General features: G+C 69.0%; 61 protein-coding genes (2 of these 61 running past the window's edge). 37 read left to right on the top strand and 24 right to left on the bottom strand.

From position 1 onward, the window contains the following. A protein-coding gene (locus tag FHT26_RS07715) for a response regulator (RefSeq protein ID WP_168559554.1) crosses the window boundary here: on the top strand, window positions 1-667 show its end. It extends 1,406 nt beyond the left edge of the window; the window shows 667 of its 2,073 coding nt (coding positions 1,407-2,073); its start codon lies beyond the left edge, outside the window; the stop codon is at window positions 665-667. Here FHT26_RS07715 and FHT26_RS07710 read toward each other — a convergent pair. Continuing rightward, window positions 579-1,250 (bottom strand): hypothetical protein, encoded by a 672-nt coding sequence (locus tag FHT26_RS07710; protein WP_168559553.1) that lies wholly within the window; start codon window positions 1,248-1,250, stop codon window positions 579-581. The genes FHT26_RS07715 and FHT26_RS07710 overlap by 89 nt on opposite strands. A gap of 183 nt (window positions 1,251-1,433) precedes the next feature. On the opposite strand from FHT26_RS07710, the gene FHT26_RS07705 reads away from it, so the two are divergent. Beyond that, a complete protein-coding gene (locus FHT26_RS07705) occupies window positions 1,434-1,901 on the top strand; it encodes an FKBP-type peptidyl-prolyl cis-trans isomerase (protein WP_168559673.1) in 468 nt (155 codons plus the stop codon). 43 nt (window positions 1,902-1,944) lie between these two features. On the opposite strand, the gene FHT26_RS07700 is transcribed toward FHT26_RS07705, so the two are convergent. The 5 genes from FHT26_RS07700 to FHT26_RS07680 all read right to left on the bottom strand — a co-directional run bounded on the left by FHT26_RS07700 (window position 1,945) and on the right by FHT26_RS07680 (window position 4,488). Then, window positions 1,945-2,154, bottom strand: coding sequence for a hypothetical protein (locus FHT26_RS07700; protein ID WP_056811413.1), 210 nt, complete (start codon window positions 2,152-2,154; stop codon window positions 1,945-1,947). A gap of 310 nt (window positions 2,155-2,464) precedes the next feature. Next, entirely contained in the window at window positions 2,465-2,644 is a 180-nt protein-coding gene (locus tag FHT26_RS07695) for a hypothetical protein (protein ID WP_056820257.1), read from the bottom strand. A 148-nt stretch (window positions 2,645-2,792) separates the two neighbouring features. Then, window positions 2,793-3,092, bottom strand: a complete 300-nt coding sequence (locus FHT26_RS07690) for a flagellar basal body protein (RefSeq protein ID WP_168559552.1) — start codon at window positions 3,090-3,092, stop codon at window positions 2,793-2,795. Window positions 3,093-3,157: 65 nt separating this feature from the next. Continuing rightward, complete coding sequence (locus FHT26_RS07685) at window positions 3,158-3,517, bottom strand: GFA family protein (protein WP_210427283.1); 360 nt, start codon at window positions 3,515-3,517, stop codon at window positions 3,158-3,160. Beyond that, the gene (locus FHT26_RS07680) at window positions 3,514-4,488 is read right to left on the bottom strand and encodes a threo-3-hydroxy-L-aspartate ammonia-lyase (RefSeq protein WP_168559551.1); all 975 of its coding nucleotides are present in this window, start codon (window positions 4,486-4,488) and stop codon (window positions 3,514-3,516) included. Before FHT26_RS07680 ends, FHT26_RS07685 begins: the two co-directional genes overlap by 4 nt. Window positions 4,489-4,648: 160 nt before the next feature. Between FHT26_RS07680 and FHT26_RS07675 the strand changes: the two genes are divergently transcribed. From FHT26_RS07675 to FHT26_RS07645, 7 genes are all read left to right on the top strand, one after another. After that, a complete protein-coding gene (locus tag FHT26_RS07675; protein ID WP_168559550.1) occupies window positions 4,649-5,236 on the top strand; it encodes a LysE family translocator in 588 nt (195 codons plus the stop codon). A gap of 28 nt (window positions 5,237-5,264) precedes the next feature. Continuing rightward, entirely contained in the window at window positions 5,265-6,701 is a 1,437-nt protein-coding gene (locus tag FHT26_RS07670; protein WP_168559549.1) for an aminotransferase class I/II-fold pyridoxal phosphate-dependent enzyme, read from the top strand. 34 nt (window positions 6,702-6,735) lie between these two features. After that, a complete protein-coding gene (gene dbpA / locus FHT26_RS07665; protein WP_168559548.1) occupies window positions 6,736-8,136 on the top strand; it encodes an ATP-dependent RNA helicase DbpA in 1,401 nt (466 codons plus the stop codon). After that, window positions 8,133-8,462 (top strand): 2Fe-2S iron-sulfur cluster-binding protein, encoded by a 330-nt coding sequence (locus FHT26_RS07660; protein WP_168559547.1) that lies wholly within the window; start codon window positions 8,133-8,135, stop codon window positions 8,460-8,462. Before dbpA ends, FHT26_RS07660 begins: the two co-directional genes overlap by 4 nt. After that, on the top strand, window positions 8,459-8,944 hold the full coding sequence (locus FHT26_RS07655; protein ID WP_168559546.1) for a DUF2127 domain-containing protein: 486 nt from the start codon (window positions 8,459-8,461) through the stop codon (window positions 8,942-8,944). Before FHT26_RS07660 ends, FHT26_RS07655 begins: the two co-directional genes overlap by 4 nt. A 120-nt stretch (window positions 8,945-9,064) precedes the next feature. After that, a complete protein-coding gene (locus FHT26_RS07650) occupies window positions 9,065-9,271 on the top strand; it encodes a hypothetical protein (protein WP_168559545.1) in 207 nt (68 codons plus the stop codon). An 81-nt stretch (window positions 9,272-9,352) separates the two neighbouring features. Continuing rightward, window positions 9,353-9,523, top strand: coding sequence for a hypothetical protein (locus FHT26_RS07645; RefSeq protein WP_168559544.1), 171 nt, complete (start codon window positions 9,353-9,355; stop codon window positions 9,521-9,523). A gap of 7 nt (window positions 9,524-9,530) precedes the next feature. Here FHT26_RS07645 and FHT26_RS07640 read toward each other — a convergent pair whose 3' ends face one another. Then, on the bottom strand, window positions 9,531-11,414 hold the full coding sequence (locus tag FHT26_RS07640) for an ATP-binding cassette domain-containing protein (RefSeq protein WP_168559543.1): 1,884 nt from the start codon (window positions 11,412-11,414) through the stop codon (window positions 9,531-9,533). A gap of 399 nt (window positions 11,415-11,813) precedes the next feature. Between FHT26_RS07640 and FHT26_RS07635 the strand changes: the two genes are divergently transcribed. Beyond that, window positions 11,814-12,773: a hypothetical protein gene (locus FHT26_RS07635; RefSeq protein WP_168559542.1), complete on the top strand. Its 960-nt coding sequence runs from the start codon at window positions 11,814-11,816 to the stop codon at window positions 12,771-12,773. Between the two features lie 370 nt (window positions 12,774-13,143). Next, a complete protein-coding gene (locus tag FHT26_RS07630) occupies window positions 13,144-13,962 on the top strand; it encodes a hypothetical protein (protein WP_168559541.1) in 819 nt (272 codons plus the stop codon). A gap of 11 nt (window positions 13,963-13,973) precedes the next feature. Here FHT26_RS07630 and FHT26_RS07625 read toward each other — a convergent pair whose 3' ends face one another. Beyond that, a complete protein-coding gene (locus tag FHT26_RS07625; protein WP_168559540.1) occupies window positions 13,974-14,444 on the bottom strand; it encodes a BON domain-containing protein in 471 nt (156 codons plus the stop codon). Window positions 14,445-14,686: 242 nt separating this feature from the next. Between FHT26_RS07625 and FHT26_RS07620 the strand changes: the two genes are divergently transcribed. The 3 genes from FHT26_RS07620 to FHT26_RS07610 all read left to right on the top strand — a co-directional run bounded on the left by FHT26_RS07620 (window position 14,687) and on the right by FHT26_RS07610 (window position 17,033). Next, complete coding sequence (locus FHT26_RS07620) at window positions 14,687-16,021, top strand: PQQ-dependent sugar dehydrogenase (RefSeq protein WP_168559539.1); 1,335 nt, start codon at window positions 14,687-14,689, stop codon at window positions 16,019-16,021. A gap of 78 nt (window positions 16,022-16,099) precedes the next feature. Further along, the gene (locus FHT26_RS07615; protein ID WP_168559538.1) at window positions 16,100-16,711 is read left to right on the top strand and encodes a YqhG/Tai3 family protein; all 612 of its coding nucleotides are present in this window, start codon (window positions 16,100-16,102) and stop codon (window positions 16,709-16,711) included. Window positions 16,712-16,793: 82 nt separating this feature from the next. After that, window positions 16,794-17,033, top strand: coding sequence for a DUF1161 domain-containing protein (locus FHT26_RS07610; protein WP_168559537.1), 240 nt, complete (start codon window positions 16,794-16,796; stop codon window positions 17,031-17,033). A gap of 13 nt (window positions 17,034-17,046) precedes the next feature. Here FHT26_RS07610 and FHT26_RS07605 read toward each other — a convergent pair whose 3' ends face one another. After that, window positions 17,047-17,664, bottom strand: a complete 618-nt coding sequence (locus tag FHT26_RS07605; protein WP_168559536.1) for a nucleoside/nucleotide kinase family protein — start codon at window positions 17,662-17,664, stop codon at window positions 17,047-17,049. Window positions 17,665-17,679: 15 nt separating this feature from the next. Between FHT26_RS07605 and FHT26_RS07600 the strand changes: the two genes are divergently transcribed. The 7 genes from FHT26_RS07600 (at window position 17,680) to FHT26_RS07570 (ending at window position 26,032) form a co-directional block, all read left to right on the top strand. Further along, on the top strand, window positions 17,680-18,312 hold the full coding sequence (locus FHT26_RS07600; RefSeq protein WP_210427300.1) for a pseudouridine synthase: 633 nt from the start codon (window positions 17,680-17,682) through the stop codon (window positions 18,310-18,312). A 16-nt stretch (window positions 18,313-18,328) separates the two neighbouring features. Beyond that, window positions 18,329-18,922 (top strand): flavin reductase family protein, encoded by a 594-nt coding sequence (locus FHT26_RS07595; RefSeq protein WP_168559534.1) that lies wholly within the window; start codon window positions 18,329-18,331, stop codon window positions 18,920-18,922. 27 nt (window positions 18,923-18,949) lie between these two features. Then, the gene (locus FHT26_RS07590; protein ID WP_168559533.1) at window positions 18,950-19,399 is read left to right on the top strand and encodes a YybH family protein; all 450 of its coding nucleotides are present in this window, start codon (window positions 18,950-18,952) and stop codon (window positions 19,397-19,399) included. An 82-nt stretch (window positions 19,400-19,481) separates the two neighbouring features. After that, window positions 19,482-20,660, top strand: coding sequence for an MFS transporter (locus FHT26_RS07585; RefSeq protein ID WP_168559671.1), 1,179 nt, complete (start codon window positions 19,482-19,484; stop codon window positions 20,658-20,660). 157 nt (window positions 20,661-20,817) lie between these two features. Then, a complete protein-coding gene (locus FHT26_RS07580) occupies window positions 20,818-21,036 on the top strand; it encodes a hypothetical protein (RefSeq protein ID WP_168559532.1) in 219 nt (72 codons plus the stop codon). Between the two features lie 82 nt (window positions 21,037-21,118). Next, window positions 21,119-24,295, top strand: a complete 3,177-nt coding sequence (locus FHT26_RS07575) for an NAD(P)-binding protein (protein WP_168559531.1) — start codon at window positions 21,119-21,121, stop codon at window positions 24,293-24,295. A gap of 48 nt (window positions 24,296-24,343) precedes the next feature. Further along, on the top strand, window positions 24,344-26,032 hold the full coding sequence (locus FHT26_RS07570; RefSeq protein ID WP_168559530.1) for a GGDEF domain-containing protein: 1,689 nt from the start codon (window positions 24,344-24,346) through the stop codon (window positions 26,030-26,032). On the opposite strand, the gene rsgA is transcribed toward FHT26_RS07570, so the two are convergent. Next, window positions 26,013-27,095, bottom strand: a complete 1,083-nt coding sequence (rsgA, locus tag FHT26_RS07565; RefSeq protein WP_168559529.1) for a ribosome small subunit-dependent GTPase A — start codon at window positions 27,093-27,095, stop codon at window positions 26,013-26,015. The two genes, FHT26_RS07570 and rsgA, sit on opposite strands and share 20 nt — an antisense overlap. A 358-nt stretch (window positions 27,096-27,453) precedes the next feature. Between rsgA and FHT26_RS07560 the strand changes: the two genes are divergently transcribed. Beyond that, entirely contained in the window at window positions 27,454-28,212 is a 759-nt protein-coding gene (locus tag FHT26_RS07560) for an SDR family NAD(P)-dependent oxidoreductase (RefSeq protein ID WP_168559528.1), read from the top strand. Between the two features lie 7 nt (window positions 28,213-28,219). On the opposite strand, the gene FHT26_RS07555 is transcribed toward FHT26_RS07560, so the two are convergent. The 3 genes from FHT26_RS07555 to FHT26_RS07545 form a co-directional block, all read right to left on the bottom strand. Further along, on the bottom strand, window positions 28,220-28,510 hold the full coding sequence (locus FHT26_RS07555) for a hypothetical protein (protein WP_168559527.1): 291 nt from the start codon (window positions 28,508-28,510) through the stop codon (window positions 28,220-28,222). 71 nt (window positions 28,511-28,581) lie between these two features. Next, complete coding sequence (locus tag FHT26_RS07550; RefSeq protein ID WP_168559526.1) at window positions 28,582-28,836, bottom strand: hypothetical protein; 255 nt, start codon at window positions 28,834-28,836, stop codon at window positions 28,582-28,584. A 152-nt stretch (window positions 28,837-28,988) separates the two neighbouring features. Beyond that, a complete protein-coding gene (locus FHT26_RS07545) occupies window positions 28,989-29,723 on the bottom strand; it encodes a 2OG-Fe dioxygenase family protein (protein WP_168559525.1) in 735 nt (244 codons plus the stop codon). Between the two features lie 111 nt (window positions 29,724-29,834). Between FHT26_RS07545 and trhA the strand changes: the two genes are divergently transcribed. From trhA to FHT26_RS07525, 4 genes are all read left to right on the top strand, one after another. Continuing rightward, entirely contained in the window at window positions 29,835-30,449 is a 615-nt protein-coding gene (gene trhA / locus FHT26_RS07540; RefSeq protein WP_168559524.1) for a PAQR family membrane homeostasis protein TrhA, read from the top strand. Next, window positions 30,446-30,946, top strand: coding sequence for a cupin domain-containing protein (locus FHT26_RS07535; protein WP_168559523.1), 501 nt, complete (start codon window positions 30,446-30,448; stop codon window positions 30,944-30,946). The genes trhA and FHT26_RS07535 overlap by 4 nt, the downstream gene beginning before the upstream one ends. Further along, complete coding sequence (locus FHT26_RS07530; protein WP_168559522.1) at window positions 30,943-31,200, top strand: VF530 family protein; 258 nt, start codon at window positions 30,943-30,945, stop codon at window positions 31,198-31,200. Before FHT26_RS07535 ends, FHT26_RS07530 begins: the two co-directional genes overlap by 4 nt. A 188-nt stretch (window positions 31,201-31,388) precedes the next feature. After that, window positions 31,389-31,940: a porin family protein gene (locus FHT26_RS07525; RefSeq protein ID WP_168559521.1), complete on the top strand. Its 552-nt coding sequence runs from the start codon at window positions 31,389-31,391 to the stop codon at window positions 31,938-31,940. 72 nt (window positions 31,941-32,012) lie between these two features. On the opposite strand, the gene FHT26_RS07520 is transcribed toward FHT26_RS07525, so the two are convergent. The 4 genes from FHT26_RS07520 to FHT26_RS07505 form a co-directional block, all read right to left on the bottom strand. Further along, the gene (locus FHT26_RS07520; RefSeq protein ID WP_168559520.1) at window positions 32,013-32,240 is read right to left on the bottom strand and encodes an RNA-binding S4 domain-containing protein; all 228 of its coding nucleotides are present in this window, start codon (window positions 32,238-32,240) and stop codon (window positions 32,013-32,015) included. After that, window positions 32,237-33,220 (bottom strand): LLM class flavin-dependent oxidoreductase, encoded by a 984-nt coding sequence (locus tag FHT26_RS07515; protein WP_168559519.1) that lies wholly within the window; start codon window positions 33,218-33,220, stop codon window positions 32,237-32,239. Before FHT26_RS07515 ends, FHT26_RS07520 begins: the two co-directional genes overlap by 4 nt. A gap of 156 nt (window positions 33,221-33,376) precedes the next feature. Further along, complete coding sequence (fghA, locus tag FHT26_RS07510) at window positions 33,377-34,228, bottom strand: S-formylglutathione hydrolase (protein WP_168559518.1); 852 nt, start codon at window positions 34,226-34,228, stop codon at window positions 33,377-33,379. Beyond that, a complete protein-coding gene (locus FHT26_RS07505) occupies window positions 34,221-35,330 on the bottom strand; it encodes an S-(hydroxymethyl)glutathione dehydrogenase/class III alcohol dehydrogenase (protein ID WP_168559517.1) in 1,110 nt (369 codons plus the stop codon). The genes fghA and FHT26_RS07505 overlap by 8 nt, the downstream gene beginning before the upstream one ends. A gap of 293 nt (window positions 35,331-35,623) precedes the next feature. Between FHT26_RS07505 and FHT26_RS07500 the strand changes: the two genes are divergently transcribed. Beyond that, window positions 35,624-35,833, top strand: coding sequence for a cold-shock protein (locus FHT26_RS07500; protein WP_047511365.1), 210 nt, complete (start codon window positions 35,624-35,626; stop codon window positions 35,831-35,833). A 92-nt stretch (window positions 35,834-35,925) separates the two neighbouring features. Here the strand turns inward: FHT26_RS07500 and FHT26_RS07495 are convergent, their stop codons facing one another. Both FHT26_RS07495 and FHT26_RS07490 read right to left on the bottom strand, forming a co-directional pair. Next, on the bottom strand, window positions 35,926-36,390 hold the full coding sequence (locus FHT26_RS07495; RefSeq protein ID WP_168559516.1) for a BON domain-containing protein: 465 nt from the start codon (window positions 36,388-36,390) through the stop codon (window positions 35,926-35,928). A 24-nt stretch (window positions 36,391-36,414) separates the two neighbouring features. Continuing rightward, window positions 36,415-37,014: a lipocalin family protein gene (locus FHT26_RS07490; RefSeq protein ID WP_168559515.1), complete on the bottom strand. Its 600-nt coding sequence runs from the start codon at window positions 37,012-37,014 to the stop codon at window positions 36,415-36,417. Window positions 37,015-37,156: 142 nt separating this feature from the next. On the opposite strand from FHT26_RS07490, the gene FHT26_RS07485 reads away from it, so the two are divergent. Together FHT26_RS07485 and FHT26_RS07480 are read left to right on the top strand one after the other, a co-directional pair. Beyond that, window positions 37,157-38,185 carry an NADP-dependent oxidoreductase gene (locus FHT26_RS07485; protein WP_168559514.1) on the top strand — a complete coding sequence of 343 codons (1,029 nt, stop codon included), beginning with the start codon at window positions 37,157-37,159 and terminating at the stop codon, window positions 38,183-38,185. A 62-nt stretch (window positions 38,186-38,247) separates the two neighbouring features. After that, entirely contained in the window at window positions 38,248-41,307 is a 3,060-nt protein-coding gene (locus FHT26_RS07480; RefSeq protein WP_168559513.1) for a PAS domain-containing protein, read from the top strand. 22 nt (window positions 41,308-41,329) lie between these two features. Here FHT26_RS07480 and FHT26_RS07475 read toward each other — a convergent pair whose 3' ends face one another. Continuing rightward, entirely contained in the window at window positions 41,330-43,435 is a 2,106-nt protein-coding gene (locus FHT26_RS07475) for a M3 family metallopeptidase (RefSeq protein ID WP_168559512.1), read from the bottom strand. A 96-nt stretch (window positions 43,436-43,531) separates the two neighbouring features. Beyond that, the gene (locus FHT26_RS07470; protein ID WP_157597707.1) at window positions 43,532-44,029 is read right to left on the bottom strand and encodes a hypothetical protein; all 498 of its coding nucleotides are present in this window, start codon (window positions 44,027-44,029) and stop codon (window positions 43,532-43,534) included. 109 nt (window positions 44,030-44,138) lie between these two features. On the opposite strand from FHT26_RS07470, the gene FHT26_RS07465 reads away from it, so the two are divergent. Together FHT26_RS07465 and FHT26_RS07460 are read left to right on the top strand one after the other, a co-directional pair. After that, window positions 44,139-45,242 carry an oxidoreductase gene (locus FHT26_RS07465; protein WP_168559511.1) on the top strand — a complete coding sequence of 368 codons (1,104 nt, stop codon included), beginning with the start codon at window positions 44,139-44,141 and terminating at the stop codon, window positions 45,240-45,242. Window positions 45,243-45,277: 35 nt separating this feature from the next. After that, a complete protein-coding gene (locus FHT26_RS07460) occupies window positions 45,278-46,102 on the top strand; it encodes an acyl-CoA thioesterase (RefSeq protein WP_168559510.1) in 825 nt (274 codons plus the stop codon). A 130-nt stretch (window positions 46,103-46,232) separates the two neighbouring features. Here the strand turns inward: FHT26_RS07460 and FHT26_RS07455 are convergent, their stop codons facing one another. Both FHT26_RS07455 and FHT26_RS07450 read right to left on the bottom strand, forming a co-directional pair. Further along, window positions 46,233-46,625 carry a COG4315 family predicted lipoprotein gene (locus FHT26_RS07455; protein WP_168559509.1) on the bottom strand — a complete coding sequence of 131 codons (393 nt, stop codon included), beginning with the start codon at window positions 46,623-46,625 and terminating at the stop codon, window positions 46,233-46,235. A gap of 71 nt (window positions 46,626-46,696) precedes the next feature. Further along, window positions 46,697-46,975 (bottom strand): hypothetical protein, encoded by a 279-nt coding sequence (locus tag FHT26_RS07450; protein WP_168559508.1) that lies wholly within the window; start codon window positions 46,973-46,975, stop codon window positions 46,697-46,699. Between the two features lie 178 nt (window positions 46,976-47,153). On the opposite strand from FHT26_RS07450, the gene FHT26_RS07445 reads away from it, so the two are divergent. The 5 genes from FHT26_RS07445 (at window position 47,154) to FHT26_RS07425 (ending at window position 52,129) form a co-directional block, all read left to right on the top strand. Beyond that, window positions 47,154-48,305: a branched-chain amino acid ABC transporter substrate-binding protein gene (locus FHT26_RS07445; protein ID WP_168559507.1), complete on the top strand. Its 1,152-nt coding sequence runs from the start codon at window positions 47,154-47,156 to the stop codon at window positions 48,303-48,305. 75 nt (window positions 48,306-48,380) lie between these two features. Next, window positions 48,381-48,938, top strand: a complete 558-nt coding sequence (locus tag FHT26_RS07440; protein WP_168559506.1) for a YaeQ family protein — start codon at window positions 48,381-48,383, stop codon at window positions 48,936-48,938. A 113-nt stretch (window positions 48,939-49,051) separates the two neighbouring features. Then, window positions 49,052-49,333 (top strand): GNAT family N-acetyltransferase, encoded by a 282-nt coding sequence (locus tag FHT26_RS07435; protein ID WP_168559505.1) that lies wholly within the window; start codon window positions 49,052-49,054, stop codon window positions 49,331-49,333. Between the two features lie 98 nt (window positions 49,334-49,431). Continuing rightward, complete coding sequence (locus FHT26_RS07430) at window positions 49,432-51,546, top strand: prolyl oligopeptidase family serine peptidase (protein WP_168559670.1); 2,115 nt, start codon at window positions 49,432-49,434, stop codon at window positions 51,544-51,546. Window positions 51,547-51,556: 10 nt separating this feature from the next. Further along, the gene (locus tag FHT26_RS07425) at window positions 51,557-52,129 is read left to right on the top strand and encodes a DUF924 family protein (protein WP_168559504.1); all 573 of its coding nucleotides are present in this window, start codon (window positions 51,557-51,559) and stop codon (window positions 52,127-52,129) included. Window positions 52,130-52,216: 87 nt separating this feature from the next. Here FHT26_RS07425 and FHT26_RS07420 read toward each other — a convergent pair whose 3' ends face one another. Further along, a complete protein-coding gene (locus tag FHT26_RS07420) occupies window positions 52,217-52,375 on the bottom strand; it encodes a DUF3309 family protein (protein ID WP_082541628.1) in 159 nt (52 codons plus the stop codon). A gap of 247 nt (window positions 52,376-52,622) precedes the next feature. Between FHT26_RS07420 and FHT26_RS07415 the strand changes: the two genes are divergently transcribed. Next, on the top strand, window positions 52,623-53,874 hold the 5' portion of the coding sequence (locus tag FHT26_RS07415) for a methyl-accepting chemotaxis protein (protein ID WP_168559503.1). It continues 290 nt past the right edge of the window; the window shows 1,252 of its 1,542 coding nt (coding positions 1-1,252); it begins with the start codon at window positions 52,623-52,625; the stop codon falls past the right edge of the window.

The raw sequence follows: 53,874 nt of genomic DNA, 5'->3' as shown, positions 1-53,874 counted from the left end.
GCGCAACCATGGCGGCCTCGGCCTCATCATCGCCCGCGAACTGGCCGAAGCGATGGGCGGTTCGCTCAGCGTGCACAGCAGGGCGGGTCTCGGATCCCAGTTCGTGTTCTGCGCCCGGCTTCCGTCGACCGCGGCACCCGACGAGACGGAGGACGGCGCATCGGTGGCGGCGCCGGCGATCGACCTGCGGCGCGTGCTGGTCGCCGAGGACGACGACGTGTCCGCACTGATCGTCTGCGCCTACCTCAAGCAGCAAGGCCTGTCCCATGAGCGCGTGAACAACGGGCACGATGCCGTCGGGCGGGCGCTGCGCGAATCGCAGCGGCCCGACCTCGTGCTGATGGACTGCCAGATGCCGACGATGGACGGGCAGACGGCCACTCGCGAGATCCGTGCTCAGGAACACACCTTGAGCCTTCCCCGCGTGCCGATCATCGCGATCACCGCGACCTCGACCGACGAGGACCGGCGCGCCTGCGCCGAAGCCGGCATGGACGATCTGCTCGCCAAGCCCTTCAACCGCCAGGAATTGATGCAGGTCCTGGCGCAGTGGGGCGGCGCCTTGCCGACTCCCGGTGTCACGCCGCCTGACGAACCTCCCCATGAAGAGGCGGCATGGATTCTCTCGGGAACAGGTGCACGTCCGGGTGGAACGTCTCGATCATGAACGGATACAGCCCATGGCCTGACGCCAGCCAGGTCCGCTCGGCGGCGGTGACGTCGAAGGCCAGGATGCGATGCGGCAGGTTGCCGGCATGGGCCAGCGGGACGCGATCGTCGGCCCCCAGCACGTCCATGAAGCCCAGGCCCTGGTAGATCCTGATCAGCGCATTGCTGCGCGCACCGATCACCATCCAGCGGACCTGGCTCGCCAGGCAATACAGGTACGCCGCCTTCATCAGCATCAACCGGGTCTGCGGATCGACCCCGGGCAACACGGCCAGGCGGGTCAGTTCGGCGCGCGGCTCGTCGGCCAGCCACCGAGGGAGAATCACGCTGCCTTCCAGCTGCAGCGGTGCCGCCACGTTGCGCTGGATCCGCGCGGTGCCGATGGCCGAGCCGGTGACCTTGTCGCGGCACAGCAGGATCGCCGTGCCGCGCTGGCCGTCGGTCGCGTCGGGCACGGCCAGGGTCTCCTGCATCTGCGGAACGTGGTGGCCATAGGCGTGAGCCCGGACGCTGCAGACATCACGCAGGTCAGCAGCCGTCGCGGCGAGTGAAACGCTGAAGGTAAGGAAGCTTGTCGTCATGATAGGAACAGGCAGTTGAGATACCGCCTGTGTGGCGTGGCACATCGCCACGTACCCACCCTATAGAGAGGGACTCTCTGGGCTTCCGTCGAACAAGACATGACCCAACACGAGTCGTAAGCCTCTGTTCCAAGTGCGTCTCAGTGCAGCGATGCTCCGGACCGATGCCGCCTTTCGGCGATGATGGTCATCCACATTGACCTCGGGAGTCACGGTTTGAAGACACCATTGATCGGCCTCGCGGCCTGCCTGATCAGCTTGTCCGCCATCGCACAGGCCGACCTGGCCGCCAGCGCGGCCAAGCAGCAGGGCGCGTTGGTCACGCCCAGCGGCCTCGTGTATCGCTCGTTGAAGGAGGGGACCGGGGCGAACCCGGCGGCGACGGATCGTGTCCGCGTCCATTACCGCGGGACGTTTGCCGACGGCAAGGAGTTCGACAGTTCCTACGCCCGCAAGGAGCCGGCGGAGTTCCCGCTGAACCGGGTGATCAAGTGCTGGACGGAAGGGGTGCAGCGCATGAAGGTGGGCGGCAAGGCTCTGCTGGTGTGCCCGCCGGCCATCGCCTATGGGGAGGCCGGCGCCGGGGGAGTCATTCCACCGAATGCCACCCTGCAGTTCGAGGTGGAGTTGCTCGGCATCGCCGGCAAGTAGTCGTCTGGCCGTGGGTGATGGCGGCACGCGCCGCGCGGCGGCCTCAGTGCAGGTCGCTGCGCATCACCGCCGGCGTCGCGTACTCGCGACCGACAACGGCTCGGGCATACAGGTAGTTCGTGCGGGCTCGGTCGCTGAGGGTATCCATCTGCACATGCCCGTCGGCATCGCAGGGGAAGGCCAGCGCCCGGCCTTCGTTGAACAGCGACTGGAACCGGATTTCGTAGCGGGCGATTTGCGAAGTAGAGCTCATGTCAGCCTCCGTAGAGCACCTTGCCTGGGGAGGGGTCGTCGACCTCAACAAGCCCAAACTCGATGGGTGAAGATTAGGCGTTGGCCATCGACTCCGCTGTCGGGGCCCCTCGTTGCAGGGGGTCAGAAAAACTCCAATCCCTGTGTCAGCGTGGCGGGTCATCCGACAGGGGCGCCCGGCATTGCCTGACAACCCTTCGCCTTCAGCTTGAGCCGCCACGGCGGGTCGATGTGCGCTGCGACGGAAGTCATGGATGTCCAGCCGAAAAAAAGCCGGGCGAGCCCGGCTTTCCTGTTTCAGCCGAGGCTGATTACTTGGCGGCGGAAGCAGCCGGTGCAGCGGCTTCGGCCTTCTTGTCAGCCTTGTGGTGCTTCTTGTGGGCGGCCTTCTTGGCGGGTGCCGAAGCGGCATCGGCCGACGAGGCAGCTTGAGCGAACGAGCCCACGGCGAAAGCGGACAGGACGGCGGCAACGATCAGAGACTTGGTCATGGTGGTATCCCGGATTGGATGGAAGTCGTTCGGCCCGACTTCCTGAAGCTGGCCCGGCTGTCGCCCGGCTTGTGTCCACAACGGGAGATCGTGGCGATTGGTTGACGTTAAGAAAGGAAAACGTGACCTACAGAAATATGTCGTCACGTTACGCAGTGACGTCCAACCATGACCCGAGCACCTCGTCCTGCACCTGCAAGGTGCGCAGATTTGCCTTGTAGCTGTATGCGGCGGACACCTGCTCGACGACGTCGGCTTCCAGCGAGCCGCCGGTCTGCGTCGACGCCGCGATGTCGGCCTGCACGCCGCCTTCCGGCAGCGCCTGCTGCACGACCTGCTGGCGTCGAAACCCCGGCGTTTGCGAGTTGGCGATGTTGTGGGCGGCGCTGTCGAGCCGGAGCTGGGCAGCGTTCAGGCCGGACAGGCCGATGGAAAAGGTGTTGGACATGGCGCCTCGCTTGCCGCGATATCGGCCTTCCGATCGCCGACTTGAACGAATTTCAGGCGACGATTTCAAGCCATTGCCGCGCCGACCGTCGCCCGCACCGGGATGCCGGCCGGATCGAACCCCTCCAGGCAGAACACGTTGACGCCGACGAAATCCGGCGTCACGCGCTTGCGGTGGAACGGATAGATGCCGCACGTGCTGCAGAAGAAGTGCCGCGCGGTGCGGGTGTGGAAACGGTACTCGGTCAGCGCGGCCTCGCCCGCGAGCAACCGGAAGCGGCTCTCGTGCACCTTCACCATCAGCGCGTTCTTGCGCCGGCAGATCGAACAGTCGCAGGTCGTCAGCTCGGGAAAATCGGTGTCGATCGCGAAGCGCACCGTCCCGCAATGGCAGCTGCCCTGCCAGGTCTGCAGGGGCCGGCTCATGCGGCCGCCACCAGTTCGCCATACCGTGCGAGGTCGATGTTGCCGCCGCTCAGGATCACGCCGACGCGCTTGTCGGCCAGCGGAACGGCGCCTTCCAGCACCGCCGCCGCACCCAGGCAGCCGGTCGGCTCGACGACCAGCTTCATCCGCTCGCCGATGAAGCGCATCGTGCGCGCCAGCTGCGCATCGCTGACGGTCAGGATATCGCGCACGCGGCGCTGGATCACCGGGAAGGTCAGCGCGCCCACCATCTGCGTCTGCGCAGCGTCGGCAATCGTCTGCGGCACCGCAATGCCGACCCGCTCGCCACGCCGGAACGACAGCTGCACGTCGTTGCCCGCCTCCGGTTCCACGCCGTACACCGCGCAGTCGGGGGACAGGTGGTTGGCCGCCGTGGCGCTGCCGCTCAGCAACCCGCCGCCGCCGGTGCAGACGAACAGCGCGTCGAGTGGCCCGACCTCTTCGATCAACTCCTTGGTCGCCGTGCCCTGCCCCGCCATCACCAGCGGGTGGTCGTACGGCGGAATCAGCGTCAACCCGCGCTCGGTGGCGAGCTGCTGGCCGATCGCCTCGCGGTCGTCGCGGTAGCGGTCGTACAGCACGACCTCGGCGCCATAGCTGCGCGTCGCGGCGATCTTGAGCGTCGGCGCATCCTGCGGCATCACGACCACCGCCGGCAGGCCCAGCAGCCCGGCGCACAGCGCGATCGCCTGGCCATGGTTGCCCGACGACCAGGCAATCACGCCGCGGCGGCGCTGGTCCGCATCCAGCTGCACCAGCGCGTTGTACGCCCCGCGGAACTTGAACGCGCCCATGCGCTGCAGGTTCTCGCACTTGAAGAACACCTGCGCGCCGGTGCGCTGGTCGGCGGTGCGCGACGTGGCGACCGGCGTGCGGTGCGCCACGCCCGCGAGGTGGGCGGCAGCGATGTCGACATCGCGGTAGGAGATCGGCAGGTCCATCGTCGGCATCCGTGAAGGCGTGAAAGGGATGCACCAGCGTAGCCCAGCCGCCGCGCGCTGAAACTGTGCGCCCGCGCCGATTGATACAGTGCCGGGCGCACCGCCCGCGCCTGTAGCTTCACGCGCCGCCGCCTCGTTCCTAAGCTCGTCTCCATCCTGAGGAGACACGATGAACGACCTGCTGCCCCTGCTGAGCTACTCGCTGCTGATGTCGGCGACACCCGGCCCGAACAACATCCTGCTGACCACCTCGGGAGCGAACTTCGGCTACCGGCGCAGCCTGCCGCACCTGCTGGGCGTCAGCCTCGGCGGCGGCGTGCAGACCTGGTTGACCTGCATGGGCCTGGGCACGCTGCTCGCGGACCATCCGGCGATCCACGACGCCCTGCGCATTGCCGGCGCGCTGTTCCTGCTGTGGATGGCCTGGAAGCTGACCACGCCGGTGGTGTTCGGCACCGAACTCGCGAAGCCGGTCGGCTTCGTCGAGGCGGCCGCATTCCAGTTCGTCAATCCGAAGACCTGGCTCAAGTCGGTCACCGTCGCGACGGTGTTCATGCCCACCGGCATGCCGACCGGCGTGGCTGCGCTGCTGGTGCTGGCGATCACGCTGGCGACCAACTTCCCGTGCATCTCGCTGTGGACGCTGTTCGGCGCCGGGCTGCGCCGCGTGCTGACGCGCCCCGGCTGGCGCGAGGCGTTCAATGCCATCATGGCGGGATCGCTGGCGGTGCTGGCCGTGCTGCTGCTGACGCGATGAACATCCCGCTGGACCTCCAAGGACGCCCGTGTTCTCCCTCGACCGCGACTCTTCCGTTCCGCTCGCCGACCAGATCGAGACCCGCCTGCGCGCGCTGGTCGACGGCGCTCGCCTGTCGGCCGGCGCCAAGTTGCCGTCGATCCGCACGCTGGCGCGGCAGCTTGGCGTGAGCCCGAACACCGTGGTCACCGCCTACGACCGGCTGGTGGCGTCGGCCGTCGTCGAATCGCGCGGCACCGCCGGCTTCTTCGTCTGCGAGACCGCGGCCCCGCCCGCCCTCGAGGCGCTGCTCGAAGCCGGCGAAGAACAGGACGCCGTCTGGCTGGTGCAGCAGGCGCACGACCAGCGCGCCGGCCTGCTGCCGGTCAGCGCCGGTTCGTTGCCGGTGTCGTGGCTCGAGGACGCGATCCCCGCCACCGTCGTGCAGCGCGGGCTGGCACGCGCCAACGGCGGCATGGCGGCGCGCTGCCCGCCGCAGGGGCTGCCCGAGCTGCGCGAGCGCATCTCGACGCTGATGCGCGGCCAGGGCATCGCGGCCGATGCGAGCCGCATCCTCACCACCTACGGCGGCACGCACGCGATCGACCTGATCTGCCGCAGCTTCCTGCAACCGGGCGATGCGGTGATGGTCGACAACCCCGGCTACCACCTGCTGTTCGACCGGCTGCGGCAGATGGGCGTGCGCATCGTGCCGATCACGCGGCGCCACGACGGGCCCGACCTGGCGCAGATCGAGGCCGCCTGCACCGCACAGCGGCCGCGCCTGTTCTTCGTGCAGAGCGTGCTGCACAACCCGACCGGCTGGAGCAGCAGCGCCGCCAACCTGCACCGCATCCTCGGGCTGGCCGACCGCCACGGCTTCCTGGTCGCCGAGGACGACGTGCAAAGCCACTTCCACCCCGGCCACCCGACGCGCCTCGCGCAGCTGTCGGAGCTGCGCAACGTCATCTACTACTCCAGCTTCTGCAAGGCGCTGAGCCCCGCGCTGCGCCTGGGCTACATCGCGGCCGAGCCGCAGTGGCTGAAGCCGCTGCTGCGCGAGAAGATCCTGTCGGTGCTGACGACCGCGTCGCTGAACGAATACGTGCTGCTCGAACTGCTGTCGACCGGCCGCTTCCGCAAGCACATCGACCGGCTGCAGCAGAAGCTCGGCACCGCGCGCGGCCTGGCCACGCGCCAACTGCGCCAGGCCGGCGTGCTGCTCGACCACCCCGGCGAAGGCGGCCTGTTCCTGTGGGGAACCGTGCCGCACGGCATCGACATCGACGAGCTGGTGAAGGATGCCTACCGCAACGGCATCCTGCTCGCGCGCGGCGCCACCTTCATGGCCGACAACGCCGGCGACCCGCACCTGCGCTTCAACGTCGTGTTCAGCCAGCACGTGCGGCTGGCCGAGTACCTCACGAAGCAGCTGTCCGCGGGGGCAGTCGCAAGCCAGGCGCTGGCACGCGCCGCCGCGCGCTGAGCGGCCGTCGGAGGGCGCGCGGATAATCCGCGCCATGACCCAAGCGCCCCCGTTCAGCCAGCTGCCGCTTTCCGCTGCGACCCTCGAGAACCTGTCCCGCCTCGGCTACGAGACGATGACGCCGATCCAGGCGGCCAGCCTGCCGATCGCGTTGGCCGGCCACGACCTGATCGCGCAGGCCAAGACCGGCAGCGGCAAGACCGCCGCGTTCGCGCTCGCGCTGCTGGCCCGGCTCGATGCGAAGCGCTTCGACGTGCAGGCGCTGGTGCTGTGCCCCACGCGCGAGCTCGCCGACCAGGTCACGCAGGAGATCCGCCGGCTGGCGCGCGCCGAAGACAACGTGAAGACGCTGACGCTGTGCGGCGGCGCGACGATGCGCCCGCAGATCGCCAGCCTGGAGCACGGCGCGCACATCGTCGTCGGCACGCCGGGCCGCATCCTCGACCACCTGGAGCGCGAGACGCTGTCGCTGGGCGCGCTGAACACGCTGGTGCTCGACGAGGCCGACCGCATGCTCGACATGGGCTTCTTCGACGACATCGCCGCGGTCGCCAGGCGCTGCCCGAAGCAGCGCCAGACGCTGTTGTTCTCGGCCACCTACCCCGAGGGCATCGCGAAGCTGAGCCAGCAGTTCCTGCGCGAGCCGCGCGAGGTGAAGCTCGCCGAGCAGCACGCCGCCGCGAAGATCCGCCAGCGCTTCTACGAGGTTCGCGACGACGAGCGGCTGCATGCCGTCGGCCTGCTGCTGAACCACTTCCGCCCGGCCAGCACGATCGCGTTCTGCAACACCAAGCAGCAGTGCCGCGACCTGGTCGACGTGCTGCAGGCGCAGGGCGTACAGGCGCTCGCGCTGCACGGCGACCTGGAGCAGCGCGACCGCGACCAGGTGCTGGTGCAGTTCGCCAACCGCAGCTGCCCGGTGCTGGTGGCCACCGACGTGGCCGCCCGCGGGCTCGACATCGCGCAGCTCGAAGCGGTGATCAACGTCGACATCACGCCCGACCCCGAGGTGCACACGCACCGCATCGGCCGCACCGGCCGCGGCGACGACGAAGGCTGGGCCTTCAGCCTGGCCAGCATGGATGAGATGGGCCGTGTCGGCACCATCGAGAAGGTGCAGGGGCGCGAATCCGAATGGCACCCGCTGAGCGAGCTGACGCCGAGCGGCGGCGGCCCGCTGACCGCGGCGATGCGCACGCTGCAGGTCCTCGGCGGGCGCAAGGACAAGATCCGCCCCGGCGACGTGCTGGGCGCGTTGACCGGCGAGGCGGGCTTCACCGCGGCGCAGGTCGGCAAGATCCAGGTCGGCGAGTTCTCCACCTACGTGGCCGTCGACCGGGCGATCGCGAAGCAGGCGCTGCAACGGCTGAACCAGGGCAAGCTGAAGGGCCGCAAGGTGAAGGTGCGCTTCCTGGACGAGGCCGCCGCCGAATGAGCGGAGGCGACGACAGCGCCGCGCCGCTTGAAGCCGGGCCGTTCGAGGCGCTCGTCGAGCCGGGCGGCTTCCGCTTCACGGCACCGGCGAGGCAGGGGCTCGTGAAGTCGGCGCAACTGGCCGGGCTGCGGCTGCCCAGTTCGTGCCGCAACGGCACCTGTCGCGCCTGCCTGTGCAAGCTCGTCAGCGGCCGCATCGCGTACCCGATCGAGTGGCCAGGGCTGAGCGCCGACGAGAAAGCCGAAGGCTTCATCCTGCCGTGCGTCGCGCAGCCGTGCAGCGACGTCGTGATCGACGCACCCGCCGCGCGGCCGCTGACCTCATGACGACCCGCCCTCACCCGCCGCGCACGATGCAGCTGGTCGCGTTGTTCGAGGCGATCAAGGGCCTGGCGGTGCTGGCCGGCGGCTTCGGGCTGCTGTCGCTGCTGCACCGCGACGTGCGGCACCTGGCCGAAGCGCTGGTCGCCGGGCTGCACCTCGACCCGGACCGGCATTTCCCGCACATCTTCCTCGAAGCCAGTTCGCAGCTGACCGATGCGCGGCTGTGGCTGCTGGCCGGCCTCGCGGCCTTGTACTCGTGCGTGCGACTGGCCGAAGCGTACGGCCTGTGGCGCGGCTACCGCTGGGGCGCGTGGCTCGGTGCGGCGGGTGGCGCGATCTATGTGCCGGTGGAGCTCTACGAACTGCTGCACCGCGTGAGCCCGCTGCGCGTCGCGACGCTGCTGCTGAACATCGCGATCGTGGCGTACCTGCTGTGGATGCTGGAGCGGCAGCGGCGCGCGAAGCCGGTCATCGAGGTCGGATAGCCGGGCCTCGAACACACGGATACCTCGCCTTTACCTCGCAGCAACGCCAGGGCGTCAACATCGCCGTGACGGCGCCCGTTGTCGTCGCAGGGCCGCTGTCCGGCCTTCAGGAGATCCACGATGAAACGCTTTCTGAACCGCCGCGTGCTGGGCCTGGTCGGCATCCTTGCCGTGACGCAAATGCTCAGCGCCTGCATCGTCGTGCCACCGCGCGGCTACCGCCAGCGCACCGTGGTGGTCGAACCGGCGCCGTACTACAGCCCGGGCCCGGGACGCGACTGGCGTGACCGCGATCACGACCGGCGCGATTGGGATGGGCACCGCTGAGTTGCGCGCTCCAAAAAAGTGATGGAACCGGTCTGGGCCAGATTGCCACTTAGACGCGTCACCACCCTTTGGATCAACACGATGGATTCGATCAAAAGTCTTTTGAGGCCGAAGACTCTCACAGCGGAAGAAGAAGCAGCCAAGGCGAAGAAAGCAGAAGCCAAGGCAATCAAGAAGGCCGAGAAGGCAGCAAAACTCGAGCTAACAAAAAAATTCGTCCAGGATTCCCTTGGTGAAAAGGGATTTCTATAAATTCGAGTCAGCTGACCGACTCCACCTGCCGCCTCGCCCCCGGCGGCAGGTCTTCCCCATCGGCCGTCTCCTCCCCGAGGAATCCACCGCTCTGGTGCGCCCACAGCCGCGCATACAGCCCGCCGTGCGCCAGCAGGCTGCGGTGATCCCCTTCCTCGACGATGCGCCCCTTGTCGAGCACGATCAGCCGGTCCATCGCGGCGATGGTCGACAGCCGGTGCGCGATCGCCACCACCGTCTTGCCTTCCATCAGCCGGTACAGGCTCGCCTGGATCGCCGCCTCGACCTCGGAGTCGAGCGCGCTGGTGGCTTCGTCGAGCAACAGGATCGGCGCGTCCTTCAGCATCACGCGCGCGATCGCGATGCGCTGGCGCTGGCCGCCGCTCAGCTTGACGCCGCGCTCGCCGACGTGCGCGTCGTAGGCCTGGCGCCCCTTCGGGTCGGTCAGCCCCTGGATGAACTCATGCGCCTCGGCGCGCTTCGCGGCCGCCACCATCTGCGGGTCGTCGGCATCGGGGCGGCCGTACAGGATGTTGTCGCGCACCGAGCGGTGCAGCAGCGAGGTGTCCTGCGTCACCATGCCGATCTGCGCGCGCAGGCTGTCCTGCGTCACGCCGGCGATGTCCTGCCCGTCGATCAGCACGCGGCCCGATTCGATGTCGTAGAAGCGCAGCAGCAGGTTCACGATCGTCGACTTGCCGGCGCCCGAGCGCCCGACCAGCCCGATCTTCTCGCCCGGGCGGATGTGCAGCGACAGTCCGTCGATCACCGGCTTGCTGCCGCCGTACGCGAAGCCCACTTGCTCGAAGCGGATCTCGCCGCGCGTCACCGACAGCGTGCGCGCATCGGGCCGGTCGACCACCGCCTGCGGGCGCGACAAGGTGTTGATGCCGTCGTGCACCGTGCCGATGTGCTCGAACAGCGAGGCCATCTCCCACATGATCCAGTGCGAGATGCCGTTCAGGCGCAGCGCCATCGCGGTGGCCGCGGCGACCGCGCCGATGCCGAGCTCGCCCTGCACCCACAGCCACAGCGTGGCGCCGGTGGTCGACATGATCAGCCCGATGCTCAGGCTGTGGTTCACGATCTCGAAGCCGCTCACCAGCCGCATCTGCGCATAGGCCGTCTGCATGAACTCCTGCATCGCCGAACGGGCGAAGCCGGCCTCGCGCTGCGCATGCGAGAACAGCTTGACCGTCGCGATGTTGGTGTATGCGTCGGTGATGCGGCCGGTCATCAGCGAGCGCGCGTCGGCCTGCGCCTGGCCGACCTTGCCCAGGCGCGGCACGAAGTAGCGCAGCGCCGCGACGTACAGGCCCAGCCACGCGAGGAAAGGCACCAGCAGCCGTGCATCGAAGGTACCGACCACCGCCGCCATCGTCGCGAAGTAGATGATCACGAAGACCAGCACGTCGGTCAGGATCATCACCGTGTCGCGCACCGCGAGCGAGGTCTGCATCACCTTGGCCGCGACGCGGCCGGCGAACTCGTCCTGGTAGAAGTTCATGCTCTGCGCGAGCATCAACCGGTGGAAGTTCCAGCGCAGCCGCATCGGGAAGTTGCCGGCCAGCGCCTGGTGCTTGAAGAGCGTCTGCAAGGCCGCGGCGATCGGGCTGGCCAGCAGGATCGCGGCCAGCAGCAGCAGCGTCAGGCTGTGCGTCGGCCACAGCTCGGCGGGCCTGGTGGCGCCGAGCCAGTCGACGACGCGGCTCATCATGCTGAACAGCATGGCCTCGAACACGCCGAACGCGGCCGTCAGCAGCATCATGCCGAGCACGAAGCGGCGCGAGCCGAGCGTGCACGCCCACACGAAGGCGAAGAAGCCGCGCGGCGGCGGCGCGGGCACCGCGTCGGGGTAAGGGTGTAGCAGGTTCTCGAAGTAGCGGAACACGCGAGTCGATCTCCACGGGTTGGGAGCGGTTGGGGCGCCGCGTGGATCGGTGGTCCGGCGGCACGCGAGAGATGGGAGGGCGGGAGCTTATCCGCTTGCTCCTGACATCGCATGACAAGCGTTGCTTTCATCGTGCTTTTCGATGGATGGGCCTTGCGAGGCTTCGGCACAATTCATCTTCATCAAGGCGACAAACCGACCGCACTATTGGGCGGAGTCCGGAACCCGTACCCGGCGCCAAGACCCCCGTCTCGTTCGTCCCCGAACGATGTTCGGTAGCTACAAGGGCCACCCGAAGGTGGCCCTTTTGCTTTTTGCGGTTCGCATGGAACTGGTGGGGCGTCACGGTGACTCAGTGCTCGTTGTTCATTGCCGAGCTGATGGCTCAATGGAGTTGCTGTGAATCCCGACAAGTCCCAGAAGTCCCGAGGCCTTTATTACAAGACAACAAGACGAAAGTCGGAAGCCCCCGCGCAAGCGAACGCACGGGAGCCGATCTCCAGAAAAATGGAAGAGATTCGACTCAAGTTGAGCAACGATCAGAACCGGCTGTTTTCGACGCCGCTTCAGGCATCAAGGCCTGCGCGTTCAAGGTCCAGCCCCCCAGGCGGTTCGCACAAGGAGAAGGCAACGCAGCAAAGTTCCTTGCGATCCAGCCTGCCACGGACTGATGAGGCCAATGCAACGTTCGAACGCAAAGTGCAGTTCGAAAAAGATCTGAAGAAAAGCGAGGAACGCCGCGCTCAGCTGCAAAGAAGTTCTGCGACGCATCGGGCCAGACCGGTCGAGGTCGATGCCAACGACGGACCACACTCGCAACCTGGGAGTCCCAGGCCGACGGGCCAGCGCGACCACCTGGGCCGTTCAGAAGCAGCGCACAGGCGGCCAGAGGAGGACTCTCCTCGAAAGTCGTCACCCATTGCGCGCTTTCTCAAGCGGTCTGCCAGCATCAGCCCCCGCAGCTTGACGCGTCCCAGGGCCGCAAGCCAGTCTCCGCGGACGCCAGAGGCGACGGCGCGGGCGTCGCTACCCGACAAGGCCCCTCACGTGCCCAGGCTGTGCAACCCAGATCTCGTCCGGAGAATCAACGAACAGAGCCGTTCTCCTCGCAAGTCCAGCCTCGCCGAAGCCGCTGATGGGGGATTGCCACCGCGCCCCGAGCGACCTGAAGAGAAGATTCAACGCTTGAAGGAAAAAAACAAAAAACTGAAGGACGAGACCGACGAATGGAAGGAGGAAGCCAAGAAATGGAAGCAGCAGCTCGGTCTCGCACTGGCTCGGGTCAGGCAACTGGAGCGCGAACGGGAGAACTTGTCTCAGGCCGTGCCGGACACGACCCCAGGCACGGCGAACCAGTGATGGCGCCGCAGCGACCTTGATCGGGTTGCCCGAGGGAGAACCCTCGGCAAGCATTGGAACTCCTGGCGATTCACTCCTCACTCATTCATGTCGTTCCCAATCCAACGAGGAGCCCGAAATGAGTGGAGTCAGCCAAGCCAAGCTTCGCGCGAGCCATGAGGCGCCAACGACTCAGGAGCCAGCCGATCGTCACCCAAGCAGCGAATCCATCAAGCCGCCGCGCAACAGCGCCGCGGAGACACTCCGGCGTGCCGGGTTGAGCACGCGTCCTGCCGCCACCCGATCAAGGTCCACGCCCTCCCGAGAGTTGCTCGGGCAAGAGGGCTCTCCATCGTGGCTCAAACGCCTGCGCAGCCCCCGGAAGGCGAGCATGCAGAAAGTGGACGCCCGTGATGGAAATCCGCAAGAGGTTCCAGAATCGGAAGGGCTGGTTGCGGCACTGCACGACCAGATTGCTCAGCTCAACTGCGAGAACAAACAGCTGCGCCAACAGCTGTACCTCGCCGTTTCAGCGTTCGAAGGCCTCAAGGCGGAGCGTGCCCCGCCATCGGGTTGCACAGCTGCTTCCGCCGATCCACGCCATCCGCCGTTGGTCACCACGTTTTCACGGCCCACAGATGCCACGCCGGGTGAAGCTGCCACCGAGCGGGCGAGCCCATCCACCACGCCGACCGGAGGGCGACGAGCACAACAGCTGTCGAAACGCCACCGGTGCAAATCCATGGACGTGACCAACTGCGGCGCACGGGGCCGATTCGAATTGCCCGATGCCGTGCCGAATCAGGTGGCGAAATCCGCCACTGCAAAGCGGCGCGTCGGCCGGACTCGATCAAGCCCCACCTTAGCGAGGCAAGATCTTTCCGAAGCGACGGCGAGGCAAGCCAAGGACAAAGAATTGGTGGTGCTGCGCATCCGCCCGCGTGACGGCGTCACGCCTAGACAGGGAAAGCCTGCCGCCTTCCGGAATTCGCGTGTTGCCAACACGATGTGCAATCAAGGCAAGCCGAGTCAGACACCCCAGGTCGAAGCGACAGCGAATGTGTCACAGCTGACGCGACCATATGGGAAACAGCCTGCCACGCTGCTGCAAATGATCAACATCGAAATCGCGAAGAAAAAAATCGAAGAGTATCTGGAGCCCCTGCGACAAGGCGGAGTAAACGCTCCGCCTCCCGACGATCACGATTGAGATCGAGAACGTCAACTCTTCGCCGGCTCCACGCTCAGCTGGTTGTCGACACTGACAACCCCCTTCACGTTCGACGCCAGCTGAGTCGCGCGTTCGCGCGCGGCTTCGCTCGGTGCCGTGCCGCGCAGGGCAACCCGACCGTTGTCGGTGTCGACGTTGATCTTCAGCGCGCTGAGGCTCGAATCCTTCGCCAGTTCGGCGTTCACGGTGGTCGTGATGACCGCGTCGGCGACCTTGTCGCCGGCCTTGTCGGTCGCGGCCTTGGCGTCCTGCGCCACGTCGCGGCCGGCCTGCTTCGCCTGGTCCATGCCACGCGATGCGTCTGCCTGCATGTCGCGGCCCTTCTGCTCGGCCTGCGCAATCACGCTGTCGTTGCTGTTGGCGGCCGTCGATTCGGCCGACTCGCGCTTGCCGCAACCGGTGAGGGCCACGCCTGCGAGCAAGACCGCAGCAGCCGTCGTCGTCAGAGTGTGCTTGTTCATGGTTCTCTCCTGTCATGCGCCTGCAGGCGCTCTGGTTGAGCCTGTTGCAGCGGCACCGATGCCACCGCAGCCTTGTCCTGGGACGGCACAACCTTAGTCGCCCGCCCCCCCACCTGCCGTCAGGCGGGTTCGCCGATGCCTGTCGGACGATGCCCACAGGTCGTGCATCGCGGCGCTGTCCGACAGCGCGTCGGCGCACCCGCCTACAGCCCGCTGGCGCGCCCGATCGGAAAGTGGCGCTGATGACACCGCAGCCGCCCTCGATTCCCACCCGCCTCGCCGCTGTCGCCGCCCTGCTCGCGCTGGCGTCGTGCGGTGGTCCGGCCACGTTGCAGGTCGCCGATGGCACCGGCCCGAACCCGAAGCTGCCGCCACCGGACAAGAGCCTGATTCCGCTGGTCAACATCGCGCCAGCCACCGGCTGGCCGAGCGGCGTGAAGCCGACCGCAGCGCCGGGCACCGAGGTGCAGGCCTTCGCGAGCGGCCTCGAGCACCCGCGCTGGCTCACCGTGCTGCCCAATGGCGACGTGCTGGTCGCCGAAACCAACGCACCGCCGAAGCCCGACGACGGCAAGGGCATTCGCGGCTGGTTCATGAAGATGACGATGAAGAAGGCCGGTGCCGGCGTGCCCAGCGCGAATCGGATCACGCTGCTGCGCGATGCCGACGGCGACGGCGTCGCCGAAACCCGCAGCGTGTTCCTCGCCGACCTGCAGTCGCCGTTCGGCATGGCGCTGGTCGGCAACAGCTTCTACGTCGCCAACACCGACGCCGTCGTCCGCTTCGACTACACGCCCGGCGCCACCGCGTTGCAAGGCAGCGGCAGCAAGGTGGTCGACCTGCCGGCCGGCACCATCAACCACCACTGGACCAAGAACCTGATCGCGAGCCCCGACGGCAGCAAGCTCTACGCGACCGTCGGCTCCAACAGCAACGTCGGCGAGAACGGCCTCGCGGCCGAGGAAGGCCGCGCGGCGATCTGGGAGATCGATGCAAAGACCGGCGCGCACCGGGTGTTCGCGTCCGGCCTGCGCAATCCGAACGGCATGGCCTTCGAGCCGCAGACCGGCGCGCTGTGGACCGTCGTCAACGAGCGCGACGAGATCGGCAGCGACCTGGTCCCGGACTACCTCACGTCGGTGAAAGATGGCGCGTTCTACGGCTGGCCGTTCAGCTACTACGGCGCGCACGTCGACGAACGCGTGAAGCCGCCGCATCCCGAGATGGTGGCCCGCGCGATCCCGCCCGACTTCGCGCTCGGCCCGCACACCGCGTCGCTCGGCCTGGCTTCCGCGCTTGGCAACGCACTGCCGCCCGCTTTCGCCAGCGGCATGTTCATCGGCCAGCACGGCTCGTGGAACCGCAAGCCCCACAGCGGCTACAAGGTGATTTTCGTGCCGTTCGCGCAGGGCCGGCCCGCCGGCGTGCCGGTCGATGTGCTGACCGGCTTCTTGTCGGCCGAGGGGAACGCGCAGGGCCGGCCGGTGGGCGTGACGCTCGACAAGCAGGGCGCGCTGCTGGTGGCCGACGACGTCGGCAACGTGATCTGGCGGGTGCGGGCGGCGGGGGCACGCTGACAAGCTGTCACGACGAAGCTGCGGGGTGCGTGAATTGCTGACGCGCCCCGGCCCCGAGCGGTCGGAGAGAATCCGCCGATGCGCTTCCCTTCCTTTCCGGCCGCGGCGCGCTTCGCGTTGTTGCTCGGCGCCTCCATCGCGATGTCGATCGCCCACGGCGCTGCACAGGCCGCCGATGCCAGCCCGCAATCGGCGGTGCAGGCCTTCTACGAGCTGCGCATCGCGCAGTTGCCGAACGGCGGCGCGCCGGACGAACCGGCACTGAAGCTGATCGCCGCGATGCTGACGCCGCGCCTGCACTGCCTGCTGAAGACGGCGCACCGCTACGACGAGGCCTTCCTCGCGACGCAGCCGGGCGACAAGCCGCCATTCGTCGAGGGCGACCTCTATTCGAGCCTGTTCGAAGGCCCGAGCCGCGTGAAGGCGCAGCCGGCGCGGCTCGCGCGCGACATCGCCTGGGTGCCGGTGCGCATGTTCTTCGACGCCGGCGGCCAGGCCGACGCGACCGGCTGGACCGACACCGTCGTGCTGAACCGCATCGACGGCCGCTGGCTGATTGCCGACGTGAACTACGGCGGCAACTTCGCGTTCGGCAACAGCGGCCGGCTCAGCGGTGTGCTGGCCGACCAGCTGGAGCGCCCCGACCCGGCGCTGAAGTGGACCGGCCGCGAAGTGCGCAGCTGCCCCTGATACAGCGGCCGGCGCGCGGCATGGCACCATGCGCGCCGGACCACCGTCCTGTGAACCTGCAAACAACCCCACGGAGAACCCGATGAAAGCCACCCTCACCCTGGCCCTGGCCGCACTGAGCACCCTGACGCTGGCCGCCGCCCCCGCCGTCGCCGCCGGCAAGTCCTGCGACGAACTGAAGACCGAGATCGCCGCCAAGCTCGACGCGAAGCAGGTCACCGGCTACGTGCTGGAGATCGTCGACACCGACAAGGTCGGCGATGCCAAGGTGGTCGGCAGCTGCGAGGGCGGCGCGAAGAAGATCACCTACGGCCGCAAGTAAGCCCGGCCTGCGCTCAGATCGCGCAGCGCCAGTCGGCGCGTGCCGCGGTCGCACCAATCAGTTCTGCATTCGGCTGGTCGGTGCCGGCCTCCCAGGCCCGCGCGTCGGCCTCGCTGCGGCCGAAGCGCATGTGCCGCTCGACCAGCCGCTGCCGGCGCAGTGCGTCGTCCACGTCGACGTACCAGGCCTCGTCGAGCAGCGGCTTCACGCCAGCCCAGCCATCGCGTTCGAGCAACAGGTAGTTGCCTTCGGTGACCACCAGCGGCACGTCGGCCGGGATCGGGATGCTGGAGGCGATCGGCTCCTCGATCTCGCGCCGGAACTCGGGCGCGTAGACCGTGCCGTCGCGGCCGGCCTGCTGGGCGCGCACCCGCTGCAGCAGCGCGATGTAGCCGCCGGCATCGAAGGTGTCGGGTGCGCCCTTGCGGCCGGCCCGCCCGAGCCGGGCCAGTTCGACGTTCGCGAGGTGGAAGCCGTCCATCGGCAGCAGCACCGCCGCGCCGGCCAGCGCATCGACGAGCTGTTGCGCGACGGTCGACTTGCCGGCCCCCGGCGGCCCGACCAGGCCGAGAATGCGGCGACCGCCGCGCGAGATGAGTGCCCGGGCCCGGGCCAGCGCTGTTTCGTTCATCCCTGGAGTGTTGCACTGGTGACCCTGAGCTTGCTGTACATCGACGACGCACTGCTCGTCGTCGACAAGCCCGGCGGCCTGCTGGCCGTGCCCGGCCGCGGCGAGGCCGGGCTCGACAACCAGGCCGCGCGCGTGCAGGCCGAGGTGGCCGACGCGCTGGTCGTGCACCGGCTCGACATGTCGACCTCCGGCCTGATGCTGTTCGCCCGCGGCAAGGAGATGCAGCGGCGCCTCGGCCACGCGTTCGCGCAGCGCGAGGTGCACAAGGAATACGCCGCGGTGGTCGACGGGCTGGTCGGCCCGGAACACGGCGAGATCGACCTGCCGCTGCTGACCGACTGGCCGAACCGGCCGCGCCAGAAGGTCGACCCCGTCGACGGCAAGCCGGCGCTGACGCGTTTCAGCGTGCTGCAGCGCGACCCGGCGGCCGGCACCACCCGCATGCGGCTGGAGCCGGTCACCGGCCGCTCGCACCAGCTGCGCGTGCACCTGCTGTCGATCGGCCACCCGATCGTCGGCGATGCGCTGTATGCGCCGCCCGATGCCCTTGCGAAGGCGCCGCGATTGCTGCTGCACGCACAATCGCTGCAGCTGGCGCACCCGGCCGATGGCCGCACGCTGCGCTTCCACAGCCCCGCTCCGTTCTGATCCGCCCTCCTTCCCGATGCGCGAACCCGTCGAACTCGCCAAGTCCTACCGCCTGCTGAACCACGGGCCGACCGTGCTGGTCAGCTCGGCCCATGCCGGGCAGCGCAACGTGATGGCCGCTGCCTGGTCGATGCCGGTCGATTTCGACCCACCGAAGGTCGCGGTCGTGATCGACAGGAACACCGCCACCCGCGCGCTCGTCGAGGGCTCGGGCAGCTTCGCGCTGAACGTGCCGACGCGCGCGCTGGCGGCCGCCACGCTCGCGGTCGGGGGCATCTCGGCGCGCGAACTGCCGGCCGGGCGCGACAAGTTCGACACCTTCGGGCTGACCACCTTCGCGGCGAGCCGCATCGACGCGCCGCTGCTCGACGGCTGCGCCGCCTGGCTCGAATGCCGCGTGCTCGGCGAGCCGCGCATCCAGCAGCAGTACGACCTGTTCATCGGCGAGGTGGTCGCCGCCTGGGCCGATCCGCGCCTGTTCGCCGATGGCCACTGGCGCGACGACCCCGCCGGGGCCGAGGACCGCACGCTGCACTACATCGCTGGCGGCCGCTTCTTCAGCACCGGCGAGCCGTTCGACGCGACCGCGACGCCTGCCCGTACCATCTGAGCCTCTCCGCACCTGCCCGAGGCCACGATGTCCCTGCTGCGCCCGCTGCTGCTCTGCCTGCTCGTCGCCCTCGCCGGCTGCGCCGCCGCGCCACCTGTCCCACCTGTGCCGCGCACGGTGCTCGCGCAGCAGGTGGCCGATACCGAGCGCGCGTTCGCGAAGACGATGGCCGACCGCGACCATGCGGCGTTCACCGGCTTCCTCGCCGACGACACCGTGTTCTTCACCGCCCGCGAGCCGCTGCGCGGCAAGGCCGCCGTCGCCGCGCACTGGAAGCGCTTCTACACCGGCGACAAGCCACCATTCTCGTGGCGGCCCGACCAGGTCGAGGTGCTCGATGCCGGCGACCTCGCGCTGAGCACCGGTCCGGTGCTCGACGCCGACGGCAAGCCGGTCGCGAGCTTCACGTCGGTGTGGCGCCAGGTATCGCCGGGCGTCTGGCGCATCGTGTTCGACAAGGGCTGCAATTGCCCGTGATCCGTCCCACCTCTTCAAGAGTCGTCTCCCCGTGACCACCGTCCCCGCGCTTCCCGTCTCGCTGCTGTCCCTGCCGCCGTTCATGCGCTTCTGGTATGCGCGCGTCGCGGCCACGATGGCCAACCAGATGCTGATGGTGGCCGTCGGCTGGGAGATGTACGAGCTCACCGGCAGCGCCTGGGACCTGGGCCTGGTCGGGCTGCTGCAGTTCCTGCCGGCTCTGCTGCTGACGCTGGTCGCCGGCCACGTCGCCGACCGGTACGACCGCAGCCGCATCCTCGCGCTCAGCATGGGCGTGCAGTTGGCGATCGCCGCGCTGCTCGCCGCGGCCACGCACGGCCACTGGGCGAATCGCGAGCTGCTGCTGGTCCTGTCGATCGCGATCGGCTGCGCGAAGGCCTTCCAGATGCCGGCCCAGCAGGCGATGGTGCCGGTGCTGGTGCCGGCCGAAACGCTGCCGCGCGCGATGGCGTTCAGCTCCGGCGGCATGCAGGCTGCCATCATCGGCGGGCCGGCCCTCGGCGGCTTCATCTACGTGGCCGGGGCCGACGTGGTCTACGCAGTGTGCGCGGCGCTGTTCGCGCTCGGGGCGGTGCTGTTCCTGCGCGTCGGCCACCCGCACGTGCCGCCGCCGAAGGAGCCCGTGACCTTGCGCACCGTGCTGGCCGGCGTCGGCTTCATCTGGAACCGGCCGGTGGTGCTGGGCGCCATCTCGCTCGACCTGTTCGCGGTGCTGCTGGGCGGCGCGACCGCGCTGCTGCCGATCTTCGCGCGCGACGTGCTGCACACCGGGCCGTGGGGCCTCGGGCTGCTGCGCGGCGCGCCGGCGGTCGGCGCGCTCGCGATGTCGGTCGCGCTGACGCGCTGGCCGCTGCAGCGCCGCGTCGGCCACCTGATGTTCGCCGCGGTCGCGCTGTTCGGGCTGTCGACGCTGGTGTTCGCGGTGTCGAAGCTGTTCGTCGTGTCGCTGATCGCGCTGTGGGTCAGCGGCGCGGCCGACATGGTCAGCGTCGTGATCCGGCAGTCGCTGGTGCAGCTCGAGACGCCGAACGAGATGCGCGGCCGCGTCAGCGCGGTCAACTCGATCTTCATCGGCGCGTCGAACCAGCTCGGCGAGTTCGAGTCGGGCGCCACCGCGGCACTCTTCGGGCCGGTCGGCTCGGTTCTGCTGGGCGGCGTCGGCACGCTGCTCGTCGCCGGGCTGTGGATGAAGCTGTTCCCTGCCCTCGCCCAGCGACAACGGCTTACCGGCGATGGATGACCCACCCCCCGAAGCGCCTTCGGCGGGCCCCCTCGGGGCTGGCGCCTCTCCCCCTCAAAAGGGGCGCCGCCAGCGGCGCGGCACAGCCGGTTCCGCGGCGGCCGCTTGATCAACTCTCATCGGGGACAATCGCGACTTGCTCATTGGAATTGCCATGATGTTGTGGATGTTGATCGCGGCGGCCGTGCTCGCCGTGGTGGCCCTCGCGGGCCTGTGGCAGGTTCGGCGCCGCGCGGCGCAACGCCGTGAACTCGCGCCCCTCTCGCTGCCTGGCCTGCCGCAACCGGTGGCCGTCGAACGGCGCTTTCGCGGCGGCGGCGCACCGGCCACCGGCTGGCCGTCGACGCTGGCCAGCATGCAGTTCGACGAGCACTGAACCGCGGACCGTGAAATCCTGCCACCCCTGAAACGGGTGACAAAGCGTGACTTATCCGACATCGCGGTAATACTTCGGCCCCATGACCGAAGCAGCAGCCAACCGCCCCGATTTCATCTACCCCGGCGGTTCGCCGCTGATGCACCCGCCGCTGCGCTTGAACCGGTCGCGGATGTATGGCTTCTTCGTGCATGGCGAGCTGGCGCGGCTGCAGGCCAGCGTCGACGAGACGCTGACCGCGGTGGCAGGCGGCACGATGAGCTTCAAGGTACTGTCGCCGTTCGTGATGCTGACCTTCACGCAGGTGCAGCATGCGCAATCGGCGTGGCCGGCGGACGCCGCGAAGGGTTGGGGCGAAGAGACCGATATCGTCACCTGGGTGATGGTCGGCCAGGTGCTCGCGGGGCAGACGGGTGTCAGCCGCGTGTTCTTCTACCCGTGCCACATCTGGGTCGACGACTGCATGGCGCTGATCAATGGGCGCGAGCTGTTCGGCTACCCGAAGTACCAGTGCGAGTACACGATGCCGGCCGAGGGCGCGCCAGCCACCCGCTTCACGCTCGCGGCCAAGGGCTTCCAGCCGTTCAGCCCCGACTCGGTGCTGCAGGTGCATCCGTTGCTCGAAGTCACCTCCACCATCGGCAACGGCGCGCGGCAGGACCTCGGCGGCCTTCCCGAGCTGATCGAGCAGGCGATCGAGCTGCTCGCCGCGAACCTGCCCGGCTTCCTCGCGCTCGACCGTGCCGGCTGGGAGCAGGTCGCGCAGATGCTGCGCAGCCCGAGCGTCGCGCAGATCTTCCTGAAGCAACTGCCCGATGCGGCCGGCATCAAGGCGGTCTACCAGGCGCTGATCGCCGCGCCGGCCACCGTGAAGGCGGTGCGCCGGGTGCAGCTGCTCGGCGACGACTACACCTGCACGCTGCACCCGTTCGCGAGCTTTCCGCTGGCCCGCACGCTGGGCCTGAAGCTCGGTGCGCAGCCGGCGCTGCTGCCCTTCCACATCGACATGGACTTCGAGGTGCCGGCCGGCGAGGAGCTCTACGACAACTCGCGCATCGCGCCGAAGAAGATCGCGATCCTCGGCGGCGGCGTCGCGGCAATGACCGCGGCCTTTTACCTGACCGACCGGCCGGGCTGGCGCAACGCGTACGACATCACCGTCTACCAGATGGGCTGGCGGCTCGGCGGCAAGGGCGCGAGCGGGCGCAATGCCGCGCTCGGCCAGCGCATCGAGGAGCACGGGCTGCACATCTGGTTCGGCTTCTACGACAACGCGTTCAAGACCATCCAGCGTGCCTACGAACTGCTCGACCGCCCCGAAGGCGCGCCGCTGCGCACCTGGCGCGACGCCTTCAAGCCGCAGCAGTTCATCACGCTGACCGAGCATGTGCGCCGCGGCGGCCACGACGAATGGCGGCTGTGGCCCATCGAGACGCCGGCAATGCCCGGCGAGCCCGGCCAGGGTGGCGAGACGCTGAACCTGTGGCAGATCGTGCAGGTCGGCTACGAATGGATCAAGCAGTGGCTCGGCGAGCTGAAGGATGCCGAGGCGCACGGTGCCGTCGGCCCGGCGCACCGCGCGATCGAGGCTGAGACGCATGCCGGCAGCTGGCTGCACCGCCTGGCCGCGCACGTCGAGGACGACGTGATGGCGCTGTGCAGCGATGTCGGTGTCGCCTTCGCCGCGTTGCAGCGCTTCAGTGCCGAACTGCCGGCGGCCCTGCACGACCACTCGCCGGAGCACCACCTGCTGCAGTCCAGCGCACTCAAATGCGTGCGCGCCTGGCTGCATGCGCGCTTCGACGGCCTGCTCGCCGACAGCGGCATCGCCGACGACCTGCGTCGCCTCTACATCTGCGCCGACCTCGGCCTGACCAGCATCATCGGCATGATCGAGGACCAGGTGCTGACGAAGGGCTTCGACGCGATCAACGGCGAGGACTTCCAGGCCTGGCTGACGCGCCACGGCGCGAACCCGCAGGTCACCGTGCAGTCGGCGCCGGTGGTCGGCTTCTACGACCTGGTGTTCGCGTACGAAGACGGCAACTTCGACAAGCCGAACATCGAGGCCGGCACGATGCTGCGCGGCATGCTGCGCGTGGCCTTCGACTACCACGGCGCGATCATGTGGAAGATGCAGGCCGGAATGGGCGACGTGGTGTTCACGCCGTTCTACCAGCTGCTGAAGCAGCGCGGCGTGAAGTTCGAGTTCTTCCACCGGGTCGACGAGCTGGTGCCGGACGCCGCCGGTCGCCAGGTGGCCGAGATCCGCATGACGCAGCAGGCCGCGCTGGTCGATGCGGCGCAGGGCTACGACCCGCTGGTCGACGTGAACGGCCTGGCCTGCTGGCCGAGCGCGCCGCGCTTCGAGCAGCTTGACGCCGCACAGGCCGCGCTGATGCGCACCCATGGCATCAACCTCGAATCGAACTGGAGCGACTGGCCGCAGGTGTATGCCGACGCGTTCGGGCAGCCGCTGCCGACGCGCACGCTGAAGCTCGGCACCGACTTCGACCAGGTGATCTTCGGCATCTCGGCCGCGTCGGTCGCGCAGCTGTGCCCGCAGCTCGTCGCACGCAGCCCGGCGCTGGCGGCGTCGTGCGAGCACGTGAAGGCGGTCGCGACCCAGGCCTACCAGGTGTGGCTGAACCGGGACCTGGCGTCGCTCGGCTGGACGCTGACCGGCCCGGACGGCCAGCCACCGGTGCTCAGCGCGTTCAGCGAGCCCTTCGACACCTGGGCGCCGATGGACCAGCTGCTGTGCCGCGAGCACTGGCCGCCGGCGATCGCACCGAAGAACGTCTCGTACTTCTGCAGCGCGCTGCCGATCTCCAGCTACCCGCCGTACAGCGACCATGCCTTCCCGAAGCGCATGGCCGACCAGGTGAAGCAAGGCGCCGTCGAGCAATTGCAGCGACGCATCGGCACGCTGTGGCCGGATGCGGTCGGCCCCGCCGAGGGCTTCCGCTGGCCGCTGCTGGTCGACCCGTCGGACGCCCGCGGCCCGGCGCGCTTCGACAGCCAGTACTGGCGCGCCAACGTCGACCCGTCGGAGCGCTATGTGCTGTCGGTGGTCGGCAGCACCCGGTACCGGCTCGCGACCGACGGCACCGGCTTTGCGAACCTGTACGTCACCGGCGACTGGATCCGCACCGGGCTGAACGCCGGCTGCGTCGAGGCCGCGACGATGGCCGGCATGCAGACCGCGCGCGCGATTTGCGGCCACCCGGCGCTGATCGTCGGCGAGCGCGACGTTTAAGAAGCCTTCAGGCCGCGGCGGACGCTTGTTGTTACAGTCGACGCCCTCATGACACGCCCCGCGCTCGTTGCCTGGATCGCCGCACGGCTGTGGCTGCTGGTGTCGCTCGCGGCCGCGCCGGCGTTCGCGCAGACGCCGCTGTCGCCGACCGAGCCGGTGGAGCTGACGCGCAGTGGGCAGTTCTACCTGGCCGATGCCCGCGAGGAGCCGCCCGATGCCGACCGGCTGGCCGAATGGCTCGCGCGCAAGACGCCGGTGGACCAGGTGTCGCTGCTCGGCGGGCGCTACTGGTTCCATGCGACGGTGCGCAACGATGCGCCGGCGACGCAGTGGGTGATCGATCCGCACGCGAGCCTGATGGAGCACGTGGGCGGCTGGGTCTACGTCGGCGCCCAGCCGCCGCAGACCTTCGTGACCGGCTACCACGCCGACACGCCCTACATGCTGCACTACGGCAGCGACATCACGCTGCCGCGCGGCAGCTCGGCGCACGTGCTGCTGCGCATCGACAGCCGCTATTTCGCGCGGCTGCCCGGCATCGACATCCAGACCAAGGCCGACTACCGCCGCATCGTGATCTCGGAGAACGTGCTGGCGCTGTTCGCACTCGGCGCCCTGCTGACGCTCGCGCTCTACAACCTCTTCATGTTCCTCGGCACGCGCGACAAGGCACTGCTGTACTACGCGCTGTACCTGCTGGCCGCCACCGCGGGCTGGGGGCTGACCTTCCACCTGCCGGCGCAATGGCTGGGCTGGCACGGGCTGCAGTGGCACTACCTGCCGTTCTTCCTGATGGTGGTGTTCAACACCCTCTTCTACATCGAGTTCCTGCAGCTGCGCGAGGCCGCGCCGCGGCTCGCGTGGGCGGGCTATGCGAACCTGGTGCTCGCGCTGGTGCTGCTGCCGAGCTGCTTCATCGCGACGTCGTGGGCGCACACGCTCGCGACCATCACGATCTCGATCTCGCTGACGCTGGCGCTCGTCGCCGGGCTGCTGCGGCTGTGGTCGGGCTACCTGCCGGCGCGCTATTTCCTCGCGGCCTTCCTCGCGCTGCTGCTGCCGGCGCTGGTGATCCTGCCGGCCAACCTCGGCCTGAGCCAGGGCATGGTGCGCAACCCGGAACTGATCACGCTGCTGGGCAGCACGGCCGACGCGATCCTGCTGGCCTTCGCGCTGGCCGACAAGATCCGGCTGCTGGGGATCGAGAAGGACGGCTACCTGGTCCAGCTGCACCGCGCACTCGACCTGGCCAGTACCGATGCGTTGACCGGCATCGGCAACCGCCATGCGTTCGACCGCGCGCTGTCGGCGCTGACCGTCGCCGATTCGTCGGCCGGGCTGATGCTGGTGATGATCGACCTGGACGGGTTGAAGCGCATCAACGACGAGCGCGGCCATGCGCACGGCGACGCGCTGCTGTGCGAGTTCTCGCGCCAGCTGCAGACGCTGCGCGACCGCGACATGACGGTGTTCCGGCTCGGCGGCGACGAGTTCGCGGTACTCGGCGACATGCGCCATGAAGACGAGACGCGGCGCGACATGCGCCGCTTCGAGGAACGGCTGCATGCGGCCGGCTTCGAAGGCTGCGGCATCAGCTTCGGCATCGCATTCGGCTCGGAGATCACCTCCAGCAGCCAACTGCTGATCCATGCCGACGCGCGCATGTACCGCCACAAGTCGACCAAGCGCGACGCCCTCGACGGCGCCGGCCAGGCCTTCAATCCTCGCCGCGCTTGAGCTTCATCCGCTCACGCGCCGAACGGCCGCGCGCCTTCCATTCCGACAGCTGCTGGTGGCGCTCGAACACCGTCAGCGTGTCGCGCCGCACCTCGCGCAGCAGCTTGTGGTAGTTGCGCACGCGGTCGGCGCCGACGCCTGCGCGCACCGCGCAGCCCGGCTCGTCTTCATGGCGGCAATCGCGGAAGCGGCACTGCAGCGCCAGCGTCGCGATGTCCTCGAAGCCGAGCGCGAGCCGCGCCTCGTCGGTGTCGGGCCGCAGCGTGCGCAGCCCCGGCGTGTCGATCACGCAGGCGCCGCCGGGCAGTCGGTGCAGCGAGCGCGAGGTGGTGGTGTGCTTGCCGCGGCTGTCGTGCTCGCGCACCGCGCCGGTGTCCTGCAGGTCGGCACCGGCCAGCGTGTTGGTCAGCGTCGACTTGCCGGCGCCTGACGAGCCCATCAGCACCACCGTCTGGCCGGCCGACAGCCACGGCTGCAACGCCTGCGCCGCCGCGGCGCTGCGGCCGTTGACGGCCAGCAGCTCGACCTGCGCCGGCAGCCGGCCGCGCAACCGGTCGCGCGCGTCGGCCAGGGCCTGCGGCGCCACCGCATCGGCCTTCGTCAGCACCACCACCGGCTGCACGCCGCTGCCCTGCACCAGGATCAGGTAGCGCTCGAGGCGGCGCGGGTTGAAGTCGTCGTCCAGCCCCATCACCAGCAAGGCGGTGTCGACATTGCTGACGACAGGGTGGCGGCGGCCGTCGGCATCGCGCCGCGCGATGTGGGTGAGCGGCGGCACCCGTGCGTGCACCCAGCGCTGGCCATGGGCGTCGAGCACGGCGATCACCCAGTCGCCGACGGCCAGGCCGGTCTCGTCGTCGTCGAGCGTGCGCATCAGGCGCGGCAGCACGCGTGCGGCGTGCGAGCGGTCGCCGTCGTGCAGCTCGACAGTCTCGCGGTGCACTTCGGTCAGGCGCATCAAGCGGGCGCCGGGGGTGGAGGTTTCAGGAAGGGATGCGGCCTCGGCGGCCAGTGCGGGCGTCAGCCCCATCGAGCGCAGGCGCTCGACATCGATCTCGATCATGGTGGGTCATGTCTTTCATCATCGCGGCCGGCGCAGGCGCCGAGCCAGAGACCCGGCGCGGCGAAGGCCGAGCAGGGCAACGAAGGAATGAAAGCTGTGCCGCGGCGGCAGGGTGCCGGCGGGGACGATCAGGACCCGGAGGAAAGAGGCCCGATCAGCGCAGGCAGCGTGTGCGATCCGCGGACAGCAGAAGGGCAATGTCAGTCGTTCTCATCGCGTGGTCTCCTTGTTCTGTCGGGAGGGCCTCGGTCGCGGTGACCGGGGAAAGGGCGCGAAGTGTGGCATGGCGCGCCTCGGCGCGTCAATGTCATTGCAAAGGCGCGACAATGCGGCTTCTCTGCAGGACTGGAGCGTTGGGATGATTCGATCGCTTTACATCGTCACCGGCGCGTCGCGCGGGCTGGGCGCGGCGATGGCGGAACAACTGCTCGCCCCCGGCACGCAGCTGCTGTGCATCTCGCGCCGCACCAGCGAAGCGCTGGCCCTGAAAGCCGGCACCGCCCAGGCCCGCTGCGAGCAATGGGCGATGGACCTTGCGACGCCGCTGCCGGTGGCGCACCGGCTGTCGGCCTGGCTCGCGCAGATCGACCACACCTCGTTCGACACCGCGACGCTGATCAACAACGCCGGCGTGCTGACCCGCGTCGGCCCGCTCGGCCATGTCGACGGCACCGATGTCTCGAACGCGCTGCGCGTCGGGCTGGAGGCACCGCTGCTGCTGACGGCCGCCTTCCTGCGCGCGACGCTCGCGTGGCCGACGCGGCGGCGGGTGCTGCAGATTTCGTCGGGGCTCGGCCGGCGCGCGATGGCCGGGCAGGCGATCTACGCCGCAGCCAAGGCCGGGCTCGACCACGCCGCCCGCACGATCGCGCTCGATGAAGCGCTGCAGCCGAACGGCGCGAAGATCGTCTCGCTGGCGCCCGGCGTGATCGACACCGAGATGCAGGCCCGGCTGCGCGACAACCCGGCCGACGGCTTCCCGGACCAGGCGCACTTCGTGAACCTGCAGCGCAACGGGGGCCTGTCCTCACCGGCCGAGGCCGCCGCCAAGGTGCTGGCCTACCTGGATCGAAGCGATTTCGGCCAGAACCCCGTGGCCGACGTCCGCGACGCCTGAAGCTTCTTCAGGACCGGTCGAGCCGCGGCGGTGCGGAAGGCACCTCGCGCGCTTCGACGTCGACGACATTCGCCGGGTCGACCGCCGCACCGCGCGGCCGGAAACCGCCGAAGGGCTGGCGCGGATCGACCTTGAAGCGCCGCACCTGCGGGCGCCGGCCGCGCAGCAGGGCCCAGGCGACCAGCGTCAGCGTGAGGACGAACCCCAGCAGCAGCAGCCCGACCGCGAAGACGGCACCGATCAGGAAGACGACCAGGCGGACCAGGAAGGCGAGCACGCGGCGGAAGATCATGGACAAGGGCACCTCGTTGGCGAGCCGGCATTATCGGGCCCGCCCCGGCGCAGGGTCTTTCAGGTCATTCGAATCGCTCAGCCGCGCGTGCCGCGGACCGCACGTGCCTGCTGCGCGAGCTGCAGGTCGGACACGTCGCGCCTGCCGGTCACGACCACCTGCGGCATCACGACCACCTGCATCCGCTGGCCGGTCACGGTGACGGCCGGCATCGTGATCACGGCCGCGGCGAGCTGCTCGTCGGCCTGGGCGCGCGGCTGGCACAGCAGCACGGTGGCGGCGGACAGCGTGGCGATGGTCAGGGTCAGTCGGGTCAGGCGGGTGGCAGTCATGTCGGGCTCCAGTCGGTGGGTGTGTCGTCGATGGAGCCAGTATCGGCAGCGTCGCCGGCGCTTCACAGCGGATTGCGACGAAGCGGCGGCCGGCGCGGCTGAACTGCGGAAGCTGGCGACAGTCCGTAGGCCGGAAACCTTGCCGGGTTGTTCTACGGCCCTTGGAACCCGCCCTGGCGGAAGGTCAGCACCAGCGTGTCGCGGTGCGCGCTGTGCTGCGCGTCGGCCGACAGCGGCTGGATCGGCGTGCTCTCGTGGATCACCCGTTCGTCGTCGAGCATCAGCGTGGTCCACGGCTCGCTCATCGTGAAGCGGATGCCGTTCGGCCCCTCGGCCTCGAACACCCGCGTCTCGCCGCCCTTCAACCCCCGGCGGTTGATCAGCAGCACCGCGACGAAGTCGACGCCATCGCGGTGCGCGCCTTCCGGCGTCGGGCGGCCGATGCCGTCGGTGGTGTCGATGCGGAATTGGTGCGCCTCGATGAACCAGGGCCGCGCCCCCTTCAGCACGCTGCAAGCCTCGGCCATGCGCAGCAGCAGCCGGCTCCAGACCGGCCGGGCGACAAGCTCGGCCTCCATCGGCTCGAACCAGCGCTCGATGCCGCCATGCAGCGCGTTGTAGGCCACTGGCTGCCAGTGCGCGCGGTGCGGCGAGGTCGACAGCGTCGCGCCGTCGGCGACGAAGCAGGAATGGCGGCGGCGCCGGTAGCGCCCGCCGTCGCGCAGGTAGCCGTCGGGCGGCAGTGCGTCCCAGCTGGCTTCGAGCGCCTGCAGCTCGGCGGCATCGGCCGCGATCCATTCGCGCAGGCCGGCCGGGCTGATCACGCCATGGCCGTGCGCGCGCAGGTCGGGCACGAGTTGCGAGGGTGCGACGTAAGGAGGCAGCATGCGTTCGGTCATGCCGCGATGATGCCAGCCCGCAAGCGGCCACGAGCTGCCGCTATGCTTGCGCCCTGCGCCTCCTCAAGCCTTTTCCAGATTTTCCAGAAAGCGGATCTCATGTACCACGGCGAGCGATTCAACAGCCTCACGCACCTGGCCGGCCTGCTGCTGGCGATCGGTGGCGGCGTGGTGCTGATCGTGCAGGCGTCGCTGCACGGCGATGCGTGGCAGGTCGTCGGCTCGAGCATCTTCGCGGCGACGATGATCCTTCTGTATGGCGCGTCGACGCTGTACCACAGCGTGCGCGGCGCGGCCAAGCGCGTGCTGGTGAAGTTCGACCACTGCGCCATCTACCTGCTGATCGCCGGCACCTACACGCCGTTCGCGCTGGTCACGCTGCGCGGGCCCTGGGGCTGGTCGCTGTTCGGCGTCGTCTGGGGGCTCGCGGTACTGGGGATCGTGAAGGAACTGAGCCTGGGCCGCGAGCGCGTGCCGTCGGTGCCGCTGTATGTGGCGATGGGCTGGCTGGCGCTGATCGCCGCGGTGCCGCTGGTGCGCGAGCTGCCATGGGCGGCGCTCGCATGGCTGGTGGCCGGCGGGCTGTTCTACACCGGTGGCATCGTGTTCTATGCGAACGACGAACGCTGGCGCCATGCGCATGGCGTGTGGCATCTGTTCGTGCTGGCGGGCACGGCCTGCCACTTCGTCACCGTGATGCTGTACGTCGCATGAGCGTTGCCCTTCACCCGCGCGCGGCCGAACTGGTCGCGCTGCTGCAACTGCAGCCGCATCCCGAGGGCGGGCACTACCGCGAGTTCTTCCGCGCACCGTCGTCGGTCACGCCGGCCGGCGGTCGCCCGCCGCGCAGCGCGTTGACGAGCATCGATTTCCTGCTCGCCCGCGGCCAGTTCAGTGCCTGGCACCGCGTCGCGTCCGACGAGGTCTGGCACCTGCTCGAAGGCGGCCCGCTGCGGCTGTGGCTGATGCCGCCGTCGCTCGACCGCATCGAGTCGGTGACGCTCGCGCCGGTCAGCGCGACGACGCAGCCGCGCTTCACGGTGCCGGCGCAGTGGTGGCAGGCCGCGGAGCCGCTCGGCGACTTCGCGTACGTGGGCGCGACGGTCGCGCCGGGTTTCGATTTCGCCGATTTCTCGTTCCTGCGCGAGCACGCCGACGCGCTGTCCGCGCTGCGCGCGCTGCAGCCCGATCTCGGAAGGTTGGCCGGATGAACGCGCCCGCGCAACCCCGCAATCCGCTGCACGGCCTCACGCTCGAGGCCCTGCTGACCGAGCTGGTTTCGCACTACGGCTGGGACGGCCTGGCCGAGCGCATCCAGCTGCGCTGCTTCAGCATCGAACCGAGCATCGCGTCGAGCCTGAAGGTGCTGCGCAAGACGCCATGGGCGCGCGAAAAGGTCGAAAGCCTCTACCTCTTCATGTTGCGAGAAAGAGACCGCGCGGCGCGCGCGAGCAGGCCGCGCTGAGCCCGGCCTTCGAGCCCGGTCTTCCGCTGAAGTTCCCTCTTTCTGCTGCACTGCAACACCATGTTGCAGCCTCTCGAAAAACTTCACGTTGAGAGGGTGCCGCGTTCACATGCGCGGCCGATCCTGCTTGCATGTCGGACAGACGATCCGGCAGTCCTTACTGAAGAGAAAGCAGGAGTGAAATCACCATGAACCACCTGAGCAGCAAACTCATCATCGCCTCGGCCGCCTCGCTGATGGCACTCGCGGCACACGCCCAATCGGTGCAGCCCGGCCCGTACATCGGCGGCAGCGTCGGCACGACGAAGTTCCACGGCGACAACGTCGGCGGCTTCGACACCGACACCACCGACACCGGTGGCAAGATCTACGGCGGCTACCAGTTCACGCCGAACTTCAGCCTGGAAGGCGGCTGGATCGGCCTGGGCAAGTACAGCAGCAGCGCCAGCGAGCTGAAGCTGAACAACGGGGTGTTCCTCGATGCCGTCGGCACCTTCCCGGTGGCGCAGGACTTCTCGCTGCTGGGACGCGTCGGCGTCTACAACGGCAAGGCCGAGCGCACGGTCAACGGCGTGAACGACAGCGAGCGCGGCACCGACGTCAAGTACGGTGCGGGCGTGCAGTACGACCTGTCGAAGAACACCGCGATCCGCGGCGAATGGGAGCGGTACCGCGTGAAGGCGCTGGACATCAAGGACAACACCGACATGTTCTCGGTCGGTGTCAATTACCGCTTCTGAAGAGGCACCGCGGGCCGAGCGCCGGGCCGCCCCAAGCCGGCCCGGATCCCCTAGGGGGATCGGACGATGTACTCATCGCCCGAGGGGTCCCATCACGCGGATGCGTGTGCCAGTGAGCCCGACCACCTGCCCCGCCCTGATCTTGCAGGTCTTGCGCAATTCAGGCTGGCCATCGACCTGGACATTGCCCTCGGCGACCAGCATCTTCGCGGCGCCGCCGCTGTGGCAGACGCCGGTGGCTTTCAGCAGCGCATCGAGCGGGATGAAGTCGCCGCGCAGTTCGAAATCGATCAGGTTCATGCGGCGAATTGTCGCGCGAGCAGCCCGTACGAATGCCGCCGCACCGCGGGATCGTGCGCCCAGGTGTTGATCACGAGTTCTTCCAGCCCGAAATCGCTCGCCAGCGCACGCAACTTGCCGGCCACCTGGGGGCCCGTGCCGACGAACGCCTTGCGCCGCATCGGTTCGATGGTTGCCATCTCGTCCGGCGTGAACCCCCGCTCGGCAATCTGGTCCGGCGACTGCAAGGGCCCGAGCAGCCCGCGGTTGCGGTCGACGCGCCAGCGCTCGCGGCTCAGGGCCAGGTGCAGCGCGGCCTCTTCGGTGTCCGCCGCCAGCGCCCAGACGCACACCGTGGCCTGCGGCTTCGGATGGCGCTCGCTGGGCTGGTAGAGCCGGTGGTAGAGATCGAGCGCCTGTTCCGCCCCTTGCCCATCGGTGAAGAAGTACGCGAACGCGTAGGGCAAGCCGAACTGCGCCGCCATCTGCGCGCCATAGTCGGAGCTGCCGAGGATCCACACCTCGGGCGCATGCTCGCCACGCGGGTGCGCGACGATGCCGCGGTGCCGCAGCCCTTGGGTCCAGGCCTGCAGGTCGCGCACCTGCTCCGGAAAATTCTCCGCACTGCCATACGCATGCGGATTCAGCGCCTGCGCGGTGCGCATGTCGCCGCCGGGCGCACGGCCCACACCCAGATCGATACGACCCGGCGCCAGCGCTTCGAGCACGCGGAACTGCTCCGACACCTTCAGCGCGGCGTAGTGCGGCAACATCACGCCGGCACTGCCGATGCGGATGCGCGTGGTGCGCGCGGCGATCGCGGCCATCAGGATCTCGGGGGCACTGCCGACGATCGTCGGCAGGCTGTGGTGCTCGCTGACCCAGAAGCGTTCGTAGCCGAGGGCTTCGCAATGCTGGGCGAGCTCGAGGGTGTCGCGGATGGCGGCGTCTTCGCCTTGGCCGCTCAGGGCGACGGACTGGTCGAGTACCGAGAGTTTCATGGTTGCTGTCTTTGTGGTGCGCATTGGCGTTGGCGTGCGCGTGGGTTCGTAGCCCGGGTGCCAACCCGGAGATCAACCTTCACTTGTTCGCTTGTCATCCCCCCAAGGAGCAGGGCGGTGCCCGAAGGCGCCGTTCCGCGAACGCAGCCTCCATCCTCATGACAACGCAGCAGCGTGATGCGCAACATGGTCCCCCACGAAGGTCGCGATGAAGTAATACCCGTGGTCGAAGCCCGCGTGGCGTCGCAAGGTCAACGGCTGACCCGCCGCTGTACAAGCCGCTTCGAACAGATCGGGATGCAGCTGCGTCGCCAGGAATTTGTCGGCCAGCCCCTGGTCGATCAGCAGCGGCGACGTCCTCGCCCCGGCCTTCACGAGTTCGGTCGCATCGTGCGCACGCCACGCGTCGCGTCCCTCGCCGAGGTAGCCTCGGAAGGCCTTCTCGCCCCACGGGCTCTGCATCGGCGCGGCGATCGGCGCGAAGGCCGACACGCTGCGAAAAAGCTTCGGATGCTTCAGCCCCAGCGTCAACGCGCCGTGCCCGCCCATCGAATGCCCGAACAGCCCGAGGCGGCTCGTGTCCGCCGCGAAGTTCGCCTCGATCAGCGCCGGCAGCTCCTGCGTCAGCCAGGTCGCCATGCGCCAGTGCGCATGCCACGGCGCTTCGGTGGCGTCGAGGTAAAAGCTCGCAGCCGTGCCGAAATCCCACGACGCATCGGCTTCGGCGATGCCGGTGCCGCGCGGGCTGGTGTCGGGCGTCACCAGCATCAGCCCGTGCTTCGCCGCATGCTGCTGTGCGCCGGCCTTCATCGCGAAGGTCTGCTCGTTGCATTCGAGGCCGGCCAGCCAGACCAGCACCGGCACGCGCTGCGACGCTGCCTGCGGCGGCCTGAACACGCCGAAGCGCATCGGCAGGCCAATCGCGACGGACGCATGCTCGTGAAAGCCCTGCACGCCGCCGAAGCAGGCGTGCTCCGACAAGGTCTTGATCTTCGAGCCGTCAGTCATACACGACCACCGAACGGATCGATTCGCCGCGCTTCATCAGCTCGAAGCCGTGGTTGATGTCGTCCAGCGCCAGCTTGTGCGTGATCAGCTCGTCGATCCGGAGCTTGCCGTCCATGTACCAGTCGACGATCTTCGGCACGTCGGTGCGGCCGCGCGCACCGCCGAACGCCGAGCCCTTCCACTCGCGGCCGGTCACCAGTTGGAACGGGCGCGTCGAGATTTCCTGGCCGGCCGCCGCGACACCGATGATGATGCTCTGGCCCCAGCCCTTGTGGCAGCACTCCAGCGCCTGCCGCATCGTCGTCGTGTTGCCGATGCACTCGAAGCTGTAGTCGGCACCGCCGTCCGTCAGCTGCACGATCGCATCGACCACGTTGTCGACCTCGCGCGGATTGATGAAGTGCGTCATGCCGAAGCTGCGCGCCATCGCCTCGCGTGCGGGGTTCAGGTCGATGCCGATGATCTTGTCGGCGCCGACCATCTTCGCGCCCTGGATCACGTTCAGGCCGATGCCGCCGAGGCCGAACACCACCACGTTCGCGCCCGCCTCCACCTTCGCGGTGAAGATCACCGCGCCGACGCCGGTCGTCACGCCGCAGCCGATGTAGCAGACCTTGTCGAACGGCGCATCGGGGCGGATCTTCGCCAGCGCGATCTCGGGCACCACGATGTGGTTGCTGAAGGTCGACGTGCCCATGTAGTGCAGGATCGGCTGGCCGTCGATCGAGAAGCGGCTCGTCGCGTCCGGCATCAGGCCCCTGCCCTGCGTACCGCGGATCAGCTGGCACAGGTTGGTCTTGCGAGACAGGCAGAACTTGCACTGCCGGCACTCCGGCGTGTACAGCGGGATCACGTGGTCGTCGCGCTTCAGGCTCGTGACGCCCGGCCCCACCTCCAGCACCACCCCCGCGCCCTCATGGCCGAGGATCGCCGGGAACAAGCCTTCGGGATCGGCACCCGACAGCGTGAACTCGTCGGTGTGGCAGATGCCGGTCGCCTTCACCTGCACCAGCACCTCGCCGGCCCGCGGCGGCGCCAGGTCGACCGTCTCGATGCTCAGGGGTTGACCGGCCTTCCAGGCCACCGCGGCTTTCGTCTTCATGATCAGCTCCTTGCAAGTGGCGCGCATTGTGCTGCGCGGTCGGATGTGTGTCGGCGTGTCGTGTGGAAACACCGTCGGCAAGGACGATTCTCCGACCCGCTGTGCGGAATGTCCCGACCCGTGGTGTATATTCGCCGCACAGGTATACGCAAGGCTGTGGTTGTGAGTGATCTTTTGCGACGCCGTGCTGGTTCCAGCCCGGTTCTGTTGAAATCCCCGAATAACTCTTGAGTGTCTCTGCATGTGGCAGCGTGTGCTGCCGCATTACTACTGATAGAAATAGGAAACCGTCCATGACGACGCAAACCGGTACCGTGAAGTGGTTCAACGAGAGCAAGGGCTACGGCTTCATCGCTCAAGACGCGGGCGGCGCTGACCTGTTCGCCCACTTCCGTGACATCCAAGGCAACGGCTTCAAGACGCTGCTGGAAAACCAGCGCGTTGAATTCGAAGTGAAGCAAGGCCAGAAGGGCCTGCAAGCCGCGAACATTCGCGTGCTGTGATGCAGCGCAGGGCGCAAGCCCTGCTGCCAAGACGAACGCGGCCCCCGGGCCGCGTTTTCTTTGGGGGCCGCCGTTTCGCCGCCCGTTCGGATCTACCGCTTCGCCTGCGCCGTCTCGATCGCCAGCTTGTTGTCGACGCCGCTGACGCCCTTCACCGCCATCGCGATGCGCTCGGCCCGCTGGCGCGCCTCCTCGCTCGGTGCCGAGCCGTACAGCGCCACCTTGCCATCGTGCGTGTCGACGTTCACGCGCAGCGCGCTGAGGTCCGGGTCCTTCGCGATGTCGGCCTTGATCGACGCGGTGATCGCCCCGTCGGCAATCGACTGCCCGATCTGCGAACTGCCGTCCTGGCTCGCCTGCGATGCATCGCGCGCGGCGTTCTTCACGTCGGCCATCGACTGCTTCGCGTTCTGCTTCACCTGGTCGGCCGCCTGCTCGGCGGTCGACACCGCCGAATCCAGCTTCTGACCGACGGTGCGGTGGTCGCCCGAATCGCACCCCGCCGCCAGCGCCACCATCGGTGCGGTCACGCACAAGGTCCACAACAGCTTGCTCATCTCGGTCTCCTTCAGATCAACGCTTCAGGTCAACGGAACGTGGCGCGCCGCCTGCGCCGCCGCGGCGGGCTGCGGCGTCGGCACCAGGCGGTTGACCGGGTAGCCGTCGGCACGCAGCCGCGCGACGATGCCGTCGTAGGTACCGCTGTCGAGCTGCGGTGTGCGCGACAGGATCCACAGGTAGTCGCGCGACGGCTCGCTGACCACCGCATAGCGGTAGTCGCCGTCGAGCATCACGACCCAGTAGTCGCCGCGCCCCACCGGCATCCAGCGCAGCCAGCTCGGCAGGAAGCTGACCTTCAGCTTTGCGCCGCTGTCGTCGCCCCTCACCGGCGTCGCGCGGCCCACCGCCACGGCCCACTTCGAATCGGCCTCGCGGCAGCGGTTGATCACCTTGATCGCGCCGCTGCCGGTCGGCTGGTAGGTCGCGGTGACGTTGCCTTCGCACTTCGCCTGGAAGCTGTTCGGCAGGCGTGCCAGTTCGTACCAGGTGCCCGCATAGCGCTGCGCGTCGACCGAGGCGACGCTGCGCACCGGCGGCGCATCGTCCGCGGCCAGGGCCAGCGCGACCGTCGCCACCGCGAGGCTGGCAACGGTCAGGGTCGAGGTCAGGCTGAGGCGCATGGGAGGTCTCCGGTTCGTTTGCGGACGACTGTAGGTTCGCCGCTTGCACCGCCCTGTCGGCGCGGCGCCTGATCGGCTGTCGGACAAGGTCGACATCGGCGCTACCATCGAACGACAACACCACACATCCGGAGACAACGCGATGCCGACCGACCTCGTCAACCAGCAGATCCGCCTCGCCGCCCGCCCCGTCGGCCTGCCCACCGCCGACAACTGGCAGTTCACGACCGAGCCGGTCGCCGAGCCCGAGGCCGGCGGCGTGCTCGTGAAGACGCAGGCGCTGTCGCTCGACCCGGCGATGCGCGGCTGGATGAACGAAGGCAAGAGCTACATCCCGCCGGTCGGCATCGGCGAGGTGATGCGCGCCGGCGGCATCGGCACCGTCGTCGCGTCGAAGAACCCGGCCTTCGCGGTCGGCGACACCGTCAGCGCGACGCTCGGCGTGCAGCAGTACTGCCAGATCCCCGAAGCCGGCATTCGCCGCCACGGGCTGTTCAAGATCGATACGCGCCTGGGCACGCCGATGCAGTGGCTCAACGTGCTCGGCATGCCCGGCATGACGGCGTACTTCGGCCTGATGGACGTCGGCCAGCCGAAGGCCGGCGAGACCATCGTCGTGTCGGGCGCGGCCGGCGCCGTCGGCCAGACCGTCGGCCAGCTCGCGAAGGTCAAGGGCCTGCGCACGGTCGGCATCGCCGGCGGCCCGGCCAAGTGCGAGTGGGTCGTCAAGGAGCTGGGCTTCGACGCCTGCATCGACTACAAGGCCGGCCCGGTGAAGGACGGCCTGAAGCAGCACTGCGCGCAGGGCGTCGACATCTACTTCGACAACGTCGGCGGCGAGATCCTCGACACCGTGCTGACGCGCATCAACCGCCACGCCCGCATCGTGATCTGCGGTGCGATCAGCCAGTACAACAACACGACACCGGTCAAGGGCCCCGCCAACTACCTGTCGCTGCTGGTCAACCGCGCCCGCATGGAGGGCATGGTGGTGTTCGACTACGCCGACCGCTACCCGGTGGCCATTGCCGAACTGGGCGCCCTGCTGCAGGCCGGGCGCATCCAGAGCCGGGAAGACGTGGTCGCCGGCCTCGACAACTTCCCGCAGGCGCTGCTGAAGCTGTTCAGCGGCGAGAACTTCGGCAAGCTGGTGCTGCAGATCGCGGCCTGACAGGCGGCCCTGCGGGCAACTGCGCTGGACGCCTGCCGCATTCGGCACAACACTTGCCGTCCATGGCTGTCCCTGATGCGCCCCCTGCAACGCCTGTCTCCGGCGACCTCGCGAGCGCGGCCGCGCAGGCCCTGCTCGCGGCCAGCGCGGACGCGCTGCTGCAGCTCGACGCCGCCGGCCGCATCGGGTGGAGCAACGGCCGCCTCGAGGCGCTCTGCGGCCTGCCGGCCGGTGCGCTGGCCGGGCGCGACGTCCGCGAGCTGCTCGGCCTGTCGCCGCAAGCCGCGCTGACGGCCGAGGCGCACCGCTGGACCTCGCCGTCGGGCGCGTCGCGCTGGCTGCGCCTGCAGGCACCGGAACCGACGCTGCTGGTGGTGCAGGACATCACCGACGTGCGCGCGCTCGGCGACGAAGCGCGCCGCCTGGCCGAGCTGCTCGACATGGCGCAGGAGTTCGGCCGCCTCGGGGTCTGGGAGCGCGACATCCCGTCCGGCGAGGGCCGCTGGGACCGCCACATGTTCCGCTTCTTCGGACTGGACCCTGCCGACGGCACGCCGAATTTCGCGCTCACCTCGCAGCGCATCCATCCCGACGACCGCGTCGACCCGCGGATGTTCGAATCGATGAACCAGCCCGGCCAGTACAGCCGGCGCTACCGCATCGTGGGGCCCGACGGCCGGATCCGGCGCGTGCATTCGCAGTGGGAGGTCAAGCCCGAGGCTGGCGGCGCGCCGACCCGCGCGATCGGCATCCTGGTCGACGACACCGAGGCCTACGAGCTCGCGGAGTCGTTCAACGACACCAGCGCGCAGCTGAAGATCGCGGTCGACCTGGGCAACATCGCGATCTGGCGCCATGACCTGAAGCGCGACCGCATGTACTACAACGAGCGCTCGTACCAGGTGCTCGACATCACGCCGCGGCCCGAAGGCATGTCGCTCGACGAGGTGCGCGCGCTGATCCACCCGGACGACCTGCCGCAGGTGCTGGCGACCGCGCAGGCCGCGCTGCGCTCCGACCGGCCGGTCGACATGGAGGCCCGGTACCGGCGGCCGGACGGCAGCTTCCGCTACGTGCTGACGCGCCGCGTCGTGCGCCGCGATGCCGACGGCACGCCGATCGAGTTCGTCGGCGTCGCGCTCGACGTGACGGAGCAGGTCGAGCACACCCGGCGCATCACCGAGATGGCCCAGCGGCTGGAGATCGCCGCCACCGCGGCCGGCCTGGGCATCTGGAGCCGCGACCCGGTGACGCGCCGCGCCGAATGGAACGACGAGATGTACCGCATCATCGGCCGCCCGAAGGAACGCGGCGTGCCGTCGGGCGCCGAGTGGCTGGGCGAGGTGGTGCATCCGGACGACCGCGCTGCGATGGCGCGGGTGCGCGACGGGATCCGCGCGACGCCCGAGGTGTCGATGGAGCACGAGTACCGCATCTGCCGCCCCGATGGCGAGGTGCGTTGGCTGGTGGACCGGGTGCGGCGCGAGTCGCGCGACGGCCGGCCGATGCTGTTCGGCATCACGATCGACGTGACCGAGCGGGTGAAGACCGAGGCGGCGCTGCGCAGCGCGAACGAGCGCATCGGCCTGGCGGTGCGCAGCGTCGGCATCGGCACCTGGGAATGGCTGCCGCGCACCGACACCTCGGTGTGGGACGACGCGATGTTCCGGCTGCGCGGCCTCGAGCCGTCGGATCGCGTGCCGAACGAAGCCGAGCGCGCGGCGATGGTGCTGCCCGAAGACCGCGAGCGGGTCGCCGCCGCGCTCGCCGAATCGGTGCGCACCGGCAGCAGCGCGGCCTACGAGTTCCGCGTCATGTGGCCCGACGGCTCGGTGCACTGGCTCGCGTCGCGTTCGACCGCGGTGCTCGATGCGAGCGGCGAGGTGCACCGCCACATGGGCGTCAACTGGGACATCACCGACGCGCGCAGCGCCGAGAGTGCGCGCCAGGAGCGCGCGGTGGCGCAGCGCGAGAGCTCGGCCAAGTCGGAGTTCCTCGCGCGCATGAGCCACGAGCTGCGCACGCCGTTGAACGCGGTGCTCGGCTTTGCGCAGCTGCTGCAGTTCGATGCGCGCGCGCTGACCGCCGACCACAACCACAAGGTCGAGCACATCGCCGCCGCCGGCCGGCACCTGCTGTCGCTGATCAACGACGTGCTCGACCTGTCGAGCCTGGAAAGCGGCAACCTGCGGCTGGACCTGCGGCCGCTGGCGCTGCACGAGGTGGTCTACGAGACCTTGCCGCTGGTCGAGGCGCTGGCGCGCGAGCACGGCGTGACGCTGCATGCCGACCGGCTGCAGGCGACGGTGTGCGCCGACCGCATCCGGCTGCGCCAGGTGCTGATCAACCTGCTGACCAATGGCATCAAGTACAACCGGCGCCACGGCCGCGTGACGCTGTCGTGCACGGTCGACGCCACGCATGTGACGCTGCGCGTCGAGGACACCGGCCGCGGCCTGCGGGCCGATCAATTGCCCCATCTGTTCGAGCCGTTCAACCGGCTCGGTCTCGAGAACGAAGGCATCGACGGCACCGGCATCGGGCTGGCCGTCGTCAAGGCGCTTGTGGAGCGCATGGAAGGAACCGTCATGGCCAGCAGCCAACCGGGCATGGGGTCGCAGTTCGAAGTGCGCCTGCCGAGGGCCGATGCAGCGACCGCACCCACGCCCGCCGCCGTGCAGCCGCCGGCGGCGCTGCCGGCGCGGGGGCCGAGGCCGGCTGCCGATCCGCCGCCGGACGAGCGCCGCGGGCAGGTGCTCTACATCGAGGACAACCCGGTCAACGTGCTGCTGGTCGAGGAGCTGGTGCGCAACCAGGCCGGCCTGTCGATCGAGTCGGCGGCGAGTGGCGAGGCCGGCGTGGCACGGGCCGTCGAGCTGCAGCCCGACCTGGTGCTGATCGACATGCAGCTGCCCGATTTCGACGGCTTCGAGGTGCTGCGGCGGCTGCGTGCGCAGCCGCGGACGGCGCACATCCGTTGCGTCGCGCTGTCGGCCAATGCGATGCCCGAAGACATCGCGAAGGCGCGCGCGGCCGGCTTCGACGACTACTGGACCAAGCCGATCGATTTCTCGGAGTTCCTGGGCGGACTCGATCGGCTGTTTCCGCCGCCCTCTGCGTAGCCCGGCGAAGCGACTGGGGGGCTCAAGCCAGCCCGCGTTCCCGCAGCATCGGCTCCACCGACGCATCGCGCCCCCGGAACGCCCGGTAGGTCTCGCCCGGCTCGCGGCTGTTGCCGACCGCGTAGACATGCTCTCGCAGTCGCTTCGCCACCGCGGCATCGAACGGGCTGCCGGCTTCGGTGAAGGCGTCGTAGCCGTCGGCGTCGAGCACCTCGGCCCACAGGTAGACGTAGTACCCGGCCGCATAGCTCGCGCTGGAGAACAGGTGCTGGAAGTGCGGCAGCCGGTGGTTCAGCCCGACGCCATGCGGCAGCCCGATGCGCTCCAGCTCGGCAGCCTCGAACGCGACGATGTCGATGTCCTGCGGATCGGCCACCGCATGCACCGCCATGTCGACCAGCGCCGATGCGGTGTAGCGCACCGTCTCGTAGCCCTGGTTGAACTTGCGCGCCGCCTGCAAGCGCTCGATCAGCGCATCGGGAATCGGCTCGCCGGTCTCGACGTGGCGCGCATGGCGCTTCAGCACCTGCGGCTCGGCCAGCCAGTGCTCGAAGATCTGCGACGGCAGCTCGACGAAATCGCGCAGCACGTTGGTGCCCGACAGGCGCTCGTAGGTCACGCTCGACAGCAGCCCGTGCAGGCCGTGGCCGAACTCGTGGAACAGCGTGGCCGCATCGTCGAAGCTCAGCAGCGTCGGCGCGCCCGGCGAGCCCTTCGCGAAGTTGTTGTTGTTGACGACGATCGGCAGCACGCCGGCACCGCTCGCCACATTGCGCGTCTGCTGCCGGTACGAGCCCATCCACGCACCGCTGCGCTTGCTGGGCCGCGCGAAGTTGTCGTGCAGGAAGATGCCGACCAGCGCGCCATCGCTGCCGGTGACCTCGTAGACCTTCACATCGGGGTGGTAGGCGCGGATGTCGTCGCGCAGCGCGAAGCGCAGGCCGAACAGGCGCTGCGCGCAGTCGAACGCCGCCTCGACCATGCGGTCGAGCGGGAAGTACGGCTTGATCGTCGCCTCGTCGAGGTCGTAGCGCGCCTGGCGCACCTTCTCGGCGTAGTAGCGCCAGTCCCAGGCCTCGATCTCCTGCTCCGAGTCGTCAGAGCGGCCCGGCGCGGGCCGCTGCGATTGCGGCAGCGTCAGCAGCAGCGCCTTCAGCGCCTCGCGCTCCTCGGCCACGCGCGCCTTCGCCGGCACCCACACCTGCTGCAGCAGCCGGTTCACCGCGGCCTGCGAGCCGGCCATCGTGTCGCCGAGCGCGTAGTCGGCATAGCTCGCATGGCCGTGCAGCCGGGCCTGCTCGGCCCGCAGCTGCAGGATCTCGCGCGCCACCGGCCGGTTGTCGTGCGCGCCGTCGTGCTCGCCGCGCGACACCCACGCGCGCCAAGCCTGCTCGCGCAGGTCGCGGCGTTCGGAGAAGGTCAGGAAGGGCACGATGTGCGATCGCGACAGCGTGATCACCGCGGCATCGATGCCGCGGTCGGCACCGGCCTGGCGGGCGGCGGCGCGCACGAACTCCGGCAGGCCGGCCAGGTCGCGCTCGCCGCGCAGTTCCAGGCGGAATGCCGATTCGTCGGCCAGCACGTTCTGGCTGAACTGCGTCGTCAGCTCGGCCAGCCGCTCCATCACGTCGCCATACCGCTGGCGGGCCGCGCCCTGCAGCTTCGCGCCGGCGCGCACGAACTCGAGGTGCACCCGCTCCAGCAGCCGCCGCTGCTCGGCGCCGAGGCCGAGCGACTCGCGCTGCGCATGCAGCGCGTCGATGCGCTGGAACAGCGCCGCATGCATGTAGATCGCATTGCCGTGCGCAGCCATGCGCGGCGCCAGTTGCCGCTCCACCGCCTGCAGCGCCGGCGAGGTCTCGCTGGCGGTCAGGTTGTGGAACAGTCCGTCCAGCCGGGCGAGCAGCCGGCCGCTGCGGTCGAAGGCGCCCAGCGTGTTGTCGAAGCTCGGGGCGGCGGCCTGCGCGCCGATCTCGTCGATCTCGGCCCGCTGGTCGGCCAGCGCCACCTCGAAGGCATCGACGAAGTGCTCGGGGCGGACGGTGTCGAACGGCGGGAGCCCGTGCGGGGCCTCCCAGGACTGCAGCAGCGGGTTGCTGGCGGGACGACTGCTCGTGGCAACGGTCATGACGGCTTCTCTCGGTCAGGGAAGAAGCGGTCGATTCTAGGAGGCCGTGCCGGCGCTGTTTTTTGCCGGCGCTTTTTGCCCGCGCGGTTTGCCGCCTTACTTGCCGGCCTTGATCTGCAATTCCTCATCCTCGAAATAGCGGTGGCCGTCGCAGTTCGTCGCATACGAGGCCCGGTCGGCCTGCAACGCCTCGACCTTGGTGTTGTACGCGGCACTGCGGGCCCGGTAGGCCTCGACCGCCTTGTCGCGCTCGGCCAGGCGTTCGTTGAAGGCCTGCACCGCGGCGGCGTCGGCGGTGTCGATCTTCTCGCGATCGGCCTTCAGCGTGTCGCCGGCGGCCGCCAGGTCGTCGCCGTCCTTCTTCAGCGCGCCCTGCAGCGGCAGCGTCTCGGCCAGCTGCGCCTTCATGCGGTCGTTCTGCGCCATGCAGGCGCGCAGCTGTTCCTTGGTCAGGAAGGGCGCGCCGGCCTTGGCCTTGCCGAGCGTCGACTCCTTCTTCGGCTTGTCGGCCGCGAGGGCGGGCATCGTGGCCAGGCCGGCGATGCAGGCAGCAAGCACCCAGGGGGCGGCAGCGAGGCGGGGAGCGAAACTCATTCCGGGGCATCCTTCAGAAAGTGCGGCGCGCATCATGCCATTGCCGCGCACCCGCCTCCGTTACAGTGTCCCGCCACCCTCCTCGGACATTCTGCTGGACACCGCCTGCATGCCCCTCTCTTCCACCGCGGCCGTGCGTGTCGGCCTGGTCGGCTACGGCTACGCCGGCCAGACTTTCCATGCGCCGCTGATCGCGAGCGTCCCCGGGCTGCGGCTGGCCGGCTTCGCGAGCAGCGACGCGGCCAAGGTCGCGCGCGACTGGCCGGGGCTGCCGGTCGAGGCCGATCCCGTGCGGCTGTGCGCGCGCGACGACATCGACCTGGTCGTCATCGCGAGCCCGAACGACAGCCACCACCCGCTCGCGCTCGCGGCGCTGCAGGCGGGCAAGCACGTGGTCGTCGACAAGCCGTTCACCGTGACGCTGGCCCAGGCGCAGCAGCTGCAGGCCGTGGCGCGCGAGCGCCGGCACGTGCTGTCGGTGTTCCACAACCGGCGCTGGGACGGCGATTTCCTGACGCTGCGCGCCCTGCTGGCGGGCGGCGAACTGGGGCGCGTCGTCGAGCTCGAATCGCGCTTCGACCGCTTCCGCCCGCTGGTGCGGCAGCGCTGGCGCGAGCAGTCGCCGGTCGGCGGCGGGCTGTGGTTCGACCTCGGCCCGCACCTGCTCGACCAGGCGCTGCAGCTGTTCGGCTGGCCGCAATCGTTGCGGGTCGACCTGGCGCGGCAGCGCGACGGCGCCGTCAACGACGACGCCTTCGACTCCCGCCTCGCCTACCCGGGCGGGCTGGCTGTGACGCTGCGCGCCAGCGCGCTGACCGCGCTGCCCGGCCCGCGCTTCGCGGTGCACGGCACGCGCGGCAGCTTCGTCAAATGGGGGCTCGATGCACAGGAGGACGCGCTGAAGGCCGGTCATCGGCCCCTCGCCGGTACCGACTGGGGCCTCGACACGCAGGCCGCGACGCTGAGCACCCTCGGCCTCGACGGCGAGACGCTGCAGTCGCGCCCGGTCGCGCTGCGGCACGGCGACTACCCGGCCTACTACGCCGGCGTGCGCGATGCGATCGTTGCCGGCGCAGCGAACCCGGTGCCGGCCGCACAGGCCATCGACGTGATGGCGCTGATCGAACTCGGCCGCCGCAGCGATGCCGAGCGGCGCGAACTGCCGGCTGTCGCCTGCGCGGCAGACAGCACCCCGGCCGCCTCCAATCATTGACCCTTGCCCCTGCCCTCCGACCTTCGAGAACCACCATGGCCGACTTCGTTCCCCTGACCCGACTGCTCGCGGCGCGCACGCGCGACGGCGATGCGGTGCACTTCGAGGTCAGCGAAGACTGGCTGCAGGGCCGCACCTCGTTCGGCGGCCTGATCTCGACGCTGGCCGTGCAGGCGATGCGCGATGTGGCCGGCGCGGGCTGGCCGGCCGGCGTGCAGCTGCGCGCGCTGCAGACCAGCTTCATCGGCCCGGTCGCGCAGGGCCCGGTGCAGGTGGCCGTGCGGGTGCTGCGCGAAGGCAAGAACGTGCGGCAGGTCCAGGCCCACGTGCTGCAGGCCGGCGAGACCGCAGCCTTGCTGCTCGGCGTGTTCGGCAGCGAGCGCGAGACCACGCTGCCGGGCCTGGCGCCTGCGATGCCGTCGATCGAGCGCGGGCCGGACGACACGCCGGCACTGCCGTTCATCCCCGGCGTCGCACCGAATTTCATGCAGCACCTGGACATGCGCTGGTCCGACGGCGGGCTGCCGTTCACCGGCACCGAGAGCTGGCACAGCCGCATCCACCTGCGTCCGAAAGGCGAGCCGCAGCCGCTGCCGCTGGAGCTGCTGACCGTGCTGCTGGCCGATGCGCCGCCGACGCCGGCGCTCAGCCGCTTCAAGCGGCCGACGCCGGCCAGTTCGGTGTCGTGGGAGCTGGAGCTGCGACCGGTCGCACACGAACTGCAAGCCGAGGGCTGGTGGCGCATCGACACCGACGCGATCGCCGCGGCCGGCGGGTATGTGAACCAGGTGTCGAAGCTGTGGTCGCCGACCGGCGACCTGGCGGCGCTCGGCTACCAGGTGGTCACGGTCTACGCCTGAAGCACGGTCGACACGCGGCGCACGCACGCGCGCCGCGCGGTGCCCATCAAGCAATTCCCGGAGGAACCGGCTTTGCCGGGCCTCTCGGGAGGCGCCCCCTCGGGGGGCAGGAGCGAAGCGACGTGGGGGCTCAAGGGCTCACGGTGTGCCAGACGCCGTTGAAGCCGTCGCCGGTCTTGTCGCCCGGCTTCGCGTCCTTGGCCCAGAAGTACAGCGGCTTGCCCTTGAAGGCCCACTGCTTCTTGCCGTCGTCGCGGGTCACGACGCTCCAGTCGCCGCTGGTCTTCGCGGCATCGTCGGCCATCAGCGGCGGCCAGTTGGTCGCGCAGGGGCCGTTGCAGACGCTCTTGCCGGCACCGGCAGTGTCGCGGTCGAAGGTGTAGAGCGTCATGCCGTTGGCGGCGCCGACCAGCATGCCGTCGGTGCTTTTCGCAGGCGCCGGGGCGCCCATCATCGACGACATCGACGAGCAGGCAGCGAGCACGAGCGCGCCGAGCAGCGGAACGATGGTCTGGGTCTTCATCGGGGGTCTCCGTGGGTGTGAGGATCCCCTGTGTACGCCCGGAGGGCCGTCCCTATTGCAAGGCGGGCGATCTATTTTTTCTTGAGCGCCTTGCCGAGCAGCTCGACCAGCAGCCCGGTCATGCCGCCCTCGTGTGCCACCGCCCGCTCGTTGAGCTGCTGCGCCAGCTCGGACGGAAGCTTGCAGGCGAACGGCACCAGCCCGGCGGCGGCATCGCGGCGACGCTGCTCGCGCTTGTCGACCGGCGCTGTCGCCTCCTGGCCGAAGCGCCCGGGCACCCCGCCCGCCTTCATCTGGTTGTTGATCTTCAAGGCCAGGTTCTTGGCCAGGTCGAACTTCTTCTGTGTCATTTCGGGAATTTGAATGGGCGGCGATGTGCGAATTGTCACCCCTGCCGCGTTTGGCAGTGAGTGCCTGCCTTGCGTTGGGCATTGATGCAGATACATTTCTACTGAGACAACTTGTCACTGCTTCGTCTACGTCATCGCACCGTTCGATGACGTTCGCTCAAACTCTGGAGAACCCCGCATGCGCATTTTCCGTCCCGCCCGGCTGTCATCGGTCGTGGCTGCCGCCTCCCTCGCCCTGCTGGCGGCCTGCGGACCCAGCATTCCGCCCACCATCAAGATCGGTGTGGCGCAGCCCTTGTCCGGCCCGTCGGCCGCGCGGGGCCAGGACCTGCTGAATGGCGTCAAGATGGCTGCCGACGAATTGAATGCGTCGGGCTTCAAGGTGGCCGGCAAGGTCGTGAAGATCGAGGTCGTCGCCGTCGACGACAAGGCCGACAAGGAAACGGCCAAGAAGGTTGCGCAGGAACTGGTCGACCAGAAGGTCACCGCGGTGATCGGCCACCTGAGCTCGGACATCTCCGAAGTGACGATCCCGATCTACAAGGGCGCCAACATCCCGCAGCTGTACACCTCGTCGGCCGTCGATCTGGCCAAGCTGGGCGACGGCAACACCTTCCGCCTGGTTGCCAATGACGGCCTGCAGGCGCGCGCGATCGGCGGCTACATCGCCGAGAGCCTGAACGCGAACAACGTCGCGATCGTCTTCGAAGACACTGCGTTCGGCCGCCCGATGAGCAAGGACGTCAGCGAGGCCCTCGGCAAGCTGAAGAAGAAGGTCACGCTGAACGAATCGGTCAACAACAAGACCACCGACTTCGCCGCCTTCGTCGCCAAGCTGAAGGCGACGCCGCCCGACGTGCTGGTGGCCGTGCTGCGCGACAACCAGCTGCTGCCGCTGTTCGAACAGATGAAGGCGGCCGGCCTGTCGGGCGTGCCGGTGCTGTCGACCAACTCGTCGAAGACCGAGAAGCTGGCGAAGGCGCCGAACGACGTCACGACGCTGTACGTCACCTCCAGCGCGCTGGAGCCGCGCGAGTTCGCCGCCGGCCCGGCCTTCCTGAAGAAGTTCCAGACCGTCTTCAAGGCCGATCCGGTGTGGGGCGCGCACTACGCCTATGACGCGATGTACGTGATCGCCGATGCGATGCGCCGTTCGGACAGCGTCGACCCGATCAAGCTGCGCGAAAAGCTGCACTCGATCGACCCGGTGTCGCCGGTGACGAGCTCGATGCGCTTCACCGCCGATGGCGAGCAGGCCTATGGCGCGATCACGGTGTACCGCCGCCGCGACGGCCAGTGGGAACCGCTGATGCGCTCGGACCGCTGGTAAGCCGCGTCCCGCTTCCACGCCGAAGGGGTCTGGTCTAATCCAGGCCCCTTCGGCTTTTCCGGACGACTTCTCGCCATGGCATTGAAAGCCACCATCTACAAGGCCACGCTGCAACTGGCCGACATGGACCGCCATGTCTATGGCGACCACGGCGTGACGATCGCGCGCCATCCGTCGGAGACCGACGAGCGGATGATGATGCGGCTGCTCGCCTTCGCGCTGAACGTGCCGGCCGACAACGACAACGGCGCGCTCGAGTTCGCGAAGAGCCTGTGGGACACCGACGAGCCCGACCTGTGGCAGAAGGACCTGACCGGCCAGATCATGCAGTGGATCGAGGTCGGCCAGCCCGACGACAAGCGGCTGATGAAGGCGAGCCCGCGCGCCGAGCGGGTGGTGGTGTACAGCTTCAGCCACAGCACGCCGATCTGGTGGGCCGGCATCGCGACCAGGATCACCCGCGCGCGCAACCTGGCCGTGTGGCAGGTGCCGGCCGAGCAGAGCCAGGCGCTGGCCGCGCTGGCGCAACGCACGATGCAGCTGCAGGTGACGGTGCAGGACGGCACGGTCTGGGTCGGCGACGGCACGCGCAGCATCGAGGTCACGCCGCAGCGGCTCACGCCCGAGGCCTGATGCGCGAGGCCTGATGCACGAGAAGCCCCACGCTGCACGAAATCCCTTGAAAAAAATGGCGGCGGTGCTGGCAGACTCCGGTTGATCTTTCAGCCGTCGATGGAGAACAGGCCATGAGCCATCCCGTGCTCGTCACCCACAACCTGGCGCAGCAGCGCTTCGAAGCCACCGTCGAGGGCCACCTGTGCGTGGCCGACTACCGCCTGGCCGGCAGCGTCATGCAGATGACGCACACCGAAGTGCCGCCCGCGCTGCAGGGCCGCGGCATCGCGGCCGAGCTGGTCGAAGCTGCCTTCGACCACGCGATGACCGAGAACCTGAAGATCGAGCCGCTGTGCTCCTACGTGCGCGTCTACATGGAGCGCCATCCCGAAACCGCATTCCTGAGGGCCTGAGCTTGACGTCCGACGTTTCCGCCACCCGCCGCCGCCTGCTCGCCGGCACCCTCGGCGCCGCCGCCACCCCGTTGCTGACCCTGAGCGCCCCGTCTGCCATGTCGCAAACCCCTGCTTCTTCCGCTGCCGCTTCTGCCGCTTCTGCCGCTTCCGCCGCTTCTGCAGCCGCCTCCGCCGCACCCGCCGACCCGTTCGCCTGGCTCGAAGACGTGCAGGGCGAACGCGCCCTCGCCTGGGTGCGCGAGCGCAATGCAGCGTCGCAGAAAGAGCTGACCGCGCGGCCCGAGTTCGCGCCGACGCGCAGCCAGCTGCTCGAAGTGCTGAACGCGAAGGACCGCATCCCGGCCGTCTCGCGCCGCGGCGACTGGCTCTACAACCTGTGGCAGGACGAGCACCACAAGCGCGGCCTGTGGCGGCGCACCACGCTGGCCGAGTACCGCAAGGCCGAGCCGGCCTGGGAAACGGTGATCGACCTCGATGCGCTGGGCGCCACCGAAAAGGAAAACTGGGTCTGGGGCGGCGCCGCGGTGCTCGGGCCCGACTACCGCCGCTGCCTGGTGTCGCTGTCGCGCGGCGGCGCCGATGCGAAGGTGGTGCGCGAGTTCGACGCCGTCACGAAGCAGTTCGTGAAAGACGGCTTCACGCTGCCCGAAGCCAAGTCCGACGTCGACTGGCTGGACGGCGACACGATCTACGTCGGCACCGATTTCGGCCCCGGCTCGCTGACCGATTCGGGCTACCCGCGCGTCATCAAGCGCTGGAAGCGCGGCACGCCGCTGGCCGACGCGGTCACGGTGTTCGAAGGCGAATCCAAGGACGTCGCGGTGTCGGTCAGCGTCGACCGCACGCCGGGCTTCGAGCGCATCGTGTTCGCCCGCGCGATCGACTTCTACAACAGCCACCAGTTCCTGCTGAATGGCGACAAGCTGGTCAGGATCGACGTGCCGGACGACGCGTCGGTGAGCTTCCTGCGCGACACGATCCTGCTGCACCTGCGCAGCGACTTCCAGGCCGGTGCCGACCGGTTCCCCAGCGGCGCGCTGCTGTACGGCGATGCCGCCGCGTACCTGCGTGGCGAGCGCAAGCTGCGCGCACTGTTCACGCCGACGCCGACGCGCTCGCTGGCGGGCTACACCACCACCCGCGACCACGTGCTGCTGAACGTGCTCGACAACGTTGCCGGCAAGCTGGAGCAGTGGAAAAAGGGCGCCGACGGCTTCACGCGGCGCGAGATCGCCGCGCCCTTCCCCGGCGCGCTGGGCATCAGCAGCCTGCACGACCCGCTGATCAAGAACGACCCGCTGGCCGAGCGCTACCTGCTGACCTACACCGATTTCCTGACGCCCGATTCGCTGTACCTCGCGAGCACCGCGAACGACCAGCGTGAACTGCTGAAGGCGCGCAACGGCCTGTTCGATGCGAAGGGCATGCGGGCCGAGCAGCGCTTCGCGACCTCGAAGGACGGCACGCGCGTGCCCTACTTCGTCGTGTGGCCGCAGGGCGCCAAGGCCGACGGCAGCAACCCGACGCTGCTGTACGGCTACGGCGGCTTCGAGATCTCGCTGAAGCCGTGGTACTCGGGCAGCTTCGGCCGCGCGTGGTACCAGCGCGGCGGCGTGCTGGTGGTGGCCAACATCCGCGGCGGCGGCGAATTCGGTCCGGCCTGGCACCAGAGCGCCGTCAAGGCGAACAAGCAGCGCAGCTACGACGACTTCATCGCGGTCGCCGAAGACCTGGTCGCGCAGAAGATCACCGCACCGCGCCACCTCGGCATCATGGGCGGCAGCAACGGCGGCCTGCTGGTGGGCGCCACCTTCACGCAGCGCCCGGAGCTGTTCAACGCGGTGGTCTGCCAGGTGCCGCTGCTCGACATGCGGCGCTTCCACACGCTGCTGGCCGGCGCCTCCTGGATGGCCGAATACGGCAACCCGGACGACCCGGCCGAATGGGCCTTCATCTCGAAGTACAGCCCCTACCAAAATGTTCGCAAGGGCGGGAAGTACCCGAAGGTGCTGTTCACCACGTCGACGCGCGACGACCGGGTGCATCCGGCCCATGCGCGCAAGATGGCGGCGCTGATGCTGTCGCAGGGGCACGAGCTGCTGTACTACGAGAACATCGAGGGCGGCCACGGCGGCGCGGCCGACAACGAGCAGCGCGCGCACCTGCAGGCGCTGGAGTACAGCTACCTGTGGCAGCAGCTGGGCCGTTGAGAGCCAACCGATGATCGACCCGCGCGCGACCGAGGTGCTCGACTGGTGGTTCGGCCCCGGGCCGGGCGAGGTCCGCGCGCTGTGGTTCACGAAGAGCGCGCAAACCGACCAGGAGATCGCCGAGCGCTTCGGATTGCTGATCGACGAGGCCCTGGCCGCTGGCTTGGCCGACTGGCAGTCGTCTGCGGATGCCGCGCTCGCGCGCATCCTGCTGCTCGACCAGTTCACCCGCAACGTGTTCCGCGGCCGCGAGCGATCCTTCGCCGGCGATGCACTGGCGCTGGAGGCAGCCCGCGCGCTATGCGACGCCGGGCTCGACCTGGACCTGCCGCCGCTGTGGCGCGCCTTCGTCTACATGCCGTTCGAACATGCCGAAGACCTGGCCTGCCAGGACGAGGCGGTGGCGCGCTTCACCCGGCTGGCGCAGGAGGCGCCGGTGCTGCAGGACATGCTGGCCTACGCGCACAAGCACCGCGAGGTCATCGCGCGCTTCGGGCGCTTCCCGCACCGCAACGAGATCCTCGGGCGGGCGTCTTCGCCCGAGGAAGCGCTGTTCCTGCAGCAGCCGGGGTCGCGCTTCTAGCGGGCCGAGCGCCGGGCCGCCCCAAGCCGGCCCGCATCTCCTCGGGGATCGCTCGAGGTACCCGGCGAGCGAGGGGCCGTCATCGACTCAGATCCGTCCCATCAGCAGCAGCACGATCAGGATGATCACCACCAGGCCGAGCCCCCCGCTCGGGCCGTAGCCCCAGCTGCGGCTGTGCGGCCAGGTCGGCAGCGCGCCGATCAGGATCAGGATCAGCACGATCAAAAGAATGGTACCGAGCGTCATGGTGTTCTCCTTGTTGTGAGTGATTCGGGGCCTCCACGGTAAAGACAGCCGTCGAGTTCCCAAGCGGGCCGACGGCGCGACCGGCTGTAGTCGCGCAGCCCCCGTGGGTGTCGCCGCTGTCCTACATGCCGGACACCGAACTGGCGCCTGAAACGCCATCAATTCGCGGCACCGGTACATCCGTCATCTTTTTACGATCGATGCAGGGCTCCAAACCCTGTTGTTCAACTGATGGAAAGCTGCTTCGATGAAGCTCAACCACTTCAAACTCGGCCAGCGGCTGGGGATGGCCTTCGGGCTGATCCTCGCGATCACCGCGGTGGTGTCGACGATCGGCGTGTGGCGCCTCGAAACGCTGAAGGCGGCCAGCCAGGAACTGGCGACCACCGAGATGCAGCGCCAGTCGCTCGCGGCGCGCTGGGCCGCCAACATCAACCTGAACTGGGTGCGCACCGCAGCGTCGCTGAAGGCGAGCGACGCCGCCTACATCGATGCGCTGAAGCGCGACATGGACGCGACCTCCACCTCGATCAGCGAGATGCAGAAGAAGCTCGACGAGCTGGTACAGGACGACGCCGGCAAGCAGCTGATGGCCGACGTGGCGACGCGCCGCGAGGCCTACCGCGTCTCGCGCGTCGCGCTGTTCAAGCGCAAGCAAGCCGGCGAAGACGTCGCTGCGCAGGTCGACAAGGAACTGCTGCCGCTCGCGCAAACCTATCTGAAGGGACTGGCCGCGATCGACACCTACATGGAAGAGCGGCTGGCAGCCAGCCAGGCGCAGACGCTGGCGGTGGCGCTCAGCGGCCAGCGCATCCTGGCCGGCGGCGCGGTGTTCGCGGTGCTGGCCGGCCTGTTGCTGGCGGTGCTCGCGACGCGCTCGATGACGCGCCCGCTGCACCAGGCGGTCGATTCGGCGCAGGCGATCGCCGAGGGCGACCTGTCGAAGCCGATCCATGCCGAGGGGCGTGACGAATGCGCGCAGCTGCTGGGTGCGCTCGGCGGCATGCGCCACCGGCTGGCCGAGCTGGTCAGCGACGTGCGGCGCAATGCCGAGGGCGTGGCCACCGCATCGGCCGAGATCTCGCATGCCAACAACGACCTGAGCGGCCGCACCGAAGAGCAGGCCAGCGCGCTGCAGCAGACCGCCGCCGCGATGGACGAGCTGTCGAGCACGGTGCGCATGAACGCCGACAACGCCCGCCAGGCCAATGTGCTGGCGCAGAGCGCCTGCGACGTCGCGGCGCAGGGCGGCGACGTGGTCGGCCAGGTGGTCGACACGATGCGGGGCATCAACGACAGCTCGAAGAAGATCGTCGACATCATCGCCGTGATCGACGGCATCGCGTTCCAGACCAACATCCTGGCGCTGAACGCCGCGGTCGAAGCCGCGCGTGCCGGCGAACAGGGTCGCGGCTTCGCGGTGGTGGCCGGCGAGGTGCGCACGCTCGCGCAGCGCAGCGCCGACGCGGCCAAGGAGATCAAGGCACTGATCTCGACCA

Source organism: Rhizobacter sp. SG703 (genome assembly GCF_012275445.1).
In the GTDB taxonomy this organism is placed as follows: domain Bacteria; phylum Pseudomonadota; class Gammaproteobacteria; order Burkholderiales; family Burkholderiaceae_C; genus Rhizobacter.
Note: the sequence above shows the minus strand (reverse complement) of the source record. Positions and strands in the feature narration are given on the sequence as shown.

Coding starts and splice junctions, on each gene's coding strand:
- FHT26_RS07690 (WP_168559552.1), bottom strand. CDS start 3,092: ATGTCCAACACCTTTTCCATCGGCCTGTCCGGCCTGAACGCTGCCCAG.
- FHT26_RS07450 (WP_168559508.1), bottom strand. CDS start 46,975: ATGACACAGAAGAAGTTCGACCTGGCCAAGAACCTGGCCTTGAAGATC.
- FHT26_RS07610 (WP_168559537.1), top strand. CDS start 16,794: ATGAAAGCCACCCTCACCCTGGCCCTGGCCGCACTGAGCACCCTGACG.
- FHT26_RS07485 (WP_168559514.1), top strand. CDS start 37,157: ATGCCGACCGACCTCGTCAACCAGCAGATCCGCCTCGCCGCCCGCCCC.
- FHT26_RS07545 (WP_168559525.1), bottom strand. CDS start 29,723: ATGCTGCCTCCTTACGTCGCACCCTCGCAACTCGTGCCCGACCTGCGC.
- FHT26_RS07495 (WP_168559516.1), bottom strand. CDS start 36,390: ATGAGCAAGCTGTTGTGGACCTTGTGCGTGACCGCACCGATGGTGGCG.
- dbpA (WP_168559548.1), top strand. CDS start 6,736: ATGACCCAAGCGCCCCCGTTCAGCCAGCTGCCGCTTTCCGCTGCGACC.
- FHT26_RS07435 (WP_168559505.1), top strand. CDS start 49,052: ATGAGCCATCCCGTGCTCGTCACCCACAACCTGGCGCAGCAGCGCTTC.
- FHT26_RS07585 (WP_168559671.1), top strand. CDS start 19,482: ATGCGCTTCTGGTATGCGCGCGTCGCGGCCACGATGGCCAACCAGATG.
- FHT26_RS07680 (WP_168559551.1), bottom strand. CDS start 4,488: ATGCCGACGATGGACCTGCCGATCTCCTACCGCGATGTCGACATCGCT.
- FHT26_RS07505 (WP_168559517.1), bottom strand. CDS start 35,330: ATGAAGACGAAAGCCGCGGTGGCCTGGAAGGCCGGTCAACCCCTGAGC.
- FHT26_RS07575 (WP_168559531.1), top strand. CDS start 21,119: ATGACCGAAGCAGCAGCCAACCGCCCCGATTTCATCTACCCCGGCGGT.
- FHT26_RS07425 (WP_168559504.1), top strand. CDS start 51,557: ATGATCGACCCGCGCGCGACCGAGGTGCTCGACTGGTGGTTCGGCCCC.
- FHT26_RS07480 (WP_168559513.1), top strand. CDS start 38,248: ATGGCTGTCCCTGATGCGCCCCCTGCAACGCCTGTCTCCGGCGACCTC.
- FHT26_RS07625 (WP_168559540.1), bottom strand. CDS start 14,444: ATGAACAAGCACACTCTGACGACGACGGCTGCTGCGGTCTTGCTCGCA.
- FHT26_RS07595 (WP_168559534.1), top strand. CDS start 18,329: ATGCGCGAACCCGTCGAACTCGCCAAGTCCTACCGCCTGCTGAACCAC.
- FHT26_RS07705 (WP_168559673.1), top strand. CDS start 1,434: ATGGTCATCCACATTGACCTCGGGAGTCACGGTTTGAAGACACCATTG.
- FHT26_RS07535 (WP_168559523.1), top strand. CDS start 30,446: ATGAGCGTTGCCCTTCACCCGCGCGCGGCCGAACTGGTCGCGCTGCTG.
- FHT26_RS07630 (WP_168559541.1), top strand. CDS start 13,144: ATGCAGAAAGTGGACGCCCGTGATGGAAATCCGCAAGAGGTTCCAGAA.
- FHT26_RS07550 (WP_168559526.1), bottom strand. CDS start 28,836: ATGACTGCCACCCGCCTGACCCGACTGACCCTGACCATCGCCACGCTG.
- FHT26_RS07520 (WP_168559520.1), bottom strand. CDS start 32,240: ATGAACCTGATCGATTTCGAACTGCGCGGCGACTTCATCCCGCTCGAT.
- FHT26_RS07440 (WP_168559506.1), top strand. CDS start 48,381: ATGGCATTGAAAGCCACCATCTACAAGGCCACGCTGCAACTGGCCGAC.
- FHT26_RS07655 (WP_168559546.1), top strand. CDS start 8,459: ATGACGACCCGCCCTCACCCGCCGCGCACGATGCAGCTGGTCGCGTTG.
- FHT26_RS07700 (WP_056811413.1), bottom strand. CDS start 2,154: ATGAGCTCTACTTCGCAAATCGCCCGCTACGAAATCCGGTTCCAGTCG.
- fghA (WP_168559518.1), bottom strand. CDS start 34,228: ATGACTGACGGCTCGAAGATCAAGACCTTGTCGGAGCACGCCTGCTTC.
- FHT26_RS07475 (WP_168559512.1), bottom strand. CDS start 43,435: ATGACCGTTGCCACGAGCAGTCGTCCCGCCAGCAACCCGCTGCTGCAG.
- FHT26_RS07590 (WP_168559533.1), top strand. CDS start 18,950: ATGTCCCTGCTGCGCCCGCTGCTGCTCTGCCTGCTCGTCGCCCTCGCC.
- FHT26_RS07460 (WP_168559510.1), top strand. CDS start 45,278: ATGGCCGACTTCGTTCCCCTGACCCGACTGCTCGCGGCGCGCACGCGC.
- FHT26_RS07560 (WP_168559528.1), top strand. CDS start 27,454: ATGATTCGATCGCTTTACATCGTCACCGGCGCGTCGCGCGGGCTGGGC.
- FHT26_RS07605 (WP_168559536.1), bottom strand. CDS start 17,664: ATGAACGAAACAGCGCTGGCCCGGGCCCGGGCACTCATCTCGCGCGGC.
- rsgA (WP_168559529.1), bottom strand. CDS start 27,095: ATGATCGAGATCGATGTCGAGCGCCTGCGCTCGATGGGGCTGACGCCC.
- FHT26_RS07430 (WP_168559670.1), top strand. CDS start 49,432: ATGTCGCAAACCCCTGCTTCTTCCGCTGCCGCTTCTGCCGCTTCTGCC.
- FHT26_RS07445 (WP_168559507.1), top strand. CDS start 47,154: ATGCGCATTTTCCGTCCCGCCCGGCTGTCATCGGTCGTGGCTGCCGCC.
- FHT26_RS07490 (WP_168559515.1), bottom strand. CDS start 37,014: ATGCGCCTCAGCCTGACCTCGACCCTGACCGTTGCCAGCCTCGCGGTG.
- FHT26_RS07580 (WP_168559532.1), top strand. CDS start 20,818: ATGTTGTGGATGTTGATCGCGGCGGCCGTGCTCGCCGTGGTGGCCCTC.
- FHT26_RS07515 (WP_168559519.1), bottom strand. CDS start 33,220: ATGAAACTCTCGGTACTCGACCAGTCCGTCGCCCTGAGCGGCCAAGGC.
- FHT26_RS07570 (WP_168559530.1), top strand. CDS start 24,344: ATGACACGCCCCGCGCTCGTTGCCTGGATCGCCGCACGGCTGTGGCTG.
- FHT26_RS07710 (WP_168559553.1), bottom strand. CDS start 1,250: ATGACGACAAGCTTCCTTACCTTCAGCGTTTCACTCGCCGCGACGGCT.
- FHT26_RS07660 (WP_168559547.1), top strand. CDS start 8,133: ATGAGCGGAGGCGACGACAGCGCCGCGCCGCTTGAAGCCGGGCCGTTC.
- FHT26_RS07695 (WP_056820257.1), bottom strand. CDS start 2,644: ATGACCAAGTCTCTGATCGTTGCCGCCGTCCTGTCCGCTTTCGCCGTG.
- FHT26_RS07620 (WP_168559539.1), top strand. CDS start 14,687: ATGACACCGCAGCCGCCCTCGATTCCCACCCGCCTCGCCGCTGTCGCC.
- FHT26_RS07500 (WP_047511365.1), top strand. CDS start 35,624: ATGACGACGCAAACCGGTACCGTGAAGTGGTTCAACGAGAGCAAGGGC.
- FHT26_RS07645 (WP_168559544.1), top strand. CDS start 9,353: ATGGATTCGATCAAAAGTCTTTTGAGGCCGAAGACTCTCACAGCGGAA.
- FHT26_RS07525 (WP_168559521.1), top strand. CDS start 31,389: ATGAACCACCTGAGCAGCAAACTCATCATCGCCTCGGCCGCCTCGCTG.
- FHT26_RS07455 (WP_168559509.1), bottom strand. CDS start 46,625: ATGAAGACCCAGACCATCGTTCCGCTGCTCGGCGCGCTCGTGCTCGCT.
- FHT26_RS07675 (WP_168559550.1), top strand. CDS start 4,649: ATGAACGACCTGCTGCCCCTGCTGAGCTACTCGCTGCTGATGTCGGCG.
- FHT26_RS07420 (WP_082541628.1), bottom strand. CDS start 52,375: ATGACGCTCGGTACCATTCTTTTGATCGTGCTGATCCTGATCCTGATC.
- FHT26_RS07685 (WP_210427283.1), bottom strand. CDS start 3,517: ATGAGCCGGCCCCTGCAGACCTGGCAGGGCAGCTGCCATTGCGGGACG.
- trhA (WP_168559524.1), top strand. CDS start 29,835: ATGTACCACGGCGAGCGATTCAACAGCCTCACGCACCTGGCCGGCCTG.
- FHT26_RS07650 (WP_168559545.1), top strand. CDS start 9,065: ATGAAACGCTTTCTGAACCGCCGCGTGCTGGGCCTGGTCGGCATCCTT.
- FHT26_RS07470 (WP_157597707.1), bottom strand. CDS start 44,029: ATGAGTTTCGCTCCCCGCCTCGCTGCCGCCCCCTGGGTGCTTGCTGCC.
- FHT26_RS07530 (WP_168559522.1), top strand. CDS start 30,943: ATGAACGCGCCCGCGCAACCCCGCAATCCGCTGCACGGCCTCACGCTC.
- FHT26_RS07465 (WP_168559511.1), top strand. CDS start 44,139: ATGCCCCTCTCTTCCACCGCGGCCGTGCGTGTCGGCCTGGTCGGCTAC.
- FHT26_RS07615 (WP_168559538.1), top strand. CDS start 16,100: ATGCGCTTCCCTTCCTTTCCGGCCGCGGCGCGCTTCGCGTTGTTGCTC.